Source organism: Mucilaginibacter yixingensis (assembly GCF_041080815.1).
In the GTDB taxonomy this organism is placed as follows: Bacteria; Bacteroidota; Bacteroidia; order Sphingobacteriales; family Sphingobacteriaceae; genus Mucilaginibacter; species Mucilaginibacter yixingensis.
Genome location: NZ_CP160205.1, coordinates 2,018,501 through 2,076,171 on the forward strand (window position 1 = coordinate 2,018,501; position 57,671 = coordinate 2,076,171).

Below are 57,671 nucleotides of genomic sequence, written 5' to 3' on the forward strand. Positions count from 1 at the left end.
GCCCCGTTTGGTAGTGATCAGAATAACACCGCCCTGTGCGCGCGCACCATAAATGGCTGCAGACGCATCTTTAAGTGCGGTTACAGATTCAATATCATTAGGGTTAAGGGTACTGAGTTCAAAATCAGCTACTGTTGGTACACCATCGATAATGATCAGCGGTGATACGGCCGACGTGGAGGATTCACCTCTCAACCTGATGGCCAAACCCTCGTTTCCCGGGCGTGGTGAGTTTCTGGTGATGACCAGGCCCGGTATCTCGCCCTGCAAAGCTAATGCAGCGTTGGGCACAGGCCTGTCTTTAAATACCTCGGCACCAACCTGAGATATAGCCCCGGTTAGGGTTTCTTTCTTTTTGGTACCATAACCTACCACAATCACCTCATTTAAGTCGTTGGCTACGGGTGTTAATGCGATATGCATGAATGATTTGGTATTTGCCGTTACTTCCTGGTTGTTATAACCAAGGAAACTAATTTGCAAAATTGCGCCCTGTGTGGCGGCGATTTTAAAATTGCCACTGCCATCTGACGCAACTGCGGTAGATGTTCCTTTTACCCTGATGGTTGCGCCGATAACGGTTTCATGGGTTTTACCGTCTGTAATTTGTCCGGAGACGGTAGACTGGCTGAAGCCATGAAGTGTTAACATCGCCAGCAGCAGGGTAATGATTACCGTAAACGGTTTGGGGTGTACTGCTTTTGTCATAACTATTGATTGTTTAATTAATTGGTTGAAAGTTTGTTATTTGAGCGCTTCAGCTTATATGACATAATTACTGTAGTCTTATACTCTTTAATTCAATATGAAAATCATAGCGTCTTATATTTATGCCTTATATTGGATGGAATGACAAAAGGGCCTTTCGGCCCTTTTGTCTCTAAAAATAAACCAAGGCAAAAGGGCAAAGTCTTTAGTTATTGATCTTAATTGTAGTGCCCTCCCGCACGTTGATCTTGAATGGACCTGGTTGCGGAAGCCATAGCTTCCCGCTGCCGATTTCTACCGGCATCCATAAATACCGGGAATCCCATTGTGTTTTCGGCTTCCATATATCGCCTAAAAATAATATCGTAGTATCCCTGCGGCCGGCAACTTTAAGGAGTAAGGTCGATTGCGAGCCATATGTGTTCGTTTCTTTCGGCGCCAGGTCCTGAAATTCTGACCATGGGCCTTCAAGCGATCTTGCGGTCGCATAGCGGTTGGGATTAGGGCGCCACCCGGTCAATGCAGATCCTATGGCGTAATACAATCCCTTATAGTGCACGATAGCACCACCTTCCATGTGTTCCCGGATCAGACTAACCTCTTTTTCTATATCCAGGCAATCTGCTGTCAGTTTAACTATATGAAAGCCCAATGGCCGGTCTTCGAATATCAGGTACGGCGCGCCGTCATCGTCAATAAATTGTCCGATATCCCTGCTTTCATGTCCCAGTGGCCGGAAACTCTTCAAATAGCTGAATTTGCCATCAGGCTTGTCAGAAATAGCGATTCCGACACGCGCATATTTATAGGTCGAATTATCCAAATGAAAGTACATCACATACTTTCCGGTCTTCTTACTAAAAAAGACTTTAGGCCTTTCCAGAATCCAGCGGGGGCCGAGATTTTCCGGATCAGTAAAAGCAACTACATCGCCTTTAAATTTCCAGTTCGTCAGGTCTTTCGAGGCATAACAGCTTACGTATCTCCTGTTGCTATCCAAGTCCTGCCTTCTTTCTTCCCCATACCAGTAATAGGTGTCTTTTACTTTGGTAATTCCTCCGCCGTGTGCCTGGATGTGAGCGCCCCGGTCATCCGGCCATACCTCGCCTGGATTGATCCGGTCTAATTTCTGAGCCAAGGCCGACTGACTCAGGTTCAGCAGGCCTAAAAAAGTAATCGTTGTTATAAGTAATTTGCTTCTCAACATTATGAGGGTCTAATTGGAAATATGAATAATGTAAATGATTTTAAATCGCTAACTCCGGCTTTGCCAGCCTTTTGTTCTCCGTGATGATATGTCGCATCTGATTGATGCCCCGATGGACGTGGTTAACAACCGACTGATATTGTAACCCGGTTGCCTCGGCAATCTGATCATAGGTCCAGTCGTCGAAATATTTCAGGAAGATCATTTCTTTTTGACGTTTTGGAAGCAGGTTAAGCGCGTTGGCCAGCAGGTGTTGCGCTTGTATGCCTGTTTCACGGTTCACAATGATGTCTTCAGGAGAAAATTCAATGTCGATGCATTGGTGGCTTTGCAGATCGAGTAGCTCCGGCCGGGCGGCTTTTAAATAATTAATAGCGCAAGACCGTGCAGATTTATAGAAATAGTATTTAACGTTGGTTATCCGTCCGAGGCGTTCCTTTCGCTCCCAGAGTTTAATGAAAAGCTCTTGTAAGATATCCTGTGCTGCATCTTCATCCTTAACGATCTTTAACAGATAAAAGAAAAGACCGGCGTAAAGATTATCATGAATACAGTTGAAAGATCTGGCGTTCCCGTCAAGGGTTTCTTCCCACCATTTGGTTAACTGACTGCTATTGTTCATAAGGGCATCTAAGAATTTTAATTCTTTTAAGTCCGAAGGAACACAAGCATACTTTTTAACATCTGACAAAATCGATTAAGTAGCTTTAGCTCCAGGCTTAATAATTGGTTTGTAAATGCTAATATGAGGGGAATTTGCGGGAACAGTGGGGCATAAATTAGCCATTTAGGCGGCACAAATTCGACAATTTTGCAGCTTTTCTAAATGGATTAAGTAATTTTAAATTTGATTTAGTTTTTGATAATCAGTCAATTACATTGAATTTTTTCTTAAAAACAGGCCGTTTTTGCTTAAGGAAGTCAGAAGGGTTGGCGCCAAACAACTTACAGAACTGTGTACGAAAATATTTGATACTGCTAAACCCGGTTTGATAGGCTACTTCGTTAACATTCATGTCGGATTGAATGAGTAGTTCGGCTGCTTTGCGTAAACGGATATAGCGAATAAAACTGTTGATCGTATGGCCGGATAGCGATTTTACTTTGCGGTATAAATTAGAGTGGCTCATGCCGATCTCTGCGGCCAGCACCTTGATGGAAAAGTCTTCGTCCATAATATGCCGTTCAACGATATCGATACACTTTTCCATGAATTGCCGGTATTCTTCGGAAATGGCAACATTGGCCGACTTAAGGGTAACCGTATTAAAAAAGTAGTGCTGTAAATTTTCGCGAGTCTGCAACAGGTTGGCAATTCTGGCGAGTAGCACATCTTTCTCAAATGGTTTTTGTATATAATCGTCGGCGCCACTTTCCAGGCCCTTGATCTTACTTTCCGGCGAAGAACTTGCCGTCAACAGAATCATAGGAATATAGCTTAGTCGTTGATCGTTCTTGATCATGGAGCATAATTCAATGCCGTTTAAGCCCGGCATCATCACATCGCAGATGATCAGATCTGGTAGTTTTTCATTTGCTTTTGTCAGGCCGGTCTGACCGTTGTCGGCCTCAAAAACGGTATAAGAAGATTCCAGAATGCTGCGTATATATTTTCGAATCTCGTCGTCATCGTCAACAACCAGAATGGTCTTTTTATCTGAAAGAATAGGTTCTTTTTTAAAACCGGTTTGATCTGTAGCCATAGGGGAGGCGTGGGGCTGACCATCCTCCTTTAATTCGTCTAATAGCGGAGAGATCTGTGTAACCTCTTTATTGATTGGCACGCCTTTAAAATGTACGGTGCCTTTTTGCAATTGGAGAAAAAAGGTTGTTCCTTCACCAATACTGGTCTGAAATGACAGATCACCATGGTGCCTGCGGCTAAACTGTTGTGCCAGATACAGGCCGATGCCAAATCCACCACGTTTGCCCTGGTTAGCGGCCCGGTAAAATTTGTCAAAGATCCGGCCGGAGATATCTTCAGGGATACCCGGACCATCGTCAGCTACTTTTAAAACAACAACTGCTTCCTGATCATCGAGCAGCACCGTTACCCTGCCTCCGTTTGGCGTGTATTTGATCGCATTGGAGATTAGGTTGAACAGAATAATCTCTATTTTTTCACGGTCACCATAAATTACAATAGGCTCAGTAGGTAGGTCTGGAGAATTCGCTGATATTGACCACCTGATTTCGGCGCAAACTGACCACCGATTCCGCGGGAAAGTGACCACCTGATTTCGGAGGAAACTGACCACCCCGAACGAGCCACATATGCTGTAGAAGCAGGCCTATTTTTGAGGTTTAACAACTTCACTAATGGCCAACACTACGATAAGCATGAGTAAGATAAGACAGATCCTCAGGATGTACAGCCAGGGCCGCAGCAAGCTATCGATAGCGGCCCAGACCGGCGTGTCACGCAATACCGCAAAGAAGTACCTTATTGCGTTCGATGCCAGCGGCTTTACGTTCGAGGAAATCAATACCCTTAATGATAAGGAGCTGGAGGACTTCTTTGGCAAAAGCAGTGAACGTCCCCCGGACAAGCGAATGGTGGCCCTGCAACGCTGTTTCCCGCAGATAGATAAAGAGTTAAAGCGTGTCGGTATGAACCGCCGCATCCTGTGGGAAGCTTATATCAAAGAGTTCCCTGACGGGTTCAAGTACACCCAATTCTGCTTTTATTACAACCAGTGGAAAGCCCGCGTGAACCCCACGATGCACCTGGATCATAAAGCCGGTGATAAGCTGTATGTGGACTTTGCCGGTGAAAAGCTAAGCATAGCGGACAAGGATACCGGTGAGGTCATCGAGGCCGAGGTGTTCGTTGCTATCCTTGGCGCCAGCCAACTAACTTACGTAGAAGCTGTGCTGAGCCAGCAGAAAGAAGACTTTATAGCAGCCTGTGAGAATGCCCTGCACTTTTATGGCGGCGTACCTGCCGCCATCGTTCCCGACAACCTGAAGGCTGCCGTTACCAAGAGTAACCGCTATGAGCCAACGCTGAACGAGACCTTTGCTGACTTTGCCGACCATTACGGAACGACCATCTTACCAGCGAGGGCGTACCACCCTCGTGACAAAGCACTGGTAGAAGGAGCCGTTAAGATCGTTTACAGCCGTATCTACGCACCTGTTCGCAAAGAGGCCTATCATACCCTTGCAGAACTGAATATCGCGATCAAGGTCGCTTTAGAAGCACATAACAGCCAGCCGCTGAAAGGCCGCAATTACAGCAGAAAGCTCCAGTTCGAGGAGATAGAACGCCAGGCACTCTCGCCATTACCGGCATTACGTTATGAGTTCAAACGGCAGCACCAGGCCACTGTAATGAAGAACGGACATGTTTGTCTGGGTATCGACAAACACTACTACAGCGTACCGTACCGCTTTATCGGCAGGAAGGTCAAACTGCTGTATTCCCGCACCAACGTAGAAGTCTACTACCACTATGAACGCATCGCCATGCACAGGCGCATCAAAAGCCCTTACAGCTACACAACGGATAAAGATCACCTGGCTTCGACACACCGCTTTATGACCGAATGGACACCCGATAAGTTCCTGGAATGGGCAGCATCCATTCACGAGGATGTGAGGCTTTACATCCTGAAGATACTGGACCGAAAGCAACATCCGGAACAAGCTTACCGCTCCTGTATCGGTATCCTCAGCCTGGCGCGCAAGGCAGGTAACGAAAGGCTGGCCAGCGCTTGCAGGCGTGCGCTCGGCTATGGCGTGTACAACTACAAGACCATACAGCAGATACTGGAGAACAAGATGGACAGCTACGAGGAAAGCTTATTTGCTGACGAGCTGCCTATGCCCAGCCATGACAATATCCGGGGAGAGAACTACTATAAATAACCATTAATGAACAGATCGATATGAACACGAACACCTTAGACAAACTTCGCAAACTGAAGTTCTATGGCATGTACCATGCCTTTAAAAGCTGCCTGGAAACGGGACAGACCGCAGAATACACCACTGATGAACTGCTGGCCCACCTGGTAGAGGCCGAATGGGACGACCGGCAGAACAGGCGCATAGAGCGTACGATCATGTATGCTAAGTTCCGCTATAAGGCCTCGGTAGAGAACATCCACTACCATGCCGACCGTAGTATCGACCGCAATCAGGTAATGCGCCTGGCAGACTGCCACTTTATTGACCGGAATGAGAACCTGTTGATCACAGGCAGCACCGGTATCGGCAAAAGCTATATCGCTTCTGCTATCGGACACCAAGCCTGCATACTGGGTTACCGCGTGTTCTATGCCAGCACACCCAAACTCTTTGCTAAGCTGAAGATGGCCAAGGCAGATGGTTCCTACATGAAGGATGTAGCCAAACTGGAACGCCAGCAACTACTGATCCTGGATGACTTCGGTATACAACCTTTTGATGCGCAGAGCAGGGCCGCACTGATGGAGATCATTGAGGACAGGCACGGTAAGACATCCCTGATCATCACCTCTCAGCTGCCGGTCAGTAAATGGTATGAGGTCATTGGTGAAAAGACGATCGCTGATGCTATCCTCGACCGCATCGTGCATGATGCGCACCGGATGGAACTAAAGGGAGAGTCGATGAGAAAAAGAAGGCCCGCAGAGCCCGAAAAAAGCTATCTGCAAAACACACTTTAAATAACTACTTTTGACAACGCTTCTACAGCGTTCGCTGCGCTCGTTCGCCAGCACTTTGGGTGGTCAATTTGCCACGGAATCACCTGGTCAACTTCTCCGTATTATACAATAGAGGTACTTGGCCGCATTTTCCTTTTGGAGATGAAATGGGTCAAATCAGATCTGGCCGCCTCCGAATTATACGCCTTCATCGGGAAAATTGAGAATAAATTTCACGGCACACTTGGCATATTTATTTCCAGGAATGAGTTAAGCGAAAATTTCATTGGCGCTTTGAATAAGGGTCGCAGACAGTCCGTCATTGTCATTCATGGAGAGGACCTGGACATGATATTCAAAAGGGATTTTAAATTCAGGGAATACATCGCTCACGTCATCAAAATCCTTTCTTATGACAATGTCGTTCATTATCCAGTCAGTAAATTCTTAGAGACAAGAATTAAGCCGACGACAGATGCGCCCACCGCTGATATTAATAGTGACGCTCGACAATTTATCACTCAGCAACTACTTGGATCGGCTATCGATAAAGATCGCTTAGCTGCAGAACTTAGCTTAGGAGATGTTGACACATTTAACATTGTGTACAACTATGTACTAAATCATTACTATAAAGTTTTGCAAGATAGTCGAAGGACATTTGACCCAACGCGACGTCAAAACTTTAGAACTTTTCTTGAATTGTATCGTGCCGACAAGATGACTATGTTGAAACAAGCAGCTAACTTTTACAATAATCTTATCCCTGCACATTTCGAAGAATACGCCGCAGAGCCGTTTATCACTCTTTTTACCCCTTACTTTATAGGGCTTGCTGTTTCAGAAAGAAGCAAGTTTGAGCAATTTGTAGTCAAAAAATTTAGTGAGATCAGTCAATGGGATGATGAAAACAGAATCACAGAATTACTGGAACCGCTTTGGTCAATGTTGACACCTGTTACGAAAGAAGTATTGTCAGATTTTTATTTGGACATTTTTATTACAGACCGACTAGACAAGTTCGCTCAAAAAAGCTTTGCAAATAAACTTGTCGCATCAGGGGATATCAAAACCAACGAGATTAGTAAATGGCTAGATACCAAATTGATCAAAGCAGTTCAATCGTATTCGGGCCTGGTCTCAGAAGATACGATTAGAATGATCGCTTCCACCTACTCGCGTGTAGCAAGACCTCTCAACGTCGAATTAAAAGATTGGATTGCATTTGTCAGCGGAAGGATCAAGCTTCTCACTAAATCATAAGGAACAAAAAAGGTCAGCAATTGCTGACCTTTTTCAATATGAAAAAAATGATACTTATGCAGGAAGATTATCCGGACCAGTAATGATGAATCGCTTTCACATGATGGAAGCGATTCAAAGACTAAATCAATATTTCGTTGAATCTTTTAAATAGTTCGAACGCTGGTTGGTAAATGGTATTTGCCCCCCTCGAAGGAATTATTTAATGTTTTTTAAGCCATCTAAAAACATTAAAAGAGGCACAAGGTGTTCGACCCAAGTCCCTCCGGCTCCACCCAGAGGGAGAGTCTTAGAAAATCTCTCTTTTTTCATATATAAGTAGATTTTTGTCTTTGGACGAAGAAATTCCTTATGGTTCTGTTATCATGTACGATCTTATTTATGAGGTTGGCGGAAATAAACTCTAAATAGAAATAACGGTAATTTTTTCATCGTCAGCTGATCAAGCCAAGAGTATCGTCGGAATAAGTCGGCGTCAATCCTATTAACAGAAAAGCCAGACACATCGCGTGGCTTTTCTGCTTTTGGATTAAACTTTTATTGATTATCTACCACCGTCTCCACCGCATCCTGAACGGATTGCGGAAGGGCTGACAACAAGTTATAGCCGGTAGCAGATTCAATACTGCGCACGGTACAACGATAAGTTTTCCAATCGCTGTTGATCGTGTTAATATTTGGAGTATTGATCGCGATTACGCGGGTCGAGGACGTGATGCGTGCTAAGTCCCCATTACCATTTGGGATCACTACCGCCACTTTCCAAACGTTTGATGGCACGGCCACGTGACCATTATCAACCGAAGAAGCGGTACCACTTGAGCCAGTACCACCGGTACCATAGTTGCCCATCACAATATACACTTCGTTACCGGCAGTGACCAGTGAACGCAGGTAGTTCTCAAAGTTCGCCCAGGTCTGCTGGTTGTTATTCGGTGCCTGCGGGATCATATTGGTCATCAGGAAAGTCGCCTCATTGGCTGTAGTCGTTGTTGTGCGATCCGCGCTCGGACAGTTATGACCACGGTCAAAACCGCTGCCAGAATAACTGGTGCTTTGTACCGCATACCAGCCCGAAGGCAGGTTAGGGTCAGCACGGAAAGCGTCGGTGCGGGCGGTTGAACCCAGTGAACTAGCACCCAGATACCAGCTTACCCAGTTAGGTTCGCCGCGGGTGCTGTTATAACTTTCCACAAAATAGGTCTGGTCCCACAGGTAGTTGTTAGGGGCCATTGTTACACTCGATACCGCACCACTTGGGTTGCCCAGCAGCAGGTTGGTATTGTCACCGGTAGAACCGCCGCCACCCGAACCGCTATCATAGCTGTTAACGGTAAAGTCATCGATATTGATTCGGTTCGAGCCACCTGACACCTTACGTAACTGAAAGCGGATCGTACCCGATGTATTCACGGTAAAAGTAGCCGTAGCCAAAGTAGTTGATGAAGCCGTGATGGTTGAACCCACCTGGGTATAAGAAGAGCCGCTGTTGGTCGATTGCCATAACTGGAAAGTTGACGCGCCATCAGAACCGTAAACCGCATATTGCATGGTCACGGTGGAGGCACCGGTGTTCACATTAAAATTCATGGTCATGGTACCAGTGCTCGTGATACGTACGCTTTTGCTACCGTTCTTATGATCTGTACTCAGCGTACCGATCAAAGCATTGTCCATATTCCAGCTGCCGCTGCTTAACGACACGTCCGCTGCTGCATAAGCGCCTTTAGTACCAGACTCAAAAGTCTCATCAATGGTCTGGGTAATAGCTTCGGTTTTTAGTTTGGTGGTAGACACAGTCTGTTCAGCAACGGATACCGGTACAATGGTTTGATTTTTCGCACAGGAAGAAAGCAATAGCATAGCCGCCGCCGGCAGGGCAAGTAAATGTTTTAGTTTCATGTTAATGGTTTGTTTTTGAGCAGAAAAATAAAATTGCAACTCTTATATGAACCGGATGTTAAGGAGAGATGGCCAATTGATTAACCTTGCCAGGCTTGCTGTTTCCGGTTTTGTTATACGTTAAACACCCTTTAAAAGTTCTCGTTTTCTATCAAAATAAAAATGCTGTCATTTTTCCAAACAACAGCGTTTTAATAGAATCAAAGAAATATTTGGCTAATCAATCGGTCACGTGCATCAGTATGGTTTTCATTAACTTCTTTGCCTGACGTTCCTGGGTAGCCCTGTCATAGTGAATGAATCCTACTAATATGGGTTTATTTATTTCCGTATCGCTGACAAACGAATATTCGCCGATGTTTTTTCCGTCTGATTTTCTGTCGCTGTCAATAATTAAAAATTTTTTGCTATCGTAGACTTCAATATTTGCCGATTGGATTTTTAAGATATTCCTCAACTGGTATACTCTCGTGGCTTTGTATTTGTCCAGTGGTACACCTTTAAGTTGCTCATCAGTGTTTTGTGTTAAAACGATTAACATATCCTGGTAGGAGTAAACCGCATCAGCAACCTGAAATGCCTTTCTTCCGCCTGTCAACTGATCTTTGGGTACAACCACCGCACCAGGCGGCATTTTTATATTGATGTTATGGTTGACTTGGTACTGCTTTAGTTTGCAGGAGGTTATAAGGAATAAAAAAAGTAAGTTTAAGAGAAATAGCTTTTTCATGTTTATCGTTGTTAAATTAATTTGGACATGGTGTTGCTGCAATATTATTGCCTGTATTGTCTAATGTATATGCTTTAAATTCAGTATCATTTTTGCCTTTTTCATATAGAGAAATGCTACCCGGAAAGGATTTTAACAATGGCCGCCACCGCATAATATTGGAGATCTTTCAGCTTTACCATAAATATCTCGTAAAAATGGCATTTAATGCTGGCCAACGTGCTCAAAAAATCAACAAGGTTTTACAACGGGCATAGAGATCATTGAGGTATTTGTTGCAATCTATGATCAACGCGAGCAAACTATAAACCACAAAAGCTCCCGGATTTTTCCGGGAGCTTTTGTGGTTTATGGAATTTTTAAATAATACTTATTACAAACCGGGAGCTTTGGTAGCAAAGTCGTAGCTTGTCCAGGCGAAGGCAGATTTGTCAGCACCTGTGTTGCCAGTATTGTTGAATACCAGTTTGGAGAAGTCGCTAAATGCATATCCCGGGTAAGAACCGGTAGCAGCAAAATTTGAACCCGGAATAGGGCTGCCGGTAGATGTTGTTACACCAGTTGCACCGATGAAGTTAGGACCTGTGTAGTTCATATCGATCTTAACGTCAGAAGCAAGAGCTGGGCCTGTACCGTCGTTAAATTTGATCAAACCGTTTGTTGGAGCGGCAGCCGTAGCAGCCCAAAGAACTTTTGCATTGTTGATGGTTATTTTACAACCGGTACGGTAGGTGAAACCTGCACGAAGTGCATAAGCAGGACTACCTGAAGTGCCTGAATCATTACCGTTAGCATTATAAACGCCTACTGAAAGGTTTGTGAAAGTAGGATTTGACAAGTTAGTTGTAATTGCAGGAGTAGAAGCTAAGTCAGAGAAACCACCGTCGCCTTCCATCATACCAGAACCGTTAGTAATGTCTGTAAATCCGGCTTCACGAACTTCGATAACATTGGTAGCAGTACCATTCCAACCTAAACACCAGTCAAAAGTATCGTCAGCAGAGTTTACCACCAAAACGTTACTAACGTTTACGGTGCCGCCAAAGAATTCGATATTGTCATCAGAACCATCGTGTAACCAAAGATTTTTAAGCGTTGTTCCTGTTCCTTGTGCATACAGAGATAGGTTGTTGCCTTCTTTTGTAGCATTGATACGCGCACCTGCGTAACCAATTTCTACATATTCCAGATCACCTGAACCATCGGCATTATTATTACCACCATAAAGTGCGTCGCCGATTTCTGTTGTTTGTGTATAAGAACCGTCTCTTGTTCCGGTAGCAGCATTTACAAGCGTAGCTTTGCCACACAAGAACACACCCATCCAATCTCCAGGTTTTTTGGTTGCAGAAATGAAACGGATCGGTGCAGCAGCAGTACCTACCGCATTTAGTTTACCACCTTGATTTACCTCTACAGATATGCTGGTAGCAGCAGTTCCACTGGTAGACGTTGCGGTAACGGTAGTACCGGGGCTCATTGTTAATGTGGCACCGTCCACAACAATTAAACGTCCTGTAAGTTTATAATTACCGGCGGGCAAAGTAAAGCTTCCGTTTACTTTGCCTTGCAGGTTGTTTGCATCGTAGTCGGGGTCTGTTAATGATGAGATATAGCCGTCTTTTGTTCCGGTGGGGGTAGTACCATCGCCACCCGGGGTGTTAGTGTCGTCTTTTTTACTGCACGACGCAAACGCTAACGCAATTGCGGCCAACATAAACATTTTTTTCATGATCTTTTGTTGTTTTAAAATTGATATTGAATACTTGAGTGATTATAAATGACTATAAATGCCAGCTAAGCCCTAAAAACAGTGTGATGCCTCTTTTATAGCTGCTTATCAATACGTCTGTTGTTTTGCCGGTCACGTTTGATGTGGATCTCTGTGTTAGTTCAAACTTTGGATCCAGGAGGTTTCTTCCGCCAAGATTTATCGTTAATTTGGATCTCTTCAACCCAAAGCTGTTGATGATATCAAGTGAAGGAACTGCTTTCTCCAGCACATTTTCACGGCCTGTTGTTCCTACAGAGAATACTTTGTCGTAAGCATAGTTAAACACCAGGGTGGATAAAAGCGATGTTTTATCGTTATCCATGCTGTAACTCAGATCAGAGTTAATGAGCAGGGGAGAAGCGCCCTGCATTTTTCCTTTTTGGTTGGTAAATGTAGCCGATACAAGACCCGTTGTTACGTCGGTTTGGTCTTCCTGGCTATACAGATAAGAAGCGTTGAATCCGAAAGAAAGATCGCTGGTGCTTTTTTTGCCTTTAAAAGTGTATAAGGTTTTCCTTAATTCCACTTCTGCGCCTGCAACGTTAGCGCTTTTTGTATTCACATAAGAGTAATCAAGCCCCGGTGTGTTCATGATCATTCTCACGATCGGATTTTGGATGTTCTTGTAAAAAGCGCCCACAGAAATAATCTCTTTTCTCGATAAATAATGATCATACTTCAAATCAACATTGTGATCTTTTGAGGGTGACAAATACGGGTTTCCGCGTTCATTGAAGTTGATGTCGTTATACAGAAAATTTGCCATTTCCTTAAACTGCGGCATGGTGTAAGTTTCGCTTGCTGCAAAACGCAACGCGTTGTTGTCGTTGAAGCTGTATTTCATATTTAAGCTGGGCAGCAAATAATTTTTGTCAATAAGCGATGGCGGTGTAGTAAGATCTGTTACTGTACTGGTAATGTTGGTATTCCAGGTGATAGTTTGTTTTACATTTTCGCTTCGCAAACCCGCTTCTATAATGAAGTTCTCGCTTACAGGATAAACTAATTGCGCGTAGCCGGCGCCAATTTTGCGATGACCGATGTAATACATCGGGTCTAAGTTGGAGCTGTTCCATAAAGTAATGAGTTTGAACGCTCCTGCGCTAAGGTTTTGCTGGTTTAGTGCAGCATCGGGGTTGTTCGGGTCAACGCTCAAACCGCCTTGCTGGTAGTCGAACTCCGTAAAATTGAAGGTCCTGTCTGTTTTTCTGTAATTACCACCCAAAGTCAAAACCACCGGAAAATTTGCATCCGGGTTAAATTGATAATTTACCTCTGCTTTTGTACCCAGATCATTTTCGTCAAGTAAAGAGAAAAAGCGGTTGTTATCTCCCGGAGAATTTGCACTTAAAATATAGCTTCCGGAAGCCGTCATGGCATAGGCATTGGTTTTTCTGTCCGGTTCAGTTCCACGCAAAGTACTGTACACTGTGCCGATGTTTGCGCTAATTTTACTACTGAATTTATAGTCTGCCAATAGCTGATTGGAGAATAAATTGTTGCTATTGTTTTGTTGGCGGACGATTAGCGAATTCTCAGCATCGGCCGAGCCCAGATTATCGTTAATGTCTTTATTGTATCCTAAATAATTTCCTACAAATTGCGCGTCGCTATGAATAAAAAGCGAATTCAACGAAACACTGCCTTTAGTATGTCTGAATTTTGCATTACCGAGTAAGGACTGTGTAGTTTTGTAATCGTAGCGTTTCACGTCCATAGCCTGCTGGTAATCGCCCGTGTTTGTGGCTTGACCGATGAAACCTGTCCTGTACGAATAATCGCTCACATTGCTGGCCACGCCAAACAATGAAAGTGAGTTGGTGCTCTTACCCAAATTGAACTTACGGCCACCGCTGATGTTGAAGCTTGTATTTATCGGACTTAAGGCTTTTTCGGTTTGAAAACCCGAATTAAAAGTGTACCGGGTCAAATCGGTGATCGGGGTGTTCCTTCCATTTTTAAGGAAGCCAAAATAACTGAAAGCGCCATCTGCAACCGCAAACCTGCTTGCCGAAACGGCATTGCTATTAACTCCGCCCTCAAAATAAATACTGAAAAAGCGGCGATCTTCCAGCTCTTTTGAAGAAATATCAATGTTCGCTCCGGCATTATCTCCGTAAAGAGGTGCGCCGAACGTTTTATTGACGTTAATGTTTCTGATGATATTGGACTGAAAAAAATCCAAAGAAATATTTTTGTACAATGGATCTTCTGAAGGCAGCGGTAGCCCGTTGAGAGATGTAGAATTGTATCTGTCGCCAAGTCCGCGCACAAACACGTTCTTGGTGCTTTCCAATTTAACGATCCCGGCCGTTTTTGTAACAGCAGCAGCGGCATTAGAAACGCCTTTCTTAGCCATTTCCTGCGAACCGATGGCCTGTTTCATTTCTACAGACCTTTTCTGCTCTGCAAGCAGTGCAGTTTCTTTTTCACGACTAGCCTTTGATTGGACTATGACCACCTCCTTCAACTGTTTACCCTGGTGCTCAAGAGTGATATTTAAGGTAGTAACCTGGTCTGCCTGCACCTGTACTTCGCTGATGGATCGGCTTTTGTAACCCACATACTGTATTGACAGGGCATAGGTGCCAGGCGCTATATTTAGTACGTAGTCGCCATTAACATTGACAACCGCGCCCTTGGTTGTACCTTGTATCAATAAGTTAGCACCAATAAGGTTTTCACCGGTTTTAGCGTCAGTGATCTTGCCTGATATTTTGCCTGTAATTTGCGCTTGTGCAGAACTGTAGAAGACACACGCAAGTATTGTAATAAGTAAGTAGGAGCGTAAAATTTTTACCATAAATTTTTGATTGCAAAAGTATTTTGAGTTACTTTTAATCACGATGAATCGCCGTTATCATTAAAACAAGTGTTTTTCAATGCATGGTTAAGAATGGTTAAATGGCATAACCATTCTTTATGCGGTACGATCTTGTTATTTTTTGTTTAGTAGCTTCGAGTACCGTTATCGGGCAATCGTTTTTTAATATTTCTTCAGCAAAAATATCGCTGTAGAATTCCTTCTTCAGATCTGTTAAGTTGATGTCGAGCGCATGGGAAAGGGTTTCCAGCTTTTCTATCCTTAATTTTTTCTTACCACATTCAATACGGCTTAAGTGGGCTCTTGCTATACCTAAGTGGCTAGCCAGAATGGTTTGAGATAGGCCTGCAGTTATACGGCATGCCTTAATAAAATGCCCGAAACTATTTAGCGGCATGCTTCAGCCTCCTCCTCAACTTTATTGCCATAACTTTCGACTAGGTTTTCTTTTACGAGCCGTATCTCGTTCATCGTTGATAGGTTATCATTGATCTTCTTGAGCACGCTAAGGCAATTGTACATCTCCTGCCAGCTAATGTCTGTAAGTACATGTTTCTCGAAATGTTCAAAAGCCGCCTTCAGTTTAAAAATGGCATTTTCCGCTTTAGATGTAAACGTAATAAGTTTGCCACGGCGATCTTTGTAATTAACCTCTCGCTTCACATAACCTTTAGCTTCAAGGGCGTTAATAATTACGGCCATGTTAGACTTTTCAACGCTTAGTTGTTCGCAAAGTAGTTTTTGCGTGGCTTTCCCATTAAACCGTATCAGAATGATAATAACCTGGTAATGATGCTGTAGGTCTGTTTCGGAAAGTAATTGATATAAATAACTGTGAAAAGACTTGTGTACGAGCATGGCCTGCAAGCCAAACTCTTCTCCAAATTCCATAAAGTGAAAAAATTAACCAGATCACTTAAAGAGTGATCGGTGTGTTCAACAATAAATAAGCTTAGGGGTATTGAAGCTTTATTGTTGATCTTTTCAGATGAGAAGCAGCCTGTTAAGCAGATAGATCGGCGGAAACGGTGGGTAGGAAAAATGCTGGTTTAATTGAGAAGCAACACGTTTAACGCCTTGTAAGCAAAGCATTAAACTTGCTAATACGATCACCGCAAACAACAAAACGTTTATTTCGCACTTTACCGTGCTTGGCGGCAATGAGAGCTGGCGGTTTGCAATTAAAGTCCAAGTTGAATTATGTAAATGAATAGTACATAAATTATGCCTTTCGATAGTAATACGGTTGTGGCAAGGCTCTTTGGCTATTACAGAAAAAAGCGGATTGAGCACTAAGATATAGATGCTCAGCAGTAGGAGTGATACCGCTTTTAATTTTTTTTTCATTATTCAACCAAGGCAATAATAACTGCAGTGTGTAAATATTAAGTTGTATTTAGGTTAAGATATTGCAAATCTGTAGAACATACCTGATGCTGTCTATCGGCTGACTTATGGAAGGTTGAGCACAATGAGCGATTAAGCTATTGCCTAATTCACTTTTAAAATAGCAATGCTTAGCGTGTTACAAAACATCTCTGTCATTTGTTGAAAATTGTGAAAAACCAAACTGGCATACTATTCTATTCAAAAAGATAACAAGCACTTGTGCAACCAGTTACCGAACAAAGCCTCAAGTCGGAAGATTTAAGGCTTTGTTACTTCTTAGGAAGAGGGTACATACAGATGGACGGAGGGCTTTCTTATATAGCATTCCGGGGCTTGAAAGCACTTCAGGATGGTAATCCTGCCTGGGGGGGGGCTACAATCTAATATAGAGTAACTTAACAAGGATGATCGTTAATTTTAGCACCCAAGGGAACAAATTCTAACAGTCATAAATTATGGCTGTCTCAGGTAAAAAAGAAGCGCTGTTTTGGGACAGCGCTTATACAAGGTGAATAAATTTTTTACTTCGCAGCGTCGCGCAGTGCCTTTACTTCGTCATGCGCGGCATTGACGCCACTCTGCTGACGGCTCACTATTTCGCGGGCCTGGGCGCTTAATTCCGGGTCTTCCAGGGCATCGCGGTAAGCTTTCTTAATGGCGTCTTCTCCGCGTTCGGCTTCTGAGAGGATGCTTTCGCGGGTGCTGCCGCCAAAAATGGATTTCACGTCTATCCAGGCGCGATGCAGACTACCGGCCATACTGGTGCCGGTTTCCACGTCATTGTCTTCGGCACCAACCAAAGCTGAAAGTTCCTGGCTATTCTCACGACTCTGCGCCGCGTAACGCTGGAAGATTTCCTTCAGGTCGATGTTCTCGTCGTTAATGTCAGCTATCGCTTTTTCAAAACCGGCGATACGGTCGTTGTTGATCTCGATCAGTTCGTTCAGAACCGAGGTTGTTTTGGTTTCCATAAAATAGATAAATGATTAATTGATTTTAAATTACTCCACTTCTGCCGCGGCAGCTTTGTTCACATAGTTCTCGGCCACTTCGGTCAATAAGGAATCAGCCGTTTTTTCTTCTTTAAGGGTTTCTTCCAGCAAACTGGCAGCTTCAGTATAACCTAACGTGGTAGCCAGCGTGCGCAGCGTGCCATAAGATGCAATTTCATAGTGCTCCACTTTCTGGGCAGCCGAGATAATGGCCACATCACGCACTTCGGTGCCTTTCTCTGTTTCTTTCAGCAGTTCGTCGGCTTCTTTCAGCAGGCCGTCCATCGCTTCGCATTTCACGGCTTTAGCTTTCTCGCCAATGCTTTCAAATACTTTTTCCAAACGGGCTACCTGGTTTTCAGTTTGCGTAAGATGCTCTTCGATGGTTTTCTTTAGTTCGTCCGAAGTTGCGCCCTTGCTCATTTTTGGCAGGGCTTTTACCAGGTGTTGCTCAGCCCAGTAAATGTCTTTCAGTTCATCGATGAACAATTCTTTCAGCGCGCTTTCCGCTTCGGGAGAGCGTTCGGCTTTCATTTGCTTTTTGGTTGCCATAGGTCTTGTCTTTTTGTTTTGATGTATGGTAAAAACGTTGCGAAAAAATACTTTGTTTTAAAAAAAATTAATTGAAACGATAGTTAAATCTGGTATGATAATCGCTGGTTAAATATTATGAAGATCATCAAACTTAATCCGAAAACTAAAAAAAGTATTCAGCTAGCAATAGTGACCGCTTTTTTGTACAGGGACGCGAATGTTTTTAAAAACACACGCCTGCAATTCCTGAAAAATAATCCTGATTTTTTTAATAACTCTTCGGGCCTGACGGCTTAAGTCATGTATAAAAATTTACTACGGATGGCTGGTGCGACCGCTCTTATCGGTTACCTGATGTTTGGCAACAAACTGCGAATGGTATTGAAAGACCGCGTTAAAGACTGGAGTGCAGATCTGATGAGCCGGGAATGTGGTCTCACGAAAGAGCTGACCCGTCCGGCCGTAGATATGGTATTGGATTAATGCCGATGTACCAGCCTGTTCAATGTTTGCAGATTTTGCACCGCAGCGCCCAGGGTATTGTTAAAGTATGCGTAAAGCGTTCTGCCTTCGGCCAGCCAGTCCTGTATGTAAGTAGCATGTTCCTGCAAATAGTCGCCGGTGTAGCTGCCGCGATAACCAGGCTCCGGGCCATGGAACCGCAGAAATACATGCTGCGCCGTTAATACCAGCGGCGCTGCCGATTTTTGCATATCATGCGCTACCATTGCTGCATTGAAGCTGCGCAACAACTGATAGACTTCTTCTCTATACCAGCCTTTATGCCGAAACTCTATTGCCAACTGCCAGCCGTAAGGCTGCAATGCGGTAAGTAAGGCGGTCAATTGCAACAAGTCAGGCCCGAATTTAGGCGGGAGTTGCACCAGCAGACAGCCACGTTTACCGCTTGTACTGACAGCATCCATGAATGCAGGTAAGGGTTGCATATTAAACCTTCCCGGCAATTCATGCGTTACGGATTGATGTATTTTAAAGGTAAACCTGAAATCATCAGGCACTTCGCCCGACCATTTCTGTACTGTTCGTGCTTGTGGCATCCGGTAAAAACTGGCGTTGATCTCGATAGAATTGAACAGCGAGGCATAATAAGTTAACCGCGATCCTTCCCTGAACTCCTCCGGGAAGAAGGATTTGTTTTTGACGAGCAACATTAGGTTGCTGGTGCCTGCATAATAGTTTTGCATCTATTTAGGGGTTTTCCCGAAAAGCTCCCGAAGTTTGCCTTTCGCTTTTTCCAATACCTCTTTTTCCGAATGATCCAGGTTCTTGCCGGCGCGGTTTTCATAAAAGGTCAGCATAGACATCGCGCTGCGGTAAGGCGACGATTTTCGGCGGTTACTGCTTTCTGCGGAATGCTTTAGCGAGGCCGCGATCTTATCCGGATCGCCCGATTTGAAAACGTCTTTTTCCAGGTCGAGGGCGTTGCTGTGTGTGGTCACTTCACCCGACCATTTTTTTGCTGTCGTCATAATTTTCAGATTTCTACCGGGTTCAGTACTTCATCTGTAGCGGGCTGGGGCACTTCGATTTCTTCAAGTTCCAGTGTACCCAGATCACCGAACTCATGTATTCTGATAGCTTTCATTTTTGTTTAATGTTTCTTCTTCGGTACTTTTGCACCTTCTTTACGCGCCTCAGATAAACCGATGGCAATTGCCTGTTTTCTACTGGTCACTTTTTTACCGCTGCCACTTTTGAGCGTACCTTCCTTTTCCTCGTGTAAAGCTTTATGGACCTTGTCCTGCGCTTTGTCTGAATATTTGGCCATGATTTTATTTATTAATTTGTTTTTCAATACGCGCACGCTGGTTGCCTGACCACTCTTTCGCCGCCTTAACCGCTTTGGTGCTGCTGTCGGTTTTATTCGTGGGGCTGATCCGATACGAAACGGCGCTCCACTTTACTGCCTCTGGTACTCATAATTATATGAATGTTTATATTGTTTATTAGCCATTGACCACTTCGCCGCCATTAACATGGATGACCTGCCCCGTAATGAAAGAAGCGTCATCAGAAGCGAGGAAGACATAAGCCGGGCCAAGCTCGGACGGCTGACCGGCCCGCTTCATCGCTGTTTCACTGCCAAAGCTCTTGATCTTTTCTTCGCCAAAACTGGATACGATCAGCGGCGTCCAAACCGGGCCGGGCGCCACTGCATTTACGCGGATACCCTTTTCGGTAAGGTTGGTAGCGAGTGATCTGGTAAATGTGGTGATAGCCCCTTTGGTGGAAGAATAATCAATTAACGATGGTGACGAGCGGTAGGCGGTCACCGAGGTGGTATTGATGATACAATCGCCGACTTCCAGGTGCTCCAGTGCGGCTTCAGCAAAATAGAAATAGGCGAAGATGTTAGTGCGAAAAGTCGTATCAAGCTGTTCCTCGTCAATAGCCTTCACATCCTTTTGCGGGAACTGCATCCCTGCATTGTTGACCAAAATATTGAGCCGGCCATATTCCTGAACTGCCTTCGCTACTGCCTTTTTGCAGAAATCGGCTTTCTTGACATCGCCTTTTATGAGCAGGCATTTTTTACCCGCTACTTCCACCAGGCGCTGCGTTTCTTTGGCGTCAATATCTTCGTCCAGATAGACGATAGCGATATCCGCACCTTCCTCCGCGAAATGCACGGCCACCGCACGGCCGATGCCGCTGTCGCCGCCGGTAATCAGGGCAACCTTGTCCTGTAACTTTCCGGCAGCCTTATAGCTATCCTTGATATATTCCGGCGCCGGGTTCATCGTGGCCTCGATGCCGGGTTGTTTGTTTTGCTTTTTAGGTGTTTGGGTTGCAGTTGCCATTGTGGTGTTAATTATTAATTAAAAAATTAACCACTGGATTGGTATTAAGTTTTCGTTTTTTTGCGAATGGCGCTGATCTCGCCGTTACGCTCCATGTAAACTTCATCGATCTCCTTTATATCTTCGGTCAGTGCCGAGCGGCGCACACCTTGCATCAGGTCTTCTTTACAGATAAGGGCGCGACGCATTTCGTCGTGATCGAATTTACCGTCGTGATAGAGCCGGAATTTATGGCCTTCCGTCCAGTGGCTGAAACGTTTGTTGCGGGAACCCAGCCACGCAAAGAACCGGTGCAGCAGAACGATAACGAAGCAGGCCGTAACGACGGAGAGAAAAGGCGACGCGCCTACCACGGCCCGGCTCATAATGGCGCCAAGCAGAATGGTAATGATATTATCCAGCGGCATGCGCAGACCGAAAGAACGCCGACCGGAGATGCGGATCAGCACTAGGGCGATGAGGAAGAAGGCCGCACCCCGGCAACTCATTTGCAGAACGTTTAGTTGTTCGCCTGCTCCAAAAATATAAACCCAGGCATTCATGTTGTTAACGGTTACTTAATCATAAAAACACATTCATGGCGGAATGTTTGAAATCGCAAGCATTTCAGGTACCCGGTTTGTTGTTTTTAGGTTAAATACTTTTCTTATGAAAGAGTCGGAAGAATCATCAGGCACCGCGCGCAGGGGGACTGACGCAACTTCGCCTGGGTAGCAGCGTTTATGCTTTCGTCTTTGCTGTAGGTGTGCCAAGCCTTAATGTCAGCCACGAGGTGGTGCACCTGAACCGTTGTACGCTCTGGCCAATGCGTGCACCAAATGAATCGGTACGCAGCTATGCCCTGTAAGCTAACAAGGCCGTGTAGGCCGATAAACATACCGATCGCAAACCCTATGTTTTTCGTTCATTTGGTGCACAGTTCGCAAAAGTACTGGTCGATACTGAGTCGGGGGAAGTGCGGGTAGAAAAGCTGGTCGGGGTGATGGATATCGGCAAGGTGATGAATCTAAAGACGGCTACCAGCCAGATCATGGACGGGATGACCTTTGCTTTAGACATGGCGTTGATGGAAAACACGCAGTACGACCCGAACAATGGTTGTATCGTGATGCGGGACACGGCGCAATACCTCGTGCCGGCACACGCTGATATCCCAGAGATCGAAGTTCTATTCATCGGCAAGCCCGATCCCTGTATCTTGCCTTTAGGCGCCAGGGGTATCGGCGCGATCGGCGTGACAGGTATGGCCGCGGCGATTATGAATGTTATTTACAATGTGACCGGCAAGCGCGTCCGCGCCTGCCGGTCACACCGGATAAATTCATTTAAATTATTTAAAGCGCGTCTTTGAGGTGTTTGTAATTGGCTTTTACAGTATCTAGCACCTCATCCATGTGTCCGTTGAGCATCAGTTTGGTCATGGAGACAGCCATACCTTTTACCTGGCTAAATTCCAGTTTTGGCGGCATGGCCAGGGCATTCGGGTTTGTAAAAATATTGATCAGCACAGCGCCTTTATACATCAGAGCTTCTTTGAGCGCCTGTTCTACGTCTTCCGGCTTTTTGACGGTAATGCCTTTAATGCCCATGGCCTGGGCCACCATCGCAAAATCGGGATTCACCATGTCGGTCTGCCAGTCGGGCAGGCCCGCTACTTCCATTTCCAGTTTCACCATGCCTAAGGAGCGATTATTAAAAACGATGAGTTTAACAGGTAGTTTGTATTGGGCAATGGTAGCCAGATCGCCCAGTAACATGGAAATACCGCCGTCGCCGCAAAGAGCGATCACCTGCCGATCCGGGCGGGCCAGCTGAGCGCCGATGGATTGTGGCATAGCATTGGCCATAGAGCCATGATTAAAAGAGCCTAGCATTTTGCGGGTGCCTTTGGCGTTGATGTAACGGGCGCCCCATACGCAAGACATGCCGGTATCTACTGTAAAAATAGCATCGTCGGCGGCCAGCTTATCGATCAGGCTGGCTACATATTCTGGATGGATGAGTTCGTTGTTGCCCGTGTCGTCTATATAGGTCTGCTGTTTCTTTTTGACCTCTGCATAAAAATCCAATTGTTCTTTCAGGAAACGGTCGTCTGTTTTTTGTTCAACCTGCGGGATGAGCGCCTGCAAGGTGTCCTTGATATTCCCGCATAAGCCAAGATCTACTTTAGCACGGCGACCCAGGCGTTCAGGCCGCACATCGATCTGTACGATCTTCTTATCGGTCGGGATAAAAGGTACATAAGGAAAGTCAGTACCCAGTAAAACTAATAGTTCACACTCGTGCATGGCATGATAGGCAGAGGGCAGGCCCAGCAGGCCGGTCATGCCCACCTCGTTCGTGTTACCCAACTGGATTTCCATCTTGGCTTTGAAGGAATAGCCTACCGGTGCATTTAATAATTTTGACAGGGCTATCACTTCTTCACCCGCATCTGCTGCGCCGATACCGCAAAACAAGGTGATCTTATCATATTGCTTAAAGAACAAAATTAATTCCTTCAATTCATTGTCAGACGGAATGATCTTCGGCGCAGGCTGATAAAATTTAACCGAACTGCCGATTTCTTCGGCAGGCAGTTTGGTAAGATCGCCAGGTAATCCGACCACCGATACGCCTTTTTTATTCAGTGCGTTTTGAATACCAGCTTGTAACATACGCGGCAGCTGGGCTGGTGTGGTGGCAATCTGGTTATAATGGCTGCAATCGTCAAATAGTTTAATAGTATTGGTCTCCTGGAAATAGTCGGACCCAAATTCGGCGGTCATGACGGTTGATGCAATGGCCAGCACCGGCGCACCAGACCGATGCGCATCATACAAACCATTGATGAGGTGTACGTGGCCGGGGCCGCTGCTGCCCGCGCAGCAGGCCAATCCGTTCAGTTGGGCTTCGGCGCCGGCAGCGTAGGCGCCAGCCTCCTCGTGCCGTACGTGTATCCACTGGATGCTGCCGTTGCGCCGCACGGCATCGTTAACTTCATTCAGGCTGTCGCCTGTAACAGCGTATATTCTTTTAATGCCAGCTTCGGCCAGCATGTTTACTAATTGATCGGCAACGGTTTTTGACATGGCGTAAGGGTTTATCAAACAAACCCATTTTTGCGCCGGGAGTTTTTATTTTTCGTTCGTTTTTAAAGGTGATCTTTTCCAGTTGATCCTGGAACAGGTCGATAGCTTCTAGAAAAACGACGCCTTGCCGGTTGCTGTTAAAAACATGGAAATGTTGATTTCGCGGTAACTCGTCGCCGGCTTCCAACCAAACCTGATATTGTCATACTTGGCGCAAGCGATCCAACGGTCATCGGTTACCCTTGCTACCACCGCAAAACCCACGCCTGTGGCATGACAAGATCATATCCAGCATTTCTTTAACGATGGGGGGATATGCTGGATGTCGTTTAAAAATCTTTTTCAGCAGGTTGAAAAAGATGTCCATCGCTCGGGCCAAATTGATAGATGGGTTGGAAAAGGCTAAACGAAGACGTACGGCAAGTTATATGGAATAAATATCAATGTTGTTGTTTTTTGTTTACAGCGGTAGGCTAAAATAAAAGGTCGAACCCTTGTCGCTTTCGCTTTCCGCCCAAACCTTCCCGCCATGACGCTGGATAATTTCCGAACTTAGGTACAAGCCAATTCCAAAACCCGCGATGTGTCGGGTGTGGTTACTTTCTACCCGGTAATAACGGTCGAAGATACGTTCCAGGTCCTCGGGCTTAATACCCATCCCCCGATCCTGCACGCTAACCGTTACCTCAGCATTGCTCCTCATACAATGAACATCAATCTCGGCGCCTTTGGGCGAATATTTAATGGCATTATTAAGCAGGTTGGAAATTACAGAAGCGATCTTGTCCCGGTCGGCACTGATGGGGATGGCCGGACACGGAGAAAAACGGATCTGTTGGCCGCCGGCTGTCAGTTCGGCTTCGGCGATCATTTCTCCCAGAAGTGCAATCAGGTCGAATGTCTGTTTGTCAATATGGATCTTACCGGATTCAAGGCGGGAGATATTGAGGAAGCCATTGATCATGGCTGTCATCCGTTTGACTTGCTGATCGGCCTTTTGCATCGCGCCGGCCAAAAAGCTATCCTCACTATGCTGCAATTTCAATTTGGCCACCTGCACTACCGCTGACAGCGAGGTTAAGGGGGTTTTCAGTTCATGGCTGACCATACCGATAAAATCGTTCTTACGCGTTTCATCCAGTTTCTTTTCCGTAATGTCGCGAGCGATCTTGGAAACGCCGATAATGCGTCCAGCCTTGTCCTTGATCGGTGAAACGGTAACCGATACGTCGATCAGTTGCCCGTCACTTCTTACGCGCTTGGTCTCAAAGTGGTTGATACGTTCCCCACGGGCTATCGTGGCCAGGATATGCGGCTCTTCGGCGTACCGCTCCGGCGGTATCAGTTTATAAATGCTTTCGCCGATCATTTCTTCAGCACTGTACCCAAAAACGCGCTGCGCGGATTCATTCCAGCTGGTTACAATCCCTTCCAGTGTTTTGCTCACGATGGCGTCATGCGAGGTTTCAATAATGGCCGCCAGCTTGGCGCTTTTTTCATCAGCTTCTTTAAGGTCATGAATATCAACGACCGTACCGATAAACAGTTGCGGCTGCTGTTCTTCAAAATAAACATTGCCCTGCGCCTTGATCCAGCGGGTTTCACCCGTATCAAACCGGAGGATGCGATAGCTGATATTATAATGGCCATCACCGGCCGGGTCCAGCGCTTTTTGAATGTCGGCTTCCACGACCGCACGGTCATCCGGGTGAATATGATCAGCGAATGCTGAGAAAGTTGGTTCAATGCCGGCCGGGATACCATAAACATCGCGGCATTCTTTGGACCAGTACAATTCTCCGGTTAGGAGACGATATTCCCAGGTGCCCAGGCCGGTAGATTCGATCGCCATGCGTAAGCGCGATGCGCTGGTTTCCAGTTCGCGGTTGATCGCTTCGTATCGAAGCTGAATTTCGGTCAGGTCCTTGTTGGTGGTGGCCAGCTCTTCGTTGGCAGCGGCCATCTCCTCGTTCGCCCGCTGTACTTCGGCGCGGGCGTTCACCTGAGCGGTCACGTCGATCGTTATCGCAAACACTCCGGCGATCTTGCCGGAAGTATCGCGGTAAGCCTTGTATACAAAGTTTTGATAAACCACTTCCGGTTTGCCGTGCCGTAGCAACGATACCGGCATTTCGCTGGCATAAAAGGTTTCACCGGTCTCATAAACATTTTGTATGACCAGCTCTAAGCCCTGGCCGCGTGCGTCGGGCAAGGCATCAAAGACCGGTTTGTTCATGACGTCGGCCTGCGGTTTCCCCCAAAGTTCCACCATTAGCGCATTAGCCACGGTGATGACATGGCTGGGTCCCATCATAATACACATGGCCACGGGGGCCTGTGCGACCATATTACGGAGGTTTTCTTCATTTTGCTCCACCTGTTGTTTAGCAAGCACCAAGTCTGTGATATCGGCACCAGTGTTCATGATGCCGTAAACTTCGCCATCGGCATCATGCAAGGGAGTAAAACTATAATTAAAGTAAAACGGTTGCAGGTGGCCGGAAATTTCGATGTCAACCCGCTGGCTGCGCGCATGGAAAGTCTCGCCTGTCAGGAAAACCCGGTCAAGCTGTTCGAAGATCTGCTGGCCGGCCAGCTCCGGTAATACTTCCCGGTAGGTCTTGCCGATCACGTCGTTGCCTTTGCCCCAGACCTCAATGATTGCCTGGTTGGCCATGAGAATGCGCATTTCCCGTCCCGTGTAAACCCCGATTGGGAACGGCGCAGCCGCCATCAGGCTTTTGGAACGCTGCTCGCTTACCTGCAACAACTGCTGGATCTGGATGAGTTCATCATTGGTGGTAGCCAGCTCTTCATTGGATGCTGCCATTTCTTCGTTCATTAACTGCAGGCTTTCTTCTGCTTGTTTCCGGTCGGTTACATCCCGCGTGGTACCTGCCACTGCCTCTACCTCGCCATCGGCGCCGATCACCGGAATCAGGATGTAGTCGTATATGCGTTTACCCATGGTCGCATGCGGAAAGCCGACCTCACCGCGCACCGGTTGTTTAGTGGCCCGAACCTGGTCGATCTCCCTTTCATGCATCAGTGCATGCCATTCCTCATAACCGTTCTCCCGCAGGCCTTTACCAACCGCTTCGCCGGCTGTTTTGCCCCACATGTTCAGCAGAGCGGTGTTGGCATACAGGAAACGATAGTCAAGGCTGAATACATACATCAGGTCGGGCGTATTCGAGGTAATCGTTTCGTAAAGCCTTTTTTGCTGTTCGGCCCGTTCATGCGACGCCCGCAGCGCCTGCTGCACCTCCAGCATTTCAGTGACTTCGAATACAAATACCATAATGCCATCCACATGCCCGTCGGCACCGTGGCGGGCTTCATAATTGAAGGTAAAAAAGCGGTCGTGCACAGGCCCGCCTTCAAATTCGGCTATGGGCACCAGGGATTCCCTGACCGTATAGGCCTCGCCGGTATGGTAAACATCCCGCAGGATCGTTTCCAGCGGCGTCCCGATCAGCTCTGGCAAGGCTTCAAAGATCGGCCGGCCCAGCAGTTTACGTTCCGGCATCAGGGCCTGGTAGGCGGGGTTCACCAATTCATAGACCAACTCGGGTCCTTCCAGAATGCAAATGCCGGCTGGTGCCTGCATAAAGAAGCTTTTCAGGCGGTCTCGTTCGGCCTGAAAAGCAGTTTTAGCGGCTTTTTCTTCTAGGCGTTGGGCAACCTCCTTGGTATTTTCCAACACCCAGACCACCACTTTAACGATCTCCCCGGCGTCACTCCGGAGCGGCGCGTACACAAAATTGATCACAATCATTTCCTCACGGCCATGGCGGATCAGCGGTATTTCCAGCCCTTCACGGCGGATAGTTTCTCCTTGAGACGCCCGATTCAGATCATCTTCAAATAAATGCCTGACCTCGGCAAAAGACTCCCAGTACCATTTGCCAATGATCGAATGGGGCGGTTTTCCGGCGATCTCCAGGAACTTGTCGTTCAGTAGTTCAGTTTTTTGCGTAGCCGCATCCAGTACTGCGATGCCAATGGGTGCGCTGTTGACCAGTTCTTTCAGATGTTCGTTATCTATAAATTTCATGCCATGGGTATTCTACAGTCTTCCCAAACGCAAATTGACCGCGTGAATAGGTTAAAATATCAGATTGTTAAATTTAACCCAGAACAATCAAATTCCGAAAATTGTTTAAGTAAGCCAACCAGCTTTATTTTTCAGTGAGTGGAACCCGCCTTACATAATATGTTAAAAGTTTATCCATTCTTATTCGTAGAAATGATCACGACCGGAGTGGAACTTGATATTCACAGGGTGACCTGTACAATAGGAGCTAAGCTGACTTCTTTCAATAGTTATAGTGCAACGCTCGTCCGTGTCCAAGAACGCGGTATAAAAGGCTTACGAGGTCCTGAAAGAAAGAATTTTACGGCATCTGCTTCCGAAAGAGCTTTTTGTAACGCTAAACAGGTCAGATATTCAACTGAACTATAAATCAGGCTAATAATTATATTTGCAGCCTAAATTTAAGAACATGGAAAAATTAGCAGAGTTAAAAGCCCTTGTTGAGACGGCCGAAAAAGAAGGCGCAGCATTTTATGAGAAAAACAATAAAGCAGCCGGTACCCGTTTGCGTAACGCACTGCAGGAAATTAAGGTTATTGCTACAGATTTGCGTAAAGATGTAACCGAAAAGAAAAACGCAGCAAAATAAATCAATTTATAATGTTTTGGGAAAGCCCCGTCCTTCAGGATGGGGCTTTGTTGTTTGTGCAAACCCATTTGATGCCTCTTCAGTTTTTTGTACCTGCTGGACTTTTAAGCAAAGTAATCTGAGCCTTTCAACAAAGTGAACAAGTCGCCGATCGCCGAACTTTGTTTCTGTAATTAGAAAAGATGAAAATCATAGATCCGCATGATTATGAGCGATGAAAACAAAGTCCAGGAAATCGAAGCCAGGCAGCCGGCACAGAAGCCGCGGGTGCTGTTAAATACTTATACCGGTACCCAATTAGCGGGTGAAGCTTTGGTGACCGATCATATTTTTAGCTACATCCTTTGTGGGCAGCATGAGGTATGGGTTGGCGGCAGCCGGTACACTTTTGGTGAGGGTGACTTCCGCTTCTTTAAAAGAAACCAACTGGCTCGGTATGTTAAAAGCCCTGCCGGCGGCAGTTTTAAATCCCTGGCGGTGCACATTGATCAGTACACTTTACGCGAAATAAGCGATGCCTACGGATTAATGGCTGATAAAAGCGATGACCACAGCGGGGCCATACTGCTCCGGCCGGACAATTGGTTAAAGGGATTCGCAGATTCGCTGCTGCCTTATGTAATGCAACAGCAACCAGACCAGCGGATTGTTGCGCTTAAAACACGCGAACTGGTCTTACTGCTCTTGCAAAATAACCCCGCGTTTAAAAACATCCTTTTTGATTTCAGTGAACCGGGAAAGATAGATATGGAGGCTTTTATGAACAGTCATTACCGGTATAACGTGAGCCTGGAGCGTTTTGCCTTTCTGACCGGGCGAAGTCTTTCCGGGTTTAAACGTGATTTTGAAAAGCTGTACCAAACTAGCCCCGGTAGATGGCTGGTGCAAAAAAGATTACAGGAGGCCAGGTACCGGATCGAATCACAGCATGAAAAACCAGGCGATGTTTACCTCGACCTGGGATTCGAGGATCTGTCACACTTTTCTTTTGCTTACAAAAAAGCATTTGGCTATGCGCCCAACAAAAGGCATTCAAACATTAACCTATAAAAATCAAACAATGGACATTCAATTAAAGGGTAAACGTGCGCTGGTAACCGGTTCAAGCTCCGGATTAGGCGAGGCAGTTGCAAAACTACTGGCTGCCGAAGGCGCCACAGTAATTATTCATGGCCGTAACAAGGAGCGGGTGCAGGCAACGGTAGCTGATATCATCCATCTTGGCGGATCAGCCGAAGTGGCCATCGGTGATCTCTCAACAGACGAAGGCGCTGATGCGGTAGCGGCAGCGGCGCTCCGCTCAGGACAAATCGATATCCTAGTCAATAATGCGGGCGAAACATCCCACAAATCATGGGGTGATGCTACTACGGAAGACTGGTTGTCAATCTATAACACTAATGTGGTCTCCTATGTCCGTATGATCCAGCGAATCGTTCCGCAGATGAAATCCTTGGGTTGGGGCAGGGTTATCCATATCGGCGGCGGCCTGGCCATACAGCCCATTAAGGAACAGCCACATTACAACGCAACGCTTGCAGCCCGTCATAATCTGTCCGTATCGCTGGCCCGAACGCTGAAGGAGACCGGGATAACCTCCAATGTGGTATCTCCCGGTGCCGTCATCAATCCAATGGTAGAAGAGTGGCTACAAAATGCAGCTTCAAAATTTGGCTGGGGAACCGATCCGGAAGAGATCAAATACAAAGCCGTACAAGACCTGATCCCCAATGATACCGGCAGGTTTGGCAAGCCCAATGAAATTGCGGGTGCTGTAGCGTATCTGTGTAGCCGTTATGCCGATTATATCAGCGGATCTGTACTTCGCGTGGATGGTGGCACCATTCGTTGTCTTTAAAAGATCCGGTCAAATTCATGTAGGGCAGCAAAATGATCTGTATTACCTGTTTCTTCCCAACCGAAATCTGATTAAATTAAAGATAGTAGTATCTGTTTTTATAGATACCAATAAAGTGGCACAAATTTTTGAAGGCAGCGCGTTTGGGAGCCCTCCAAAACGCATGGCCGGCGGGTGGTTGAACCCTAGTAGGCGCTATTTCATCTAGTCCGCTTTTTATCTATGTCCCGCCAGATGCGCTGGCGGGGCATAGATGGTTTCAGGCAAATATGAGTTCCGCAGCCTGTTTGAATTTGGGATGTGCTGCAGATGATTCCACATGCTACAGGATTACACGCACCGTATAAATCACCGAGTAATCGTCGAATAGCTAGCCGGGAAATACGGCGCACTGCGGTTCGGGTTCTGCTGGTGTTGTTCGGCTTTCTGTTTCACCTCTTCAGCCAGTTACTTACAGCAAAGCATACCAATCAATCCTACCTAATCAAACGCATATTCTTTTATAATTCAGCCTAAAAACAACCTGAAACAAATACCGTAAAGCACCATTTGATACTTAACCTTTTCATAACATAAAGCTGTTAATTAAAAAATATTATGAGCATAGTTTTGCAGCCGGTTTAAGTCCAAATACTTCGCCCCCCCTGGAAGAATGCCCAAAAGACAGAGAAACTCAGCACAATTGTATGCACTCGGCATGGCGCTTGTGTACTTGTTTTTCTCGTGCCTGTACGTAATACAATGCATGCAGACTTCACAGATGCTTCATACCCAATCTTCGCAGGTAGTAAAGCACCATCCTTCCATTGTTTTAGCAAAGTCTTTCAGAAGCAGAAACCATTCACCTATCGGTAAGTTTCTGCACAAACCACGAGTTATTACTCAGAAAAAAACAATGCTGGCTCTTGCCGCTACGCTGGCGTTTTGCCTTGTTTTTTGCTTTTTCAACGTACAAGCCAAGCGATTTTCGTTTGCCACGGTTTATCAACATGGTTATCAGCCCCATCATGTTCTAGCCTTGCTCCAGACCTGGAGAATCTGATCCCCTCTATTTCCTTCTAACAAGTATTGACGGCCCGCAATAGCGACGCGCCTGTATTCATTTGTCCATTTTTTTCTGCTAAGACCACGCCCCGCGACCGGTCCTGGCCTCACTTTGCTCATTTTTTTAAATTTTTTAACAATAAACATTTCTGGTATGAGACCAATCTACTCTTATTTCAAGATTGCCTTGTCTATGATTGTCTTTACAATTATTGCAACGCAGAGTTTCGCGCAACAAACGCGGCTTATTAAAGGCCAGGTCGTCGACGCCGCCGACGGGACTGCCATCATTGGTGCATCCGTTAGGGTGAAAGGCACACGCACCGGCGCATCGGCAGACCTTAACGGTAATTTTCAGGTAACGGCCCATAACGGCGACGTATTGGTAATTACCTACATTGGTTACGTGGCACAAGAAGTTTCGGTTAACAGCGCCCCGTTAACCGTGCGCCTTGCTGCTGATAAACATGCACTTAGCGAAGTAGTTGTTACTGCTTTGGGTATCAGCAAGCAAAGCAAATCGCTGGGTTATGCTGTACAAACTCTTAGCGCATCTCAAGTATCTAACGTTCCTGATCCTAACCTAGTGAATGACCTGCAGGGTAAGTTAGCCGGTGTGCAGATCACCAACGGTTCTGCCGGCGTGGGTTCAACCTCACGTGTGGTTATCCGTGGCGAGAACTCGTTTTCTGGTACCAACCAGCCGCTGTTTGTAGTTGATGGTGTGCCTATCAGCAACGATACCTATTTTAACGATGCGGTTAACAATTCATCAAACCAGGGCACCTGGGCCGAGGTTGACTGGGGTAACGGCGCCTCTGAGGTGAATCCTAATGATGTGGAAAGCATGTCTATACTGAAAGGCCCAACCGCAGCAGCCCTTTATGGTTCACGCGCGGCCAACGGCGCGGTAGTAATCACCACAAAAAAAGGAAAATCAAAACCGGGTCTGGCTGGTATCCAGTTCAACTCTCAAACCACTATTGAAACTGTAATGCGCTATCCGGCCCTGCAAAACCAATATGGTGCAGGTAACGGCAGCGTAGATTACAAATATGTAAACGGCGCAGGTTCAACCGAGAACAACATCCCTAACTTCGGTCGAGCTTTTGACCCCAACTACCTGGTAGTACAGTTTGACAGCCCCGAAGGCCCGTATATGGCAGCCGATCTGAACGCTGTTAAAACATTACCAGCCGGCACCCAGGCAACACCAACTCCGTGGGTGCCGCATACAGATAACATCAACAAATTCTTCGGTACTGGTATCACCACTCAAAACAACATTGCTTTTGAGAGCGGAGACGATAAAAACAGCTACCGTTTCTCTGCCGGTAACCTGTATAATCATGGTAACGTGGGTAATATAGACCTGGTTAGAAACAGCTTCTCCTTCCGTGCCCAAAATAAACTGACCGACAAACTAACCTCTAACGTTTACCTGGATTATGTGAACAGCTATAGCGATAACCGCCCCAACATTGGTTATGGCTCTGAAAACGTAATGTACACCTTCCACGGTGTGTACGGTATGCCTTTGAACGTTAACATCGAGTCGCTGAAACGTACCTGGGCTGCCGGACAGACTGATTTAAGCCAATTCAGATACTGGGCTAATCACGATAACCCTTACCTTACCGTTAACGATAACACCAACAGCTTTAAAAAGAACCGCATTATTGGTAATGCACAGCTGAACTATCAGTTCTCTAAAGAGCTAAGTGCGTTTGTTCGGACCGGTATTGACGAGTATACTGATAACCGCGAAGGCAAAAGGGTTTTCGGTACTGTAAGGTTCCCTACAGGTGGTTTCAGAACTGATGATGTTAACTACGTTGAAAATAATACCGATTTCCTGTTAAACTATAAACCGGCTGATACCGGCGATTTCCACGTGAGTTTATCTGGTGGTGGCAACCGCTTTAAACAAAGCATCAACTACATCCGCAACATTGCTAACTCACTTATCGCTCCAGATCTGTATAACTTCAGCAACGCGCTTACGCTGTTACCTCCTGAATATATTAAACAGGATCGTGCTACCTACAGCTTATACGGTTTCGGTGATTTTGACTACAAAGGCCTGCTTTACCTGAATGTTACCGGCCGTAATGATTGGTCTAGTACCTTGCCAACCAACAAAAACTCTTATTTCTACCCATCAGCTTCATTAAGCGCCGTGGTATCTGATATGGTAACACTGCCAAAAGCTATTTCGTTCTTTAAAGTAAGAGTATCGGCAGCGCAGGTTGGTCACGATGCTGATCCTTATTCTATCAACAACACTTATACTACCAACACGCCGTTTAACAGTACGCCGCTTACCACCATTACCAACGTACTGGCTAACAGCAACCTGAAACCATCTACCACCAACTCTTATGAGACCGGTTTTGATCTGCGTTTCCTGCAAGACAGACTGGGTCTTGATTTCACCTACTATCAGTCAGATACCAAGGATGAGATTGTACAGGTGCCGGTTCCAATTTCTTCAGGCTTTACCGCAGCATTTGTTAACGGCGGCAAGATCAGAGACAAAGGTGTTGAGGTTGTGCTAACTGCTACTCCATTAAAATCTGAACACGGCTTAAACTGGCACACCACTTTCAACTTTAGCCATGACGTGTCTACCGTAACCGGTTTGCCTGACGGCTTAACCAGCTACAAATATGCCGACGTTACTCAGTATGATCGTTACTACCGCTCTATCCAGTACTATGCCGTAGTTGGCGAGCGCATGGGTAACATGTATGGCCGTTATTTTAAACGCGCTCCTGACGGTCAGATCATTTATCAGAACGGCTTGCCGGTTACTTCTAACGAAACCGACCGCAAGGTGCTGGGCAACTATAACCCAGACTTTATATTGGGCTGGTACAACACCTTTAGCTACAAAAACTTCAATTTTGATATGACCTGGGATTGGCGTCAGGGCGGCAGCTATTACTCTTACACAGAGCTGGGCCTGCTGCAGGGCGGTATGTCGCCAGCTACACTGCCAGGCCGCGCCGAAGGCGGCATTGTTGGCCAGGGTGTAATGCTTGATGGCAATGGCAACTATGTGCCAAACAACGTAAAGGTTACGGCTGCTAATTACTACCTGAACGGTATTTACAACCCTAACAACAACGAAGAATTTATGTATAGCGCCACCTACCTTAAACTACGCGAGGTAAAACTGGGCTATACCTTCAAACACATTATGGGTAAACGCTCTCCGGCTACTTTAAATGCCGCACTGGTTGGCCGCAACTTGTTATTATTTACCCAAAACAAGGACGTAGATCCTGAAAACCTTGCACTGAGAGGCAATAAAATATTACCAGGTATCGAGTTCCTGAGCTATCCATCTACCAGAAGCTTCGGTTTAAATGTCAACTTAAACTTCTAATTATTTCAAAGCTACAATCATGAATACTATCAGTAAATATATATCGGGCCTGCTGATCCTTTCTGCCGCAACCTTTAGCTCGTGCAAAAAGGAATTTCAGACACTAAACACCAATCCCAACCAGCTGGAAAAAGCAAATGATCCGTCTTTGCTGGGCAACATCGAGGTAACCAGCTTCTTTAACTCAGCTTATAACGCCTGGACGCTGGGCAACGGCATGAGCCAATATGCAACCTTCAGCCAAAGTTATTATAATACCCTGGCGCGTTACATTCCATCATCTAACCAGCCTTACTGGCAGGTTTTATACACCAACGCCCGTGATGCCAACCAGATCATTGCCGATTCTAAAGCCAACGGAAACACCTCAATGCAGGCATTGGGCTTGATCATGAGATCATACTCATTTGCGCAGTTGACAGACCTGTGGGGAGATATTCCGTTTAAAAATGCGCTGCAAGGCCAAAACGGTAACTTCACCGCCAGCTATGATAGTCAGCAAACTGTTTATACCGATTCTGGAATGGGTGTTCTGCCTTCTTTACGCGCGGCAGACAGCTTGTTAAAAAGCAGCGTAACAGCCATTACCGGCGATTTGGTTTATGGCGGCGACGTTACCAAATGGCGCAAATTCTGTAACGGTCTGCGTTTGCGTTATTTGTTAAGAGCATCGGGCAAATTGTCTACCGCTGCAGCAGAAATGCAGAGCATTGTGAGCAGCGGCATGATTTTCCAAAGTGCATCAGAAAGTGCAGAACTGGCCTTGCCTACCTCTGTGCCCTACGCTTTCCCAAGCGTTACTGAACGTTCTGGCGACTACAGCATCAAGTACCTGAATACGCTGATGTACAACTTCTATGTAAACACCGGCGACCAGGCCAGACTGAGCATGCTGTTTTCTAAAAACGTAAACAACCAATCGGCCAGCGGCTTTAATTTCTCTTATTACGGAGGTATGCCGGTTGTGGCCGACGCTAACACCACGCAGGTAAACAGTGGATCGGGTTTCAACTCAGCTATTTTTGTGAGCTCGCCGTCATCAATAGTTTTAAAAGCACGCTTGTTAACCTATGCCGAAGTACAGTTTATCCTGGCCGAAGCCAGTTTGAAAAACCTGATCTCTACCGGCACTGCTGCAACTTATTATACCAATGGTGTAGCCGGCGCGTATGCTGATTACGGCATTGATGCAACAACCACAGCTGCTTATTTAACTAACCCTAATGTGGTTTTCAACCCGGTTAACGGCCTTAACCAAATCCTGACCCAAAAATGGGCTGCCAACTTAAATGTGGGCTTTGAAGGCTGGCTGGAGTATCGCCGCACCGGCATCCCGGCGCTTGATGCAACATCTGCTAACCTTAACAACAACAAAATTTCGTCAAGATTTATTTACCCGCCTGATGAGCAAACCATCAACGCGGTGAATTACAAATCTGAACTTCAAAAAATGGGTGGCACAGACAACCCTAACTACAAAGCCTGGTGGTAAACCTTATGCAGGCTTCCGGGAATGCAATGCCTGGAAGCCTGCTTTTTCTTAAAGATGAAGGTGATAAAAAACAACGACGTTGATCCGATGATCGTTCGGCTGTCTAATTTTTCAAGGGCGCTGGCGCTGCCCGTTAGAATTTACATTATCAGGCAGATATTAGACAATCAAAACCATGCTACCCGGAAGGAATTGCATCAGCTGCCTTTTAAAACAGAGCTGATCAACACCCATTTACAGGAGCTGAAACAACTTGGACTGATAACTACCCTGCATGAAAATAACACTTACGTTCACTCGGTAGATGTAAACAAGTTCATCATGCTGTCTAATAGTTATTTAGCTATTTTTGAACCTATTGCCCGGCTAAACGCTGAAGCTATGGAGCTTTTGAGGCGCCCCAAGCTAAAGAAAAAGAAAACAGTAAAAAAAGCCGATGAACCTACAGATCCTGAAGCTGTAGGATTTGGGCCATACCTCCGGAAGCAAAGACAATCCGCCCGATTAAATCAAACCCAACTTGGTAAACAACTAGGCATCAGCAGAAAACAATTGGGTAAAATAGAGAACGGACTTATTGTTTTAGACCCCGGCAAACTAAAAACGCTTGCCCTTGCATTAGGGGCGCCGCTTACCGAGCTGATTGAGCAGTACCGTAGCAGCATCATAGAAATGATCTCTAAAACCGCTATCTGATCTGCGTTAAACAACATGATCAAATAGCAATGGCGCCTAATGGTTTAGTATTTATACGCAGCCAGTCAAAAACACCAAAGGGAACAATCCTGATAGATTGGTATTTCTGTTGTTAATTATTGCTTAATTTATTGAGAGGTGTTTGAAATCGCAAATATATCAGATCCTTGATTTTTGCTTTTCGGTTAAATGCTTCTGCATGAAAGAATCAGAAGAATTATCAGGCGGCACCTCGCGCGGGGCGGCCGTGACGCAACTTGGTCTGGGTAGCGCAGCGCTTTCGCTTATCCCTTTGCTGGAGCATGCTTTGGCAGAGTGCCGGACTGAAAAGAACGGAAAATAGAGGTGTTCTTCCAGAATGATGTTCTCAAACCCGAGGAGCCATAATTGCGGTTAAAAGTTTAATGGCGCAAAGCTGCACAATGCGTTTACCGTCTACAAAGATCGGGGCATTCAAATTAATCTCTGGCAATAATTTGCGTTCCGGTCAAGTGCGTATCAAACGCACTTGGTCACGTTATGTGTATAGAAACCATATGCTGCCCTTCGGTAATGATTTGCCGGGCTGTATAACCGATATAAAAGCTGCGCCTGTTTATCCGTCTTTATAATTGAAGTCCGTTAGGTTTATTAATGGCCATCGTGTTCGGTAAATATAAAACGACAAAAAATGAAGTGTGTCCAAAAAAAATGGATAAACTTAATTTAAAGCATTGGTAAATAAGCGCTGTATTTCACCAGGCTCATTCCTTTTACATTGAGTTTGATTCTGCCGTTATTTGTAATATTAGATGTATTATTTGATGGTTTTTTTGTTCTTCGACGCCGACGCATCCCATCTTTAATTAAAATCTTCTTCCCAGTATCATCTTAATGATACATTTATCTGTGGCTTGCGTAAGCCCATAGCCAATGCCTGCATTAAACTCCCAGTTGGGATTAAAGTCCAGATCAGTAGCTGCAAATAGTTGGTGCTCCTGCTGCTGAAAACTATCGTAGTGGAAAAACGGGCCCGTACTGCCATAATACTCCAGCCCAAGCGCTACCACTTTACTAACGTTGTAACTACCTTTTAAATTGGGCGAAAAGGTAAATCCGATATTTTGGTCTGGGCCGGCAAAGCTCTTTTCGAGCGTAGGATTAAAAGATACATACCAATTGCGCCATTGTTTATCAATAATGGGCCTGATCTCTAAACTACAGGTGTTAGGGTCAAACGCACTTTTTTGAAACCCGAATTCGGTAGAAATACTCACACCTACTGGCCAGTTCCATTTCTTTGGGGCAGCTACACGCGGACGAACATGCGATCCCACGTATGCGGTACGACCGGTTGTGCCCAATGAGTTAAAGAAATAAAAGCCGGTTTCGAACCAGGTGGTCCAACCGTGAGTAATTTCAATAGTTTCATGCTCTACATGGTTGGTTGGTAACTGCCCAGTTGGTGAGCTTGTTTTACTGCCGTTTAAGGTGTTATTGCTGTGTAACTCAAACATGGTGTGGCCTTTCTCAACGGTTTCTGAACCGTAAACCTGTATCTCATAATTGTCTTGTGCTTTTGAACTGACCACATGGCAAAGCAGGACTACAATGAGGAATAATCTATATTTCATGAATCGCGCAAGTTTAAGGCCGTAAATTATACGCTAACTCTGTAGTAATTTTGAAGACAGGTGCAACTTCAAAATTGCTACAATTTTTAATGCTACTTTTAAAACTGAATCCTAAGAAATGAAACTACTGTTTATCGAAGATGAACCGGTGCTACTTGACAGCATCCGTAATTATTTTTCGGAAGATGGGAATATATGTGAAACGGCCACAAACCTATTGACCGCTCGCGAAAAGATATCGCGTTATGAATACGACTGTATCGTTCTGGACATCGGGCTGCCTGATGGCAACGGACTTGAAGTGCTGCGATACATCAAAGAAATGGACAAAGATGAAGGTGTGCTCATTGTTTCCGGTCGAAACTCTCTTGATGACAGGCTTTCCGGGTTAAATCTTGGCGCAGATGATTATATTATAAAACCGTTTCATCTGGCCGAACTGAAAGCCCGCATTATGGCGGTGCACAGACGCCGGGCTTTCAAAGGAAGCAATTTGCTGCAATATGATGCTATTAGTATAAATCTCGACTCGATGGAAGTGAGGGTGGGGGACCATCTGGTTACGCTTACCCGTAAGGAGTACGATATGTTAGTTTATTTTATAGCCAACAAAGGTAAAGTTATAACACGTAATGCTATTGCTGATCATTTGTGGCACGATGAGGTTGATCTGGCCGAAAGCTTTGATTTTATTTATACGCATATTAAAAACTTAAGAAAAAAGATGCTCGATCATTGTGGGAAAGACTATTTTAAAACAGTTTACGGCATCGGATACAAATTCAGCTAATGAAACTTGCCGCTCAATATACCCGCGCCAGTATGCTGGTCACTGTAATTGTACTGGTGATTGCCGGCGGCATCTATTATTTTGCGATATCTTACATCGCCGACCAACAGTTTGACCGCGACCTGACGGAAGAATTTGGTGAGATGAATGAGTTTGTTCAACAGCATCAGCGCTTCCCAAAACCGTTTGAATTTGATAGCTATCAAGCCAAGTTTGAGCAGATAGAACAGTTTATACCTCCCAGATTTGTTGACACAATCATTAAAACCACATCAGCTCGTGCAATCATTGCAACGATAAGGCTCAATGGAATAAACTATCGAATGACGGTTGTTGAATCTAAAGAAGCTACACAAAATTTGATGCAATTGATCTTCGCGATCACCTTGGGGTTAACCGTTGTATTGCTTATTGCGTTATTTCTTACCAATCGCGTTTTACTTAATGGGTTATGGCAGCCTTTTTACTATTTACTCAACAGGCTAAATACTTTTTCACTTACAGGAAAGACCGGACAAGACCAACAGCTGATCAGAATCGACGAATTTCAACAGTTGCAAACCGTTATTCATGTAATGGAAAAAAGAGCGGCAACGGAATACGAAACATTAAAATCTTTTACCGAAAATGCTTCTCACGAGATGATGACACCGGTTGCTGTCATCACATCCAAACTGGATAATTTGATCCAGGATGATGCATTGACGGAAACTCACTTGCTGCAATTACAGGATATATACAATGCCAGTGGCAAATTGTCAAGGTTAGGGCAATCTTTATTGCTGTTGGTTAAAATCGAGCATCAACTCATAAACGATATTGTTCTGGTAAGGCTAGATCAACTATTAAGTGAGAAGATGGGTCTGTTTGCAGAGATCATAAGCGAGAAATCTATTGCCGTCAATACACAACTTCAGCCTGTTGAAATAACGGCCAGCTCGTACCTTGCAGATATTTTATTGAACAATCTGCTTGGCAACGCTATCAGGCATAACCATCACTACGGAACGATTACCATTAACCTTAATGAACAATCTCTTGTTATTGCCAATACAGGCACAAAAAACACACTGGATAGCACAAAGATCTTTGAACGGTTTCAAAAGGGCCCGGAATCAGAAGGCACGGGATTAGGCCTGACCATAGCTCGCAATATTTGTAACGGATATGGATGGAACCTTAACTATAGCTTCACGGCGTCCTGCCATGTATTTACGATCACGTTTTAATTATTTGACGAAGCACTTAATGTTCTTATAATCAACTAATGCATCCTACCTGGTGGATAATCAATAAGGAGTAAAGGTTAGATGATAGCTAGACTCATTTGTTAAAAGATGTTAAAAAAGGCATTAACTTCAAAGTTGCTTCAAATTGTCACTTTTTCTTTACAGGTATTCAACACCCCCTATTATGAAAAAGCGACTAAGGTTATTATTATTCTTACCTCTTCTTGGGTTGGTTTGTGCCAGCGCGTGCAGGCATGATCCGCTCACACCTTTAAGCGATGCGCCCGTGATTAGTTTTAAAAATGATGTACAGCCCGTCATCATTTCAAATTGTACAGAATCTGGCTGTCATGGTGCCAGCGATCATGAATTTAAACTGCTCAGCTACGACAATATCATGGCTAAGGTAAAGGCGGGCGACCCGCATGCCAGCGATTTGTATGGCGCCATTACCGCCAATACCATTAATACAATGCCTAAGCCTCCAAATCCGCGGTTGACCGATACCGAAATCAAAACCATTTATCTGTGGATTTTACAAGGCGCTAAAAACAACTAATATGAGAAAGCTATTAATACTTGCTATCCTGCTGATGGTGATCGGCATGATCGCTTCCTGCTATAATGATAATTTATCTGAACTGACGCCGGCATCCGGAGTGCCTGGTGGAACGGGTGCCGGCTCCTGCGATACGGCAGGCACAATGAGTTATGCCAATAATATTGTGCCGGTCTTACAAACTAATTGCGGTATCAATAACTCTTGCCACGGCACCAATAATACCAGTGGTTATAACCTTTCTACTTATACAGGGGTGCATTCCGTTGCACTTAGTGGCAAACTTAATGCCTCTATTACATGGTCTGGTGCAGTTACACCTATGCCCAATGGCGGCACACAAATGAGCAGTTGTAATATCATTAAGATCCAGAAGTGGATCAATGCAGGTTCCCTCAACAATTAAACAATCTTCATGAAAAAGTATCATCTATTATTTATCATACTATTTCCGTTGACCGCAATGGCCCAGGACGACATGGCGTTGCTTACCAAAGCGGATACTACAAAAGAATACGTAAGCGCAACTTTTAAGGGCACCCGCATCATTAATTTTCAGAGTGTAGAAACGCCAGGAAAGCACGTCCTTGAATTTATGATCCAGCACCGTTTTGGTCAAATTAACAGCGGAATTAATTCTTTATTTGGGCTTGACAATGGTGCCACTATTCGCTTTGGTTTGGGTTATAGCTTTAATGATCGGCTGGAAGCTGGAATTGGTCGTACCAGTTATGAAAAGTTGCTTGACAGTTATTTGAAATACCGTTTACTACGTCAAAGCACCGACGGCAGTATGCCTGTAAGTGTTACATTATTTGGAAGCGCCTATTGCACAACCCAACAAGACCCTGATGTGGTAGCCAACGGCTTTAATAAGTACGCCTATTTTGGTGACCGGCTGGCTTTTTGTGTTGAACCTATTATTGCTCGCAAATTCTCGGATGACTTTTCACTGCAACTGAATCCCACCTATATTCACTATAACCTGGTAGAAGCAATAACAGATAAGAATAACGCTTTCGCCCTTGGTGTAGCTGGACGTTATAAATTGACCAGACGTATGGCTGTCACTGCTGAATATGGCATTCGTTATATGAGCTACACCGCTTCGCAGAATTACCACAACACGCTCGGTATTGGCTGGGAAATTGAAACAGGCGGACATGTATTCCAAATGTTTATAACCAACTCCACCGGGATTGCTGATCCTCAGTTTATGACACATACGACCAATAGCTGGAAAAATGGCGGCATCAGTTTAGGGTTTAACATTTCTAGGGCATTTAATTTTTAAACCATGACAAAGAAATTTTTTTTCCTTTTCTTAATATTAGTCTTTAGTTATTCAGCAAAAAGTCAGGTATTGATAACAACCGAAGGCAAAGTTTCATTCTTTTCAGAAACCCCGGTTGAAAATATTTCGGCCCTTAATACCAATGTTTCTTCTCTTGTTAACACCGCAACCGATTCGGTGCTGGTGAGGATAAAAAATACTGGCTTTACCTTTAAGAATGCACTGATGCGGGAGCATTTTAATGAGAATTACATGGAAAGCACAAAGTATCCGTTTGATACCTTCCGAGGAAAAATTGACCAACCTATCGACTGGAAGAAAGATGGAACTTACAAAGTATCGGCTACGGGTAAAATTATGATACACGGTGTAGAAAAGCCGATAACGATCAGCGGCTTGTTTACAATTAAAGCTGGTACAGTTCACCTGGAAAGTGAATTTTTTGTACACACTGAAGACTTTAAAATAGAGATACCCAAATTGGTTTTTGAAAAAATTGCAGAAAATATTAAAGTGACCCTGCTTGCCGATTTTAGCATGGTAAAGAAATAAGAATTATTAAATGCTAGATCAAAGCTTTAATATTGGCCTTAACTATCAGGAAACCCTAACCAGCTCATTTACGTATATACTACGGCTTTAGGGGATGCCTTTTAGCTGCCGGCAGATGAGGGGTCACCTGCCGGCTTCTCTTTTTCGCTTCCTAACTTACTTAGATTAGAGATAGTGTTGAAACTGCAAAAACAACCTGTCTTACACCCTTAATTACTTTACAACGAGTTCAAAAATTCATATTATAGTATTTACCCTCTGCACAAGCCATGTGGAAATCCAGTTTAGTCAGAGAAAAAGAAAGACGATTAGTGCTAGCATAAAGCAGCCAGTTTTACGGAGTGCTTTTTATTTGCCTGAACAGAAGCCCGCTTCGATCGCTTTTCTTTTACTGTTCTTGATGGTTGAAGTAATTAATATCAAACTTCTAAAATGTGTCCTTTACATTAAAGCTTAAATAAGCAAGTTTTAATTTTGACTCAATTTGGCTTCCATACTTAGCGTGGTATGTGGTACTGCCATCAGCCGTTCTTTCCGGATCAACTTACCCGTCGCCCGGCAGATGCCATAAGTTTTGTTACCGATACGTACCAACGCTGCTTCTAATTGCTCCATAAATTTCTTTTGCCGGGCCGCCATCTGATAAACGGTTTCTTTTTCCAAAGTAGCTGCACCATCTTCCAAAGTAGCATAGGCTCCGCTGTTGTCGTCATTACTCAGGCTGCCATCCAGCGTTGCCATCAAGTCTTTATATTCCTGCTGTGCAATATCCATTTTAGACAATATCAATTGTTTAAATTCGCCGAGTTCGGTATCTGAATAGCGTGTCGGTGCCGCTTTCGGTACTAAGTTTTCCATAAACCCTGAACGCAAAATAGATGGCATGGTTTTATTTAAAATAAGAAACCAGACTTAAGATATGGGCGAGTACCTGCTACCATATAAGAGCCAGTCCAATATTTGCTGGACAAAGTGAACATCACATCGAACGAATTAACACGTTGATGGCTAAAACGAAAATGTCATATCTTAGCAGGATGAACCTCGAAGATATACTGGCTGTTATGCTGGTCATGGCAGCTTTGTTTGCTTATATCAACCACCGGCTCATTAAATGGCCGCCCGCCATCGGCATCATGATCCTGTCGCTGGGCTTTTCTATGTTGCTGGTGTTTTTGCGCGGGTTTAATATCACATGGCTCAACCGCATTGGCACCATGGCCGCTGATATTGATTTCCGCAGCCTGCTGATGAACTTCCTGTTAAGTTTCCTGCTATTTGCGGGTGCTGTACACGTGGATGGGCAAAAACTCAAAAAAGAACGGCTGCCAGTAACGGTACTGGCGCTGTTCGGGACGGTGATTTCTGCTATTTTGGTTGGGGTATTAACTTGGTTACTGTTCAGTTGGGCAAGCTATCCGGTACCGTTGATCTATTGCCTGATCTTCGGCACGGTCATCTCACCGACAGACCCGGTAGCCGTATTGAGCATTTTACGCGAGGCGCGTATCCCGGTTTCGCTGGAACTGAAGATTGCCGGCGAATCGCTGTTTAACGATGGCGTGGGTGTAGTGTTATTTGTTACCATGACTGAAGCGGCCCGTTCGGGTACATTCTCCTGGGGTAACTTTAGTTTATTATTTTTGCAGGAGGCGGTGGGCGGAATGGCTTATGGTGCTTTGCTTGGATACCTCGGTTTTGTGCTACTACGTTCGGTCAATGATTATAAAGTAGAAGTATTGCTGACATTGGCTTTGGTAGCGGGCGGCTACGGATTGGCCTCGCATTTGCATATCTCCGGCCCGCTGGCGATGGTAGTAGCAGGGCTGATCACAGGTAATAAATCCCGTCGGGAGGGCTTGTCTGAAGCCAGTTGGGATTACCTGGGCAAGTTCTGGGAGTTAATCGACGAAATATTGAATGCCATCCTTTTCCTGCTGGTCGGCTTTGAAATGTTGGTATTGAAGATCGAACCGGTTGTTTTATTGATCGGCTTAGCCGGCATTGTCATTATGCTGCTGTCACGCTGGGTGTCAGTTGCGGTACCGGTGGCCCTGCTCCGCCGGAAAGTTCGGTTTGAACGCCATGCAGTCAGTATCCTGACCTGGGGCGGATTAAAGGGCGGATTATCTATCGCACTGGCGCTTTCTTTATCTACCGGGATGTACCGAGAGGTTTTTGTGGTGATGACTTACATTATTGTGGTGTTCTCCATCCTGGTGCAGGGGTTGAGCATTGGCCCTTTAACCCGCAGGCTGTTGAAACGGCATTGATTTTTTATCGGTCGCTTTATGAAACTCACCCATTATTTTACCGGTTTTTTTGCAGAATCTGATTACGACGACCGGCTTCATGATTTTTTAAATCAATATCGTCACAAATTTCCCGGTCTCGATTATCTGCATATAGAGCTGAGCGAGGGTGAACCTACAGTGACCGTTACGGAAAGCCCCTCCGGTCACGGGCTGCGCATATCGGTTAGCCGACTGAGTCCGGATAGTCCACTGGCAGACTATGAAATGATGATTGGCCTGCGCAATTTACTTGATAATGCTGTTGCATCGCATCTGCAAAAAACAAACCCGGCCGCCGAACGTCTATAGCGGTGGCAGATGGCAAAAAATTTAAGAGCTAACGCTGGCTTTAATGAGGTGTAAGCGTGTTCCTGCCGGAGCATATCCATCAGATCCTGCCGGCCCCGCACTAAATTATTGTTGCCTGCGTTTATTGTTAAATACCCCCTATGAAAAATACTCATCGTTATACGCTTTGCTGGCTTTGCCTTTTATTGCCGCTAACCTCCGCCGCGTCGGGTTTTAAATTTCGAATTAGAAATACAACTAAAAATAAGGTTGCTGTATTTTACCGCCTAAACGAACGTGACGGTAGGGTTAGAATTAAAGCGGTTTTCAGCTTGGAGCCGGGCCAGGTACGAGAAAAGGAATTGTCGCTAAGAAAAGGCGACACCATTGCTTTTTACGGACAGGATAGTGAAGATCAAACCTCAGTGAGCATTAAAAAGGATTTCGCGGCAGTGGAAAAGATTAAAAGCCAGCTGATTGACGTACCGATCATCATCCCCGAAAAGACCAACACCAGTTTTGAGTCGCTGGAAGGACTGAGTGTTAAACTTGAACATAATAAAGTACTCAATTTTCTGCTCAAACTCGATTCGACTTCGATGAGCAGCCTCTCTATGCTGGAAAAAAATTTCCAAAACGTTTACCCGTTGGGCACTTTTATTTTTGTAGATGTCAAGACTAACCGCCTGCTCTTACCGCCGCTTGAACCCTCTTTCTGGAACAGCAGCGAAAATTATCTGACGATCCAGGACAGCTTGCACGCGATGGTGGATAAAGACAAGCGGGGTATGGCCAACGCACAGGTGGCTTATTTTGTCGCCAAGATGTTCGATTCGCTGCGTGTCAATCATACCGCCGAACTGGAATTCAAAGCGCGCCTGTCGCTGGTGCGCTGGAAACCCACGCCGCAAGCCAACATCTACCAAATATTTAATGATAAAGCTTTTCAGGATTTCCTGCAAAACTGTTACGCCCAGATTGACAATCCGGATAAGGAATACCCGCGTTACCGGCTTTACTTTTTATCGTCCTATGAGCGTATCGACGACCTGGAAGTGTTCGGGCGGCAGTTCTTTAATTTCGGTAACGAAACAGACCTTTCATTAGCCGTACCAACGCAAGTTTTCAGCACCAACCTTGGCGTGATGTATGCTAAGAGCCGTACGCTGAGCAATTATTACTCGGTTCAGGGTGCGGTGCTCCGTACCAAAGCCTATGATTTCACTTCGCTGTTCTTTAACAGCTTTAAGAGTAACGTCAAAAAAAACATCATCGCCGAAGATGTGCTGACAGAAAAAAAACTGACCAACGATATTTTCGATGAGTACAAAAGCCTGGTCGCTTACAACCCTAAGCCGCAAGAACTCTCGCTGCAGGCACTCGATCCTAAAGACCCGACGCCCTCGCTAAGCCCAATCCGAACGACTTTAAATAACTTGTCTGCTTATTCACCAATGGTTCCCGATACCTCAAAAGCCGCGGCTGCGTTAGCCAACAATGTACAGATCAATGGGTATAACAATAAGGTGAAACTATTCAATTCCCACCTGGGCCAATTAAATAAATTATTCAAGGAACTTGACCAGGCAGATGCAGACCTGGAGAAGATCAGCGCCTCGATGCCAGAAAAAAGTTTCAGCAGCGCCTCAGGGGTCCCGGGACTCCTCAATGAGATAGAAGTGAATAGTCAGATTGCCCATAAAGAATGAGAAAGTTTAACTGGCTAATCAACGGTGGAAAAATGCGCAAAGGCGCATTACAAGCCTTACCGTTCTGGATCGCGTCGCTGATCACCGGTTTGGTGGCTGTGCTTTATACCCGATTATTTGAATGGTCCGAAAAACTGGGGCGCTCATTATGCGGTACTCATGAGTGGCTAATTTTTGTACTTACACCTATCGGTTTTTTATCAGCCTGGCTATTGGTAAAGCAGGTAGATATCTACGCCAGGGGCAGCGGCATTCCTCAGGTGATGGCGGCAATTGAATTAACCACTCCCCAAAATGACCAGCAGGTCAAACGCCTGCTGAATGTGCGGATGCTGTTGGTCAAAATCGCCTCCAGCTTACTGATGATCTTTGGAGGTGGGGCAATCGGCCGCGAGGGGCCAACCATCCAGATCGCGGGAACGATTTTTCGTAAGATCGATGAGTGGCTGCCGGATTGGTGGCCGAAGATCTCTCGTAAAAATATGATCCTGACGGGAGCCGCAGCCGGCCTGGCCGCAGCGTTCAATACGCCGCTCGGTGGCATCGTGTTTGCCGTGGAAGAACTCGCGCGTACGCACATCAGCTCCTTCAAGACAGCAATTTTTACAGCGGTCATCCTGGCAGGCTTAACTGCTCAGGCTTTCCTCGGCCCTTATTTATACCTGGGTTACCCCATCATCGGAAAGTTTGCGCCGGCCATGCTGCTGGCCGTTATACCGGTCGCTCTGCTTGCAGGGCTATCAGGCAGTTTTATGGGCTGGATCATTTTAAAAGTGCTCAACTGGAAAGATCGCTTGAAAGGTAAGACTAGTGAAGCATTCTATGTTGTCGGTTGTGCATTGCTGCTTAGCACTATTGCTTACAGTATTAATGGCAGTATTATTGGCTCTGGTAAGCCACAAATGACCTCCCTGTTATTTACAAATGCTAAACATGTGGGCTGGCAGGTACCACTGATGCGGATTATCGGACCGGTATTGTCTTTTACCACCGGAGCGTCCGGTGGCATTTTTGCTCCCTCACTGGCTGCCGGTGCAACCATCGGCTCCTTTGCTGCCGGTTTACTTCACCTGGCATCATCGGATACTAATATTTTGATCCTGGCGGGCATGGTCGCCTTTCTGACGGGCATCACCCGGTCGCCTTTTACATCGGCTATTCTAGTGTTGGAAATGACAGATCGTCACAGTGTGATTTTTTTTCTTATGCTCTCCGGCATATGCGCCAGCCTGATAGCTACAATTGTGAGCAAACATTCGCTCTACGAATACTTGAAACTGCAATATATTGTCAAACTACATCGGCACGAACATCACACTCAGGAAGGCCTTTCATCGGTTGACCGAACCTGAAAAGCTGGCGGCGTGTAATCTTTGGGCAAATAATCTGCCGGGATGGTGGTTGTGTTACCATCGCGCACCGCTCTGTAATGCGGCGACATAATCTCAACACCGGCCTCGTTAAATTTGTCCTGTATCAGTGCGTGAAGTTCAGAATAAATAACCGCTTGTTTTCCAGGCGAACGGGTATAAGCATTGATCTGATAGCTAACATAATAATCTTCCAGACTGGTTTGCAGCACAAAAGGCTTCGGCTTATGTTCGATCAGCGTTGTTTGAAGCGCTGCATTGATCAGCAATTCATGCACTTGTCGCCAGGGTGCGTCATAACCGATGGTCACTGAAGTGTGCAGAATCAATCCAGTGGTGTTACTTTCGCTACTATAATTGACCGTATGATTATTCATCACCGTGGAGTTGGGGATGGAAATGATCTCGTTTTTTATAGTTCGAACCCGGGTTACCAACAAAGTTTTTTGTATCACATCGCCGGTTACTTCGCCAATCTGTACCCGGTCGCCGAGTTTGAAAGCCCGCATGTACGTCAGTACCAATCCGGCTACAACATTGCCTAGGGCGCCCGCTGAACCGAAGGTAAAGAGCACACCCATGAATACTGATACACCTTTAAAAATCGGCGAGTCTGAGCCGGGCAAATAAGGAAAAATTACGATAAGCATGAATGCCAGTACCAGTACACGAATTATCTGATAGGTCGGGTTGGCCCAGTCAGGATAAAAACCAGGAATACTGAGCTTGCCGTGTTCGATCTCCCGTTTTAGGAAACGCAAAAACCTAAGTGCGTAGCGAAATACTAAACAGAGTACTAAGATGGTGATCAGATTAGGAATATAAGCCCAGATGGCTGAGCCGATACGGTGTAACGGCGCCATCACATAGCCGAACAGCGTACCTGACAGTTCACGAGTGTAAGGGAAAAAGCCAAAGACGATAGGTATGGCAAAATAAACAACCAGAATGATGAGCAGCCATTTAACGAGAGTAACGATGGAAGATAAAACCTGTCGGGCCTGACCGCTATTCACCAATTCGTAATTGCGGATATGCAAGCCGCCGAACCAGTGGTGTTCGCTGCCCTGGATCTGGCGTTCCAGTCTGCGGGTCATCCGGATAATGAGCGTAATAAGCAAGATTGCCACCAAAATGACCGCCAAGGCTAACCCGGCCTCTTTGGCTAAAGCGCTCCATTGTGTATCGGCTTCATATGCCCTCAAGCCTTGGATAATCCGATCATGATATTTTCGGGCAAGTTGTTCTTTCGTCAAATGCCCCCATAAGCCATCAGTAGTGGATAGCGATAAGATAAGCTGATCTCCATATACCAGATCGGTGGTTTGCTCGGCGTTTACTACCTGTAGTTTGGACGCGGTAAATAAACGGTCGCTTGCTAAAGTTTTGATCCGCGATTCGACAGCTGAAGCTCGTTCTATGGCAGTAAAGCTACCTTGGCGTGCGTAAAGCGAGAATAAAGTATCGTTTAAAAGCACAACCGGATAGCCTTTGACAAATTTTCGTAAAGAATCAACCTGCTGCTTTTGCCGGGACAGCTTGGTGGAATCGCTGGCCTTGATCGAATCCAACTGGCGCAATAATGCCAGGCGTTTGGCATCATTACCTGAAAGTTTGGCGACCTGCTGTTCCAGTCCCTGCCTACGTAATGAATCTGTCGCTCGTTCGGCCGAAAGGCGCTGGATGATTAGCAATTGCGCGTCCACCTGTTTGGGCGGCAGCGTATCGGCAGGCTGCTGAATAAAAACCAAAACGGCAAAGAGAAATAATTTCATATAGGTAATATCAGGCTTTCGGGTTATTTGTGCAAATTCGGTCAAATTCGACTTACAGATTCCTTAATACTTTCGGTTTAATATCATTAGGTTGCCAATATTATAGACTGTCAGCCATCTTAGATCTGTTGTCTAAGACAATCTGAATCGGTTTTGTCAATTATTCCTCCTTGCTCCAAGACCAGGCCGATCCCAGTGTCTATTAAAGCGTGAAGATCCGCCTGGAAATGTCGAAATAACCAATGCTCATAGTCGTCAAAGGTTCCCATTCGTTCGTGAGCTGGCTCTGTACGGCAAAACCTTTATTCGATGTAGCCTTGAAAGGTGTCCAGTTGATCTTCAAAGTAGGCTTTTGATGGTAATAATATTTACTCTCGGTGATTGTATTTTATTTCATTTTTCGCGCCATATCGCGGTGTACGCTGATCATTAGTAATACGCCGCAGAATACCAGCGCAAAACCGGCCATGTGCAGCCAACGGAATTTTTCGCCTAACAAAAGATAGGACAGGAGCAGGGCGCTGACCGGCATGACCCCCATAAACGAGGCCGCTATCGTGCCCTCGACGCGAGCTAAGCCCTTATACCATAATACGGAGCCTAGGCCCATGGTGACCAATCCATAGGCCGTCAGCGCCAGCCAATCCCTTATCGACACTTTTGCTAAATCCAGTTTCGGTACCTGCCAACTGGCGAATGGAATAAATAGACCCACGGCGATTAAAGCTGACAGTCCGGCTATTTCCTCCGGCGGAAAGTTTTTGGTCAGTGCCTTTCCCATTAATGTGTAACCCGCTTCGCAACAAACGGCAGCAAAGATCAGTATAACGCCCAGCCAAGGACGCGTCCCGCCTGACGGATCTCCTTTCCATTGCAACACTAATACACCTGAAATGGCTAGGAGTAAAGCCACGAGCTTTTTCCAGGTAAGTGCATCTTTGAAGAACAATATGGAAAATGCAGCGGTGACGGCAGGGGTGCCGCTCATCACAATACTACCGGTCACCCCGGTCACCAACTTCATACCATAAAGCATTAGCGCAGTAAAGCCCAGTACACCGAACAATGCGATGCCCAGCAGCAGCCAACGGTCACGACCTTTATAATTTCTGAGACGCGTTAGCTTAATAAAAGGTAAAAGCACCAGGAATGCCAGCAATACCCGTAGACTGCCAGCAATAAACACCGGAAAATGTGGTGTGACCAATTTACTAAGCGGCGTGGCGCTACCAAAAAGCACCATACCAAAGAAAAGCATCAGGTAAGTTGTGGTATCTACTTGTCTCTTCATGTTTTATTTAACAATGAAAAGACCGTTTTGATGTATTGGCGACTCATTTTTCAAGGACCGGCGTGGCGATAGATGATGGCAAAACTATTCACGCGGATCTTGCGGGCCACAAATTCAGCAGCAAAAACACGCAACAAAGTTCGTTCAGCGGCTTAGGTCGAAATATTGTGTGAAGTATTGGGACCGCCTTTACAGCAATGGTTAACAGGGAGGCAAAGATTGAGGCGCCATCATTCACATCGTTATGCTCGTTTTTAGTTACGTCATTTAAAGTTATTCTGTAGAAATTCCATATTAACCCGGTATAATTACCAAGGTTAATGCGGAAGATATTGCCTGATCAGCCCATAAACATAAGTGCCCAATAAAGCGCCTAATATAATAATCAAAAAGCTAGAGTAACCGTAGCCCAGGTTGATAAACATGGGGCCGGGGCACGCACCGGTTAAAGCCCAGCCTAGGCCAAAGATCACCCCGCCGATTATATATTTGGGCCAGCGCTTATCCTTGTTCTGAAAGCTGATAGGGTGGCCCTGCGTATCTTTAACCTGAAATTTTTTGATCAGGTAAACAGAAATCATTCCTAATATAATCGCCGTACCAATAATACCATACATTTGAAATGATTGGAAACGGAACATCTCTTGTATACGGTACCAGGAAGCAGCTTCGGATTTAACCATAATTATGCCGAATATAATGCCGGTAATAACAAAACGGATTACTTTCATTGTTAAAAAATTAAAGGTAACAACCAATGTGTCATAATTAGTCCGCCGACAAAAAAGCCTATCACGGCCCACAGCGATGGCAGTTGCAAATTTGATAAACCGCTGATGGCATGCCCCGATGTGCAGCCGCCGGCATATCTGGAACCAAAGCCAACAAGAAAACCACCGCCTAAGAAGATCATCACTCCCTTGAGACTCAAAGCAAAATGCCAGTTAAAAATAGCAGATGGATTTAGCCTACCATCAAACGGGATGTGCAAAGCCTTGAGATCTGTAATGGTAGCAGTTGATAACTGAAGTGGCGCATCATTTTTTAAAATGGTTCCGGCCATGAAACCGCCGGCAACGGCGCCCAGCAGAAATAGTAGATTCCAGCGTTGCGTTTTCCAGTCAAAATCAAAAAAATTATTGCTCTTACCGGCCCCTGCAAGGATACAGATTGTACGAAGATTAGATGAAAACCCGAATGACTTGCCAAAATACAAAAGTAGGACCATAATAAAGGCAATGGCCGTACCTGATATATACCAGGGCCAGGGTTGTTTTATAAATTCAAACATAGCGTTCTATTAAAAATTACAGCATTGTACTGGGGCAAACATATGGGCTTAACTCAAACTTATCGCTTTCTTTAAAGGCCTTAAACCCGCCGGCTATATTGATCAATCTATTGTACCCTCTTGCTTTTAGTATAGAAATAAAGATCATAGACCGGTAACCGCCGGCACAATGCACAAAGTAAGTTTTATGCTTATCTACCTCGCTTAGGTGCTCATTAATATAATCTAACGGAACATTTAATGCACCAATAACATGCTCAGCGTCGTATTCGCTTTTCTTGCGCACATCCATCAGATTAAATAATATGTTGCCTTGTGTTCGTACACTTACGTCATCGGCCGTTACAGATTCCACACTGTCAATTTCTTTTCCGGCGGTTTTCCAGGCTTTAAACCCACCTTCAAGGTAACCCAGTGCGTTATCATAGCCTACGCGTGCCAGTCGGGTAACAACTTCTTCGGTTTGCCCTTCTTCCGCTACAATCAGGATAGGTTGATTGATATCGGCAATTAAAGCGCCAACCCACGGCGCAAAGCTGCCTTTAATGCCAATATTGATTGATTTTGGAATATATCCTTTAGCAAAAACCTCGGGCGAACGCGTATCGAGTATAATGGCGCCGGTTTCATTGGCCGTAGCTTCAAATGTAGTTACTGATAAAGGCCGTTTGCCATGTTTTAATACCACGTCAACACTTTCATACCCCTCTTTGTTAAGCCTCACATTCACCGGAAAGTAAGGTGGCGGCGGCATTAGTCCACGGGTAACTTCTTTAACAAACTCATCCCTGGTCATATCGGCACGCAAAGCGTAGTTGTATTTTTTTTGGTTACCCAAAGTATCGGTGGTTTCTTTACTCATGTTTTTGCCGCAAGCCGAACCAGCGCCATGGGCGGGGTAAACGATCACGTCATCATTCAACGGCATAATGCTATTACGCAAAGAGTTGTATAGCATACCCGCTAGTTCTTCTTGTGTCATATGCGCTGCTTTTTGCGCAAGGTCAGGCCGTCCTACATCCCCAATAAACAATGTATCGCCTGAGAAAAGGCCGGTCTGGCGGCCCTGCTCGTCAAGCACCAAAAGGCACACAGACTCAAGGGTATGCCCTGGTGTATGCAACAACTGAATGCTTATTTCACCCAGTTTAAATATTTCGTTGTTTTTGGCCACATGCGCTTTGAACGCTGGCTGGGCCGTTGGACCATAAACAATTGTGGCGCCAGTTTTTTTAGCCAGGTCCAGATGTCCGGAAACAAAATCGGCATGAAAATGGGTTTCAAAGACATATTTAATTATTGCACCGGCCGCCTTTGCTTTTCTGATGTAAGGTTCTACTTCGCGCAAGGGATCAACGATGGCCGCCTCATTGCCCGATTGGATGTAATACGCTCCCTGAGCGAGGCATCCGGTATAAATTTGTTCAATGATCATCATCAGGAGATTTTAGTTTATCAAAGATCAACAGTAACAAGTGGAATAACGGTGACCAAAGTCACGTACGTTTTAATAATTTTTAAACAGCAGTTCCTTAATTATAATAAAGCTACCCATTACCAGTACAAACCAGCCAAAGCCTTTTTTTAGCTTTTGCCCATTAATTTTTTTACTGAGCATACTGCCTGTAAATATGCCTGCTATGGCAATCACGGTAATTTTCAGCAAGAACAGCCAGTCTATCGGGAAGTGGCCCAGATCACCCGTAAAACCTATCAGTGAGTTAAGCGCAATGATAAGCAGCGAAGTACCTACCGCCTCTTTCATAGGCAGGCCCACCAGCAATACTAAGGTGGGTATTAACAAAAAGCCGCCGCCGGCGCCCAGGATGCCGGTAGCCAGGCCTATTGCAATTCCGTACAACAACAGTTTGGTTATACTGATATTACGGTCGCCGCCCTTTTTAGTACCGGCCTTATTTGCGCTGCGTATCATAGCTGTTGCAGCGGCAATCATCAGCAGTGCAAATAGCACCATCAAAACAATGTTCCGTGTTAATGCGAAGTGTCCGAGTTTTAACAACGTATGAGGGATAAGTAATATCAGATATTTCCGCGTGGCGAAGACAGTAGAGATAGAAGTCAACCCAAATAACAACGCCGTTTTAATGCTTACTTCCCCCTGGCGATAGTAATCAACAGCCCCCGCCAAGCTGGTAGTGCCCACTATAAATAACGAATATGAGGTGGCTAAAAGCGGATCGAGGCCAAAAAGATAAACCAACACCGGAACGGTAAGAATGGAGCCTCCTCCACCAATCAACCCTAAAGATATGCCGATCAAAGCGGCTGCGCTATATGCTATTATTATCATCATCATTGACATGTTGTCCAAAGATGATTGTCTGCCGTATAAATAACGGTGACTTAGGTCACACTTCGTCTTTTCGCAACCACTTTATAAAATTACGGTGCAAGCTAACGTCACCGCGTTGTTCCATTTTCTTCAGCAGTCGGGATATGACTTCCCTGGACGAGTTTAGATCCGTAGCAATCTCTGTATGAGAAAATCGCAGCTCATCGGTTTTAAGTTGCCGGTGCTGTTTCTGTAGGTAAAAGAAAAGCCGCTCATCCATCGCGCGAAAAGCAATATCGTCAATAACGGTAAGCAATTCCTCAAATCTGACACGGTAAGTTTCCAGAACATAATAGTACCAGCTTTTATATTGGCGCATCATTTCATCCATATATATAATAGGGATCATTAGCGTCATTGTATCTTCTACGGCCCTGGCGGTTATTTGGCTGGTTTCCTGTTTTGTTGCGCAGATCATGGATAATGCACAGGCATTGCCAGGTTCAATGTAGTAGATAAAAAATTCTCCGCCATCTTCTCCCTGCCGGTAAAGTTTTATACGGCCTGCCGTAATCAATACCGTCGCTTTCATATACTGCCCGGTTTGCATCAGTAACTCGCCCGCCTTAAACAGCTTCAGCGTAGCATGCTGTTGGATGAAAAGTCGTAAATCGGGTTCAAACTGCGGGAACCACTTTTTAAGATAATCTTCGGTGTTTGTAATTCTAGCAGCATTCATAATTCAAGCTTAGTAAAAGTAAGCATAATACCATGTATGGCGACCTATTATTTTGGCGCATTCAATTATGAGGTGATATAAAAGACTAGTATAACGCTTGTTTTCTTTTTCCACGGCCCCGACTGATTACGTTATGAGGGCCGTGGGTAACCACTAAACACCCTTATACCAGGATAGGTCAGCTGGCAAACTACTACAAGTCATTTATTAACGAGTATCAGGTTATGAACTTTAACTAATGAATTGTTAAGTCATGAAAATTAGCCATTGGAATGAACTACGGATGAGAGCCCCTTTGAATCTAAGTTCGTCTGAAGTTCGCTCGAGTATGGCCGTTGTTAGATCTGTATTTTTAAAAAAGATAAAATGTGGGATGGAGCGTTCGTATCTTTACGGATGAGATTTGCAGCTAAAAACGGCTCAAAAAAGCGTTGTGATATTCATTGTGACAGGTTTTGGGCTTTTGTATAAAAGATTGATTATCAATCGAAAACAGGAGATGGTTCGAATCCCTCCCTCACCGCCAGATAATCAATCAAAAACTGTCAAAAGCCTGTAAATACATAATTTACAGGCTTTTTTGTTTTAACGAAAATGTCAAAACACGTCCAGATTCGCATAGTTCTATTGAGGCATTCATTGTGTCTATATTTCAAAACAAGGTTTATGCAGCTAAAAGGGATCCTTATGGTCCGTTTACTTATCGTGGCATAATATTATTATCTGTTCAAGGTTGGACCACCCATCATTCCATATAAAAACAATTGGTACCTTTTTTATCATGATACAGAACTTTCCAATAAAAACTGGCTGAGAAACATCAAGGCAACTCAGATTCATTTTAATAGTGATAGCGGTATTAAAACCATAGATCCGTTTGTTTCGGATAGTAAACGGAATTAAAAATCTTACAAGCAACAAAAGTTTAAATGCGAAAAGGCCGGGTCATTTGATCCGGCCTTTTGTTTGGCATCATTAATAGCTGTAAGAATATAGAGATCAATAAGCCCAGCGCGGATCGCCCACGGTGTTAGCGCTTGAGCTTAGCGTTAGCACTGGGTTTGCATCGGGCAGTGCAGCCAGGCTAAAATTTTGCGTGGTGGCTGTCCAACCGAGGTTTATGCTGAGACAAGCTACCTGGTTTAATCCTGTTAAAACCAGCGGTGTAGTAGCCCCGGCGGTAGAGTTTAACTGGAAATAATCATTGTTCAGAAAATCAAGCACACTACCAGCGCCGGTGCCCCTAAATGCCGTACCGTTGATAGATCCGGCTTGCGGTGAGTTAGCCAGGATAGAGTTTTTAAGCGTATAGCTGATCTTGTTGTTGTTGGCATCAATTAACAGGTATTTATTGCTGCCCCCAAAGTTATTGAAGGTACAATAGTCAATGTTAATTGTCGGCAAAATGGTACTGGCTGCCAGTGTAGTGCCCATATTAATCATACCAGCGCCCATGTTATAGAACGTTGATTTGGTGATGTTGAGGTTGTTAAACAACAGCTTTTCCATACTCAGGGTATAATAGGTGCTGGTCCCCGCCTTATCAATGTTGTAAATGATGCAATTATTGA

Annotated in this window: 51 protein-coding genes and 1 pseudogene (2 of these 52 running past the window's edge); 22 read left to right on the forward strand and 30 right to left on the reverse strand. The window is 45.3% G+C overall.

Annotation, left to right across the window (positions count from 1 at the left end; translation table 11 throughout):
• The 4 genes from ABZR88_RS08095 to ABZR88_RS08110 all read right to left on the reverse strand — a co-directional run.
• On the reverse strand, positions 1 to 708 hold the start of the coding sequence (locus ABZR88_RS08095) for a SusC/RagA family TonB-linked outer membrane protein (RefSeq protein WP_107830883.1). Its footprint begins 2,448 nt before the window's first position; only the first 708 of its 3,156 coding nucleotides appear in the window; its start codon is at positions 706 to 708; its stop codon lies off the left edge, out of view.
• 205 nt (positions 709 to 913) lie between these two features.
• Positions 914 to 1,915 (reverse strand): family 43 glycosylhydrolase, encoded by a 1,002-nt coding sequence (locus tag ABZR88_RS08100; protein ID WP_107830885.1) that lies wholly within the window; start codon positions 1,913 to 1,915, stop codon positions 914 to 916.
• Between the two features lie 40 nt (positions 1,916 to 1,955).
• Entirely contained in the window at positions 1,956 to 2,537 is a 582-nt protein-coding gene (locus tag ABZR88_RS08105; RefSeq protein ID WP_146166601.1) for an RNA polymerase sigma factor, read from the reverse strand.
• Positions 2,538 to 2,781: 244 nt separating this feature from the next.
• Positions 2,782 to 4,173 carry a response regulator gene (locus ABZR88_RS08110; RefSeq protein WP_369434714.1) on the reverse strand — a complete coding sequence of 464 codons (1,392 nt, stop codon included), beginning with the start codon at positions 4,171 to 4,173 and terminating at the stop codon, positions 2,782 to 2,784.
• A gap of 82 nt (positions 4,174 to 4,255) precedes the next feature.
• On the opposite strand from ABZR88_RS08110, the gene istA reads away from it, so the two are divergent.
• The 3 genes from istA to ABZR88_RS08125 all read left to right on the forward strand — a co-directional run bounded on the left by istA (position 4,256) and on the right by ABZR88_RS08125 (position 7,809).
• Positions 4,256 to 5,785: an IS21 family transposase gene (istA, locus tag ABZR88_RS08115; RefSeq protein WP_369434715.1), complete on the forward strand. Its 1,530-nt coding sequence runs from the start codon at positions 4,256 to 4,258 to the stop codon at positions 5,783 to 5,785.
• A 20-nt stretch (positions 5,786 to 5,805) separates the two neighbouring features.
• On the forward strand, positions 5,806 to 6,567 hold the full coding sequence (gene istB, locus ABZR88_RS08120) for an IS21-like element helper ATPase IstB (protein ID WP_107831783.1): 762 nt from the start codon (positions 5,806 to 5,808) through the stop codon (positions 6,565 to 6,567).
• A 141-nt stretch (positions 6,568 to 6,708) separates the two neighbouring features.
• Positions 6,709 to 7,809 carry a hypothetical protein gene (locus tag ABZR88_RS08125; RefSeq protein ID WP_369434716.1) on the forward strand — a complete coding sequence of 367 codons (1,101 nt, stop codon included), beginning with the start codon at positions 6,709 to 6,711 and terminating at the stop codon, positions 7,807 to 7,809.
• Between the two features lie 537 nt (positions 7,810 to 8,346).
• On the opposite strand, the gene ABZR88_RS08130 is transcribed toward ABZR88_RS08125, so the two are convergent.
• From ABZR88_RS08130 to ABZR88_RS08170, 9 genes are all read right to left on the reverse strand, one after another.
• The gene (locus tag ABZR88_RS08130) at positions 8,347 to 9,711 is read right to left on the reverse strand and encodes a DNA/RNA non-specific endonuclease (protein WP_211309803.1); all 1,365 of its coding nucleotides are present in this window, start codon (positions 9,709 to 9,711) and stop codon (positions 8,347 to 8,349) included.
• 220 nt (positions 9,712 to 9,931) lie between these two features.
• Complete coding sequence (locus ABZR88_RS08135; RefSeq protein ID WP_107828489.1) at positions 9,932 to 10,441, reverse strand: hypothetical protein; 510 nt, start codon at positions 10,439 to 10,441, stop codon at positions 9,932 to 9,934.
• Positions 10,442 to 10,814: 373 nt separating this feature from the next.
• The gene (locus ABZR88_RS08140) at positions 10,815 to 12,173 is read right to left on the reverse strand and encodes a hypothetical protein (RefSeq protein WP_107828490.1); all 1,359 of its coding nucleotides are present in this window, start codon (positions 12,171 to 12,173) and stop codon (positions 10,815 to 10,817) included.
• Between the two features lie 52 nt (positions 12,174 to 12,225).
• Entirely contained in the window at positions 12,226 to 15,018 is a 2,793-nt protein-coding gene (locus ABZR88_RS08145; protein WP_107828491.1) for a TonB-dependent receptor, read from the reverse strand.
• A gap of 97 nt (positions 15,019 to 15,115) precedes the next feature.
• Positions 15,116 to 15,436 (reverse strand): helix-turn-helix domain-containing protein, encoded by a 321-nt coding sequence (locus ABZR88_RS08150; protein ID WP_107828492.1) that lies wholly within the window; start codon positions 15,434 to 15,436, stop codon positions 15,116 to 15,118.
• Positions 15,427 to 15,930, reverse strand: a complete 504-nt coding sequence (locus tag ABZR88_RS08155; protein WP_107828493.1) for a MarR family winged helix-turn-helix transcriptional regulator — start codon at positions 15,928 to 15,930, stop codon at positions 15,427 to 15,429. The genes ABZR88_RS08150 and ABZR88_RS08155 overlap by 10 nt, the downstream gene beginning before the upstream one ends.
• Before the next feature lie 93 nt (positions 15,931 to 16,023).
• Positions 16,024 to 16,386 carry a hypothetical protein gene (locus tag ABZR88_RS08160; RefSeq protein ID WP_107828494.1) on the reverse strand — a complete coding sequence of 121 codons (363 nt, stop codon included), beginning with the start codon at positions 16,384 to 16,386 and terminating at the stop codon, positions 16,024 to 16,026.
• 563 nt (positions 16,387 to 16,949) lie between these two features.
• Positions 16,950 to 17,399, reverse strand: a complete 450-nt coding sequence (locus tag ABZR88_RS08165; RefSeq protein ID WP_107828495.1) for a PA2169 family four-helix-bundle protein — start codon at positions 17,397 to 17,399, stop codon at positions 16,950 to 16,952.
• Between the two features lie 30 nt (positions 17,400 to 17,429).
• Positions 17,430 to 17,972 (reverse strand): ferritin-like domain-containing protein, encoded by a 543-nt coding sequence (locus ABZR88_RS08170; RefSeq protein ID WP_107828496.1) that lies wholly within the window; start codon positions 17,970 to 17,972, stop codon positions 17,430 to 17,432.
• A 282-nt stretch (positions 17,973 to 18,254) separates the two neighbouring features.
• Here ABZR88_RS08170 and ABZR88_RS08175 point away from each other — a divergent pair, with 282 nt between their 5' ends.
• On the forward strand, positions 18,255 to 18,437 hold the full coding sequence (locus ABZR88_RS08175) for a hypothetical protein (protein WP_146166525.1): 183 nt from the start codon (positions 18,255 to 18,257) through the stop codon (positions 18,435 to 18,437).
• Here ABZR88_RS08175 and ABZR88_RS08180 read toward each other — a convergent pair.
• The 5 genes from ABZR88_RS08180 to ABZR88_RS08200 form a co-directional block, all read right to left on the reverse strand.
• Complete coding sequence (locus ABZR88_RS08180) at positions 18,434 to 19,159, reverse strand: DUF72 domain-containing protein (protein ID WP_107828497.1); 726 nt, start codon at positions 19,157 to 19,159, stop codon at positions 18,434 to 18,436. The genes ABZR88_RS08175 and ABZR88_RS08180 overlap by 4 nt on opposite strands.
• Positions 19,160 to 19,444, reverse strand: a complete 285-nt coding sequence (locus tag ABZR88_RS08185) for a DUF3175 domain-containing protein (RefSeq protein WP_107828498.1) — start codon at positions 19,442 to 19,444, stop codon at positions 19,160 to 19,162.
• Positions 19,445 to 19,566: 122 nt separating this feature from the next.
• On the reverse strand, positions 19,567 to 19,743 hold the full coding sequence (locus tag ABZR88_RS08190) for a DUF6496 domain-containing protein (RefSeq protein WP_369434717.1): 177 nt from the start codon (positions 19,741 to 19,743) through the stop codon (positions 19,567 to 19,569).
• 178 nt (positions 19,744 to 19,921) lie between these two features.
• Positions 19,922 to 20,776: an SDR family oxidoreductase gene (locus ABZR88_RS08195; RefSeq protein WP_107828499.1), complete on the reverse strand. Its 855-nt coding sequence runs from the start codon at positions 20,774 to 20,776 to the stop codon at positions 19,922 to 19,924.
• 44 nt (positions 20,777 to 20,820) lie between these two features.
• On the reverse strand, positions 20,821 to 21,318 hold the full coding sequence (locus ABZR88_RS08200; protein ID WP_107828500.1) for a DUF421 domain-containing protein: 498 nt from the start codon (positions 21,316 to 21,318) through the stop codon (positions 20,821 to 20,823).
• Between the two features lie 344 nt (positions 21,319 to 21,662).
• On the opposite strand from ABZR88_RS08200, the pseudogene ABZR88_RS08205 reads away from it, so the two are divergent.
• A pseudogene (locus ABZR88_RS08205) lies at positions 21,663 to 22,127 on the forward strand (molybdopterin cofactor-binding domain-containing protein); the annotation flags it as partial.
• Here ABZR88_RS08205 and ABZR88_RS08210 read toward each other — a convergent pair.
• Together ABZR88_RS08210 and ABZR88_RS08215 are read right to left on the reverse strand one after the other, a co-directional pair.
• Positions 22,111 to 23,847 carry a thiamine pyrophosphate-dependent enzyme gene (locus tag ABZR88_RS08210; RefSeq protein WP_107828503.1) on the reverse strand — a complete coding sequence of 579 codons (1,737 nt, stop codon included), beginning with the start codon at positions 23,845 to 23,847 and terminating at the stop codon, positions 22,111 to 22,113. The pseudogene ABZR88_RS08205 and the gene ABZR88_RS08210 sit on opposite strands and share 17 nt — an antisense overlap.
• Positions 23,848 to 24,307: 460 nt before the next feature.
• Complete coding sequence (locus ABZR88_RS08215) at positions 24,308 to 27,904, reverse strand: PAS domain-containing protein (RefSeq protein WP_107828504.1); 3,597 nt, start codon at positions 27,902 to 27,904, stop codon at positions 24,308 to 24,310.
• A 448-nt stretch (positions 27,905 to 28,352) separates the two neighbouring features.
• Here ABZR88_RS08215 and ABZR88_RS08220 point away from each other — a divergent pair, with 448 nt between their 5' ends.
• From ABZR88_RS08220 to ABZR88_RS08250, 7 genes are all read left to right on the forward strand, one after another.
• Positions 28,353 to 28,532, forward strand: a complete 180-nt coding sequence (locus ABZR88_RS08220) for a histone H1 (protein ID WP_107828506.1) — start codon at positions 28,353 to 28,355, stop codon at positions 28,530 to 28,532.
• A 207-nt stretch (positions 28,533 to 28,739) separates the two neighbouring features.
• Positions 28,740 to 29,582, forward strand: a complete 843-nt coding sequence (locus ABZR88_RS08225; RefSeq protein WP_107828979.1) for an AraC family transcriptional regulator — start codon at positions 28,740 to 28,742, stop codon at positions 29,580 to 29,582.
• A 10-nt stretch (positions 29,583 to 29,592) separates the two neighbouring features.
• Positions 29,593 to 30,390 carry an SDR family NAD(P)-dependent oxidoreductase gene (locus ABZR88_RS08230; protein WP_211309804.1) on the forward strand — a complete coding sequence of 266 codons (798 nt, stop codon included), beginning with the start codon at positions 29,593 to 29,595 and terminating at the stop codon, positions 30,388 to 30,390.
• A 1,198-nt stretch (positions 30,391 to 31,588) separates the two neighbouring features.
• A complete protein-coding gene (locus ABZR88_RS08235) occupies positions 31,589 to 34,825 on the forward strand; it encodes a SusC/RagA family TonB-linked outer membrane protein (RefSeq protein WP_107828510.1) in 3,237 nt (1,078 codons plus the stop codon).
• Between the two features lie 19 nt (positions 34,826 to 34,844).
• Entirely contained in the window at positions 34,845 to 36,317 is a 1,473-nt protein-coding gene (locus ABZR88_RS08240) for a SusD/RagB family nutrient-binding outer membrane lipoprotein (protein WP_107828511.1), read from the forward strand.
• Positions 36,318 to 36,371: 54 nt separating this feature from the next.
• Entirely contained in the window at positions 36,372 to 37,013 is a 642-nt protein-coding gene (locus tag ABZR88_RS08245) for a helix-turn-helix domain-containing protein (protein ID WP_170113598.1), read from the forward strand.
• 199 nt (positions 37,014 to 37,212) lie between these two features.
• Positions 37,213 to 37,356, forward strand: a complete 144-nt coding sequence (locus ABZR88_RS08250) for a hypothetical protein (RefSeq protein WP_170113599.1) — start codon at positions 37,213 to 37,215, stop codon at positions 37,354 to 37,356.
• Positions 37,357 to 37,858: 502 nt separating this feature from the next.
• Here ABZR88_RS08250 and ABZR88_RS08255 read toward each other — a convergent pair.
• A complete protein-coding gene (locus ABZR88_RS08255) occupies positions 37,859 to 38,626 on the reverse strand; it encodes a hypothetical protein (RefSeq protein ID WP_107828514.1) in 768 nt (255 codons plus the stop codon).
• 118 nt (positions 38,627 to 38,744) lie between these two features.
• Between ABZR88_RS08255 and ABZR88_RS08260 the strand changes: the two genes are divergently transcribed.
• The 6 genes from ABZR88_RS08260 (at position 38,745) to ABZR88_RS08285 (ending at position 43,050) form a co-directional block, all read left to right on the forward strand.
• Positions 38,745 to 39,416 (forward strand): response regulator transcription factor, encoded by a 672-nt coding sequence (locus ABZR88_RS08260; protein WP_107828515.1) that lies wholly within the window; start codon positions 38,745 to 38,747, stop codon positions 39,414 to 39,416.
• The gene (locus ABZR88_RS08265) at positions 39,416 to 40,645 is read left to right on the forward strand and encodes a HAMP domain-containing sensor histidine kinase (RefSeq protein ID WP_107828516.1); all 1,230 of its coding nucleotides are present in this window, start codon (positions 39,416 to 39,418) and stop codon (positions 40,643 to 40,645) included. Before ABZR88_RS08260 ends, ABZR88_RS08265 begins: the two co-directional genes overlap by 1 nt.
• A gap of 184 nt (positions 40,646 to 40,829) precedes the next feature.
• Positions 40,830 to 41,204, forward strand: coding sequence for a hypothetical protein (locus ABZR88_RS08270; RefSeq protein ID WP_146166527.1), 375 nt, complete (start codon positions 40,830 to 40,832; stop codon positions 41,202 to 41,204).
• Position 41,205: 1 nt separating this feature from the next.
• Positions 41,206 to 41,610, forward strand: coding sequence for a hypothetical protein (locus tag ABZR88_RS08275; protein WP_107828518.1), 405 nt, complete (start codon positions 41,206 to 41,208; stop codon positions 41,608 to 41,610).
• A gap of 9 nt (positions 41,611 to 41,619) precedes the next feature.
• On the forward strand, positions 41,620 to 42,498 hold the full coding sequence (locus ABZR88_RS08280) for a DUF5777 family beta-barrel protein (RefSeq protein WP_107828519.1): 879 nt from the start codon (positions 41,620 to 41,622) through the stop codon (positions 42,496 to 42,498).
• 3 nt (positions 42,499 to 42,501) lie between these two features.
• The gene (locus ABZR88_RS08285; RefSeq protein WP_107828520.1) at positions 42,502 to 43,050 is read left to right on the forward strand and encodes a YceI family protein; all 549 of its coding nucleotides are present in this window, start codon (positions 42,502 to 42,504) and stop codon (positions 43,048 to 43,050) included.
• A gap of 468 nt (positions 43,051 to 43,518) precedes the next feature.
• On the opposite strand, the gene ABZR88_RS08290 is transcribed toward ABZR88_RS08285, so the two are convergent.
• Positions 43,519 to 43,908, reverse strand: coding sequence for a TraR/DksA C4-type zinc finger protein (locus tag ABZR88_RS08290; RefSeq protein ID WP_107828522.1), 390 nt, complete (start codon positions 43,906 to 43,908; stop codon positions 43,519 to 43,521).
• Between the two features lie 179 nt (positions 43,909 to 44,087).
• Between ABZR88_RS08290 and ABZR88_RS08295 the strand changes: the two genes are divergently transcribed.
• The 4 genes from ABZR88_RS08295 (at position 44,088) to ABZR88_RS08310 (ending at position 48,693) form a co-directional block, all read left to right on the forward strand.
• Positions 44,088 to 45,323 (forward strand): sodium:proton antiporter, encoded by a 1,236-nt coding sequence (locus ABZR88_RS08295; RefSeq protein WP_107828523.1) that lies wholly within the window; start codon positions 44,088 to 44,090, stop codon positions 45,321 to 45,323.
• Positions 45,324 to 45,341: 18 nt separating this feature from the next.
• Complete coding sequence (locus ABZR88_RS08300) at positions 45,342 to 45,653, forward strand: hypothetical protein (RefSeq protein WP_107828524.1); 312 nt, start codon at positions 45,342 to 45,344, stop codon at positions 45,651 to 45,653.
• Positions 45,654 to 45,994: 341 nt separating this feature from the next.
• A complete protein-coding gene (locus ABZR88_RS08305; protein WP_146166528.1) occupies positions 45,995 to 47,341 on the forward strand; it encodes a hypothetical protein in 1,347 nt (448 codons plus the stop codon).
• Entirely contained in the window at positions 47,338 to 48,693 is a 1,356-nt protein-coding gene (locus tag ABZR88_RS08310) for a chloride channel protein (protein ID WP_107828526.1), read from the forward strand. Before ABZR88_RS08305 ends, ABZR88_RS08310 begins: the two co-directional genes overlap by 4 nt.
• Here the strand turns inward: ABZR88_RS08310 and ABZR88_RS08315 are convergent.
• The 8 genes from ABZR88_RS08315 to ABZR88_RS08350 all read right to left on the reverse strand — a co-directional run.
• Positions 48,660 to 50,486 carry a mechanosensitive ion channel family protein gene (locus ABZR88_RS08315; protein WP_107828527.1) on the reverse strand — a complete coding sequence of 609 codons (1,827 nt, stop codon included), beginning with the start codon at positions 50,484 to 50,486 and terminating at the stop codon, positions 48,660 to 48,662. The two genes, ABZR88_RS08310 and ABZR88_RS08315, sit on opposite strands and share 34 nt — an antisense overlap.
• A gap of 388 nt (positions 50,487 to 50,874) precedes the next feature.
• Positions 50,875 to 51,777 (reverse strand): DMT family transporter, encoded by a 903-nt coding sequence (locus tag ABZR88_RS08320; RefSeq protein ID WP_107828528.1) that lies wholly within the window; start codon positions 51,775 to 51,777, stop codon positions 50,875 to 50,877.
• Between the two features lie 317 nt (positions 51,778 to 52,094).
• Positions 52,095 to 52,508 (reverse strand): DUF6691 family protein, encoded by a 414-nt coding sequence (locus tag ABZR88_RS08325; protein ID WP_107828529.1) that lies wholly within the window; start codon positions 52,506 to 52,508, stop codon positions 52,095 to 52,097.
• A 2-nt stretch (positions 52,509 to 52,510) separates the two neighbouring features.
• Positions 52,511 to 53,068, reverse strand: coding sequence for a YeeE/YedE family protein (locus tag ABZR88_RS08330; RefSeq protein WP_107828530.1), 558 nt, complete (start codon positions 53,066 to 53,068; stop codon positions 52,511 to 52,513).
• Between the two features lie 16 nt (positions 53,069 to 53,084).
• Positions 53,085 to 54,506 carry a rhodanese-like domain-containing protein gene (locus ABZR88_RS08335; RefSeq protein ID WP_245917035.1) on the reverse strand — a complete coding sequence of 474 codons (1,422 nt, stop codon included), beginning with the start codon at positions 54,504 to 54,506 and terminating at the stop codon, positions 53,085 to 53,087.
• Between the two features lie 69 nt (positions 54,507 to 54,575).
• Positions 54,576 to 55,385: a sulfite exporter TauE/SafE family protein gene (locus ABZR88_RS08340; protein WP_245917036.1), complete on the reverse strand. Its 810-nt coding sequence runs from the start codon at positions 55,383 to 55,385 to the stop codon at positions 54,576 to 54,578.
• Positions 55,386 to 55,437: 52 nt separating this feature from the next.
• The gene (locus tag ABZR88_RS08345; protein ID WP_107828531.1) at positions 55,438 to 56,100 is read right to left on the reverse strand and encodes a Crp/Fnr family transcriptional regulator; all 663 of its coding nucleotides are present in this window, start codon (positions 56,098 to 56,100) and stop codon (positions 55,438 to 55,440) included.
• Between the two features lie 999 nt (positions 56,101 to 57,099).
• Positions 57,100 to 57,671: the 3' end of a DUF4957 domain-containing protein gene (locus ABZR88_RS08350; protein ID WP_107828532.1), read on the reverse strand. 1,108 nt of this gene lie beyond the right edge of the window; only the last 572 of its 1,680 coding nucleotides appear in the window; its start codon lies off the right edge, out of view; the stop codon is at positions 57,100 to 57,102.

Excerpts from the sequence above, each read along its gene's own strand:
- ABZR88_RS08100 (WP_107830885.1), bottom strand. The coding sequence starts at position 1,915 with ATGTTGAGAAGCAAATTACTTATAACAACGATTACTTTTTTAGGCCTG.
- ABZR88_RS08105 (WP_146166601.1), bottom strand. The coding sequence starts at position 2,537 with ATGAACAATAGCAGTCAGTTAACCAAATGGTGGGAAGAAACCCTTGAC.
- istA (WP_369434715.1), top strand. The coding sequence starts at position 4,256 with ATGAGTAAGATAAGACAGATCCTCAGGATGTACAGCCAGGGCCGCAGC.
- istB (WP_107831783.1), top strand. The coding sequence starts at position 5,806 with ATGAACACGAACACCTTAGACAAACTTCGCAAACTGAAGTTCTATGGC.
- ABZR88_RS08125 (WP_369434716.1), top strand. The coding sequence starts at position 6,709 with ATGAAATGGGTCAAATCAGATCTGGCCGCCTCCGAATTATACGCCTTC.
- ABZR88_RS08130 (WP_211309803.1), bottom strand. The coding sequence starts at position 9,711 with ATGAAACTAAAACATTTACTTGCCCTGCCGGCGGCGGCTATGCTATTG.
- ABZR88_RS08135 (WP_107828489.1), bottom strand. The coding sequence starts at position 10,441 with ATGAAAAAGCTATTTCTCTTAAACTTACTTTTTTTATTCCTTATAACC.
- ABZR88_RS08140 (WP_107828490.1), bottom strand. The coding sequence starts at position 12,173 with ATGAAAAAAATGTTTATGTTGGCCGCAATTGCGTTAGCGTTTGCGTCG.
- ABZR88_RS08145 (WP_107828491.1), bottom strand. The coding sequence starts at position 15,018 with ATGGTAAAAATTTTACGCTCCTACTTACTTATTACAATACTTGCGTGT.
- ABZR88_RS08150 (WP_107828492.1), bottom strand. The coding sequence starts at position 15,436 with ATGCCGCTAAATAGTTTCGGGCATTTTATTAAGGCATGCCGTATAACT.
- ABZR88_RS08155 (WP_107828493.1), bottom strand. The coding sequence starts at position 15,930 with ATGGAATTTGGAGAAGAGTTTGGCTTGCAGGCCATGCTCGTACACAAG.
- ABZR88_RS08160 (WP_107828494.1), bottom strand. The coding sequence starts at position 16,386 with ATGAAAAAAAAATTAAAAGCGGTATCACTCCTACTGCTGAGCATCTAT.
- ABZR88_RS08165 (WP_107828495.1), bottom strand. The coding sequence starts at position 17,399 with ATGGAAACCAAAACAACCTCGGTTCTGAACGAACTGATCGAGATCAAC.
- ABZR88_RS08170 (WP_107828496.1), bottom strand. The coding sequence starts at position 17,972 with ATGGCAACCAAAAAGCAAATGAAAGCCGAACGCTCTCCCGAAGCGGAA.
- ABZR88_RS08175 (WP_146166525.1), top strand. The coding sequence starts at position 18,255 with ATGTATAAAAATTTACTACGGATGGCTGGTGCGACCGCTCTTATCGGT.
- ABZR88_RS08180 (WP_107828497.1), bottom strand. The coding sequence starts at position 19,159 with ATGCAAAACTATTATGCAGGCACCAGCAACCTAATGTTGCTCGTCAAA.
- ABZR88_RS08185 (WP_107828498.1), bottom strand. The coding sequence starts at position 19,444 with ATGACGACAGCAAAAAAATGGTCGGGTGAAGTGACCACACACAGCAAC.
- ABZR88_RS08190 (WP_369434717.1), bottom strand. The coding sequence starts at position 19,743 with ATGGCCAAATATTCAGACAAAGCGCAGGACAAGGTCCATAAAGCTTTA.
- ABZR88_RS08195 (WP_107828499.1), bottom strand. The coding sequence starts at position 20,776 with ATGGCAACTGCAACCCAAACACCTAAAAAGCAAAACAAACAACCCGGC.
- ABZR88_RS08200 (WP_107828500.1), bottom strand. The coding sequence starts at position 21,318 with ATGAATGCCTGGGTTTATATTTTTGGAGCAGGCGAACAACTAAACGTT.
- ABZR88_RS08210 (WP_107828503.1), bottom strand. The coding sequence starts at position 23,847 with ATGTCAAAAACCGTTGCCGATCAATTAGTAAACATGCTGGCCGAAGCT.
- ABZR88_RS08215 (WP_107828504.1), bottom strand. The coding sequence starts at position 27,904 with ATGAAATTTATAGATAACGAACATCTGAAAGAACTGGTCAACAGCGCA.
- ABZR88_RS08220 (WP_107828506.1), top strand. The coding sequence starts at position 28,353 with ATGGAAAAATTAGCAGAGTTAAAAGCCCTTGTTGAGACGGCCGAAAAA.
- ABZR88_RS08225 (WP_107828979.1), top strand. The coding sequence starts at position 28,740 with ATGAGCGATGAAAACAAAGTCCAGGAAATCGAAGCCAGGCAGCCGGCA.
- ABZR88_RS08230 (WP_211309804.1), top strand. The coding sequence starts at position 29,593 with ATGGACATTCAATTAAAGGGTAAACGTGCGCTGGTAACCGGTTCAAGC.
- ABZR88_RS08235 (WP_107828510.1), top strand. The coding sequence starts at position 31,589 with ATGAGACCAATCTACTCTTATTTCAAGATTGCCTTGTCTATGATTGTC.
- ABZR88_RS08240 (WP_107828511.1), top strand. The coding sequence starts at position 34,845 with ATGAATACTATCAGTAAATATATATCGGGCCTGCTGATCCTTTCTGCC.
- ABZR88_RS08245 (WP_170113598.1), top strand. The coding sequence starts at position 36,372 with ATGAAGGTGATAAAAAACAACGACGTTGATCCGATGATCGTTCGGCTG.
- ABZR88_RS08250 (WP_170113599.1), top strand. The coding sequence starts at position 37,213 with ATGAAAGAATCAGAAGAATTATCAGGCGGCACCTCGCGCGGGGCGGCC.
- ABZR88_RS08255 (WP_107828514.1), bottom strand. The coding sequence starts at position 38,626 with ATGAAATATAGATTATTCCTCATTGTAGTCCTGCTTTGCCATGTGGTC.
- ABZR88_RS08260 (WP_107828515.1), top strand. The coding sequence starts at position 38,745 with ATGAAACTACTGTTTATCGAAGATGAACCGGTGCTACTTGACAGCATC.
- ABZR88_RS08265 (WP_107828516.1), top strand. The coding sequence starts at position 39,416 with ATGAAACTTGCCGCTCAATATACCCGCGCCAGTATGCTGGTCACTGTA.
- ABZR88_RS08270 (WP_146166527.1), top strand. The coding sequence starts at position 40,830 with ATGAAAAAGCGACTAAGGTTATTATTATTCTTACCTCTTCTTGGGTTG.
- ABZR88_RS08275 (WP_107828518.1), top strand. The coding sequence starts at position 41,206 with ATGAGAAAGCTATTAATACTTGCTATCCTGCTGATGGTGATCGGCATG.
- ABZR88_RS08280 (WP_107828519.1), top strand. The coding sequence starts at position 41,620 with ATGAAAAAGTATCATCTATTATTTATCATACTATTTCCGTTGACCGCA.
- ABZR88_RS08285 (WP_107828520.1), top strand. The coding sequence starts at position 42,502 with ATGACAAAGAAATTTTTTTTCCTTTTCTTAATATTAGTCTTTAGTTAT.
- ABZR88_RS08290 (WP_107828522.1), bottom strand. The coding sequence starts at position 43,908 with ATGGAAAACTTAGTACCGAAAGCGGCACCGACACGCTATTCAGATACC.
- ABZR88_RS08295 (WP_107828523.1), top strand. The coding sequence starts at position 44,088 with ATGAACCTCGAAGATATACTGGCTGTTATGCTGGTCATGGCAGCTTTG.
- ABZR88_RS08300 (WP_107828524.1), top strand. The coding sequence starts at position 45,342 with ATGAAACTCACCCATTATTTTACCGGTTTTTTTGCAGAATCTGATTAC.
- ABZR88_RS08310 (WP_107828526.1), top strand. The coding sequence starts at position 47,338 with ATGAGAAAGTTTAACTGGCTAATCAACGGTGGAAAAATGCGCAAAGGC.
- ABZR88_RS08315 (WP_107828527.1), bottom strand. The coding sequence starts at position 50,486 with ATGAAATTATTTCTCTTTGCCGTTTTGGTTTTTATTCAGCAGCCTGCC.
- ABZR88_RS08320 (WP_107828528.1), bottom strand. The coding sequence starts at position 51,777 with ATGAAGAGACAAGTAGATACCACAACTTACCTGATGCTTTTCTTTGGT.
- ABZR88_RS08325 (WP_107828529.1), bottom strand. The coding sequence starts at position 52,508 with ATGAAAGTAATCCGTTTTGTTATTACCGGCATTATATTCGGCATAATT.
- ABZR88_RS08330 (WP_107828530.1), bottom strand. The coding sequence starts at position 53,068 with ATGTTTGAATTTATAAAACAACCCTGGCCCTGGTATATATCAGGTACG.
- ABZR88_RS08335 (WP_245917035.1), bottom strand. The coding sequence starts at position 54,506 with ATGATGATCATTGAACAAATTTATACCGGATGCCTCGCTCAGGGAGCG.
- ABZR88_RS08340 (WP_245917036.1), bottom strand. The coding sequence starts at position 55,385 with ATGATGATGATAATAATAGCATATAGCGCAGCCGCTTTGATCGGCATA.
- ABZR88_RS08345 (WP_107828531.1), bottom strand. The coding sequence starts at position 56,100 with ATGAATGCTGCTAGAATTACAAACACCGAAGATTATCTTAAAAAGTGG.